A 57,671-nucleotide genomic window follows, 5' to 3' on the forward strand; every position below is an offset into this window, starting at 1 on the left:
CCCAGGTCTACGTTTTGCGATCCGTGAAGGTGGTCGTACAGTAGGTGCTGGTGTTGTTGCGAAAGTAACTGCATAATCACTTTATTGTGTAAAAAAGCGCTCCTTTGGGGCGCTTTTTTTTGTTTTTTATTTTATTAATTCATTTTTTTTTAATTTATCTTGTATAGCCTTAGCTTATTTCTTGTATCGAGGAAGTGACTTGACGCATTGTTTTTCTCTTGCCTCGAAAAAATAATTTCACTTATTGCGCTTTTTCCTTACGTCGAAATAAAGCATTGCTTTATTTCTCCTCATGTCCTTAACTGATACCTCCTTGACCCTATTTGCCCTTATTTTAAGTTGTTAAAACCGTAATATTAGAAACAAGAAAAACAAGCATAAAGCAGGTTAGACCATATTGGTCTATAGGAGTCCCATGATGAATGCTAAGGCAAAAATTACCAATCGTGCAGGCGCAAGTTTCCCTGTACGTCGTATGAATTTTAATTTTGAAAATGTGCCTGAATATTGGATGAATGGCTCTGCGGGGCTGACACATTTTATGACAGCATTATCTGCACTATTTCCAGCGGGTGAGCAATTCTTTATAGATAGCGTTCGTGCGGTTCGTTATCACCCTACTATTAAAGACAATCAGGTTTTACAAAAAGAAATCAGTGCCTTTATTGGTCAAGAAGCCATGCATACGCAAGAACACGTGGGATTTAATGCTTCGGCACAAAAGTACGGACATGATGTCGCGCGTTTGGAACAGCAAACCGAAATAGTTATTCAAGGCTTTCGTAAAACCGCAGTCCTTTTGTTTAAACCTGTGGGTGTTACCCAAGAAATGATTGACTTAATGGGAACCACTGCATTAGAGCATTTTACGGCAACCATTGCTTCACAATTGTTAGTGAATAAACACATTCAGGAATTGATGACCGATGAAACCATGTCGACCATGTGGTATTGGCATGCAGTTGAAGAAAATGAACATAAAGCTGTGGCTTATGATGTATTTGAAGGGGTATTTGGGACGGGTATGAAAGCCTATCTCGCACGTTGCGGATCCTTAATTGCCGCGATGGCGACTTTACTTGTAGTGCAAAGCTATTTTGTCTTACGTTTATTAAAACAAGACAAGCAACTTAATTTTAAAGCTTTAAAAGACATCTATATTTATGGCTATAGTCCATCCAAAGGGATTATTACAGGGATGGGACGTGAAATGCTGGCGTACTTTAAACCAGGATTTCACCCAAATCATTTAGACACCGTAAGTTTGTTGGCAAATTGGAAGGTAAAATTAGGCTTGTAGTGCTGGATTGTACGCTTGAAAGAGCAGAGGGATAGTAAAAATATCCCTGTTTTTGTTCGTTTCTATACGAAAAATTTTTATAATGCCTGTTCATATAGATCATTAAGATGAACGGGCATGATTCGTTTAATGCAGCACAGCGATGTCAATGCAGTCGCTCAAATTGAAAAATTGGTACAAAGCCATCCTTGGACAATCTCTCAATTTCAGGATGCCGTGGAAAGTTACCAAAGTACGGTGATTGAGCAGGCTGGGCAAGTGGTGGGCTTTTGTATTTTACAGCCAGTACTTGATGAGGCGAATTTACTCTTGATGGCGATTCATCCGAATCAGCAAGGCAAAGGCTTAGGTTTTCAGCTTTTAGAGCTATCGATAGCGCTTTTAAAAAATCAGCCTGTACAAATTTTTTTAGAAGTGCGGGAAAGCAATCAAGCTGCAATTGCACTGTATGAAAAAGCAGGTTTCCATCAGATTGATTTACGTAAAAATTACTATCCATCTCCGAATGGTGGACGCGAGCATGCCATTATTATGGTGAAGGCATGCACCGATGATTTTGCGCAATTGTTTAAATAGTCCTTGGATGGAGTGAACTAGCTCCATCATATGCAGACTTATTTAATAATCGAATTGTTCCAGCCTGAGGGGAGTGTGGTCATCAACGAGTTTCCCAGAAGCTGAATTTCTTCTGTACTGAGGGAACGATTAATGCGACGCCATTGTCCATCAAGCAACAATTCTAATGGGGTGTATTGCGATTTGTAATTCATTTTATTGGAATGAGGTACCCAGTAGCCCAAATAGACATAGTCCAACTGTTGCTGCTTTGCATATTCAATCTGTTTCATAATGGCAAAAGCTCCTAATGAACGACGGTTTTCATCGGGATCAAAAAAAGTATAGACCGCAGATAGACCATCATCCAGTTGGTCACAGGTGGAAACGCAGAGCAATTGTTCATCTTTCCAAAGTTCGAGGAAAAAGCTTTCACTACAGCTATGAATAAGGAACTTTTCAAATTGATCATAACTCGGTGGGAACATATCACCATCGGCATGTCGTTCGCGGATATACCGTTCATACAGGGCATAATGCACATCACTGGCATCTTTGGGCTGGGTAATTTTTACCGTCAAATCTTGGTTTCGCTTCCATGCTTTTTTTTGCTTACTGTTCATCTGGAAGTCTTGTACAGGGACACGGCAAGATAGGCACTGGCGGCATAAATGACACTCAGGGCGATAGACAAAGTCACCGCTACGTCGGAAGCCGACACGGGAAAGTTCGGATAAAGTCACCACATCAATCCGATGTGCTGGATCTAGAAAGACCATCCGTGCTGATTTTTTTTCAAGGTAACTGCATTCATGTGGTGGTGTAATGTAGTACTGCAAATCATTTAACAGGGACTTCGGGTGATAAGAATTCATAAAGATCCCTCTATTGTTCTCATTCGATTAACTGCGAAGATAACGCTATTCTTTTACTTGAAAATACACCCTCTTGATACTTTTTCCAATCGATAGGGGGTTGTTTTATAATATCTTGTAACGAATTTAGGTATTCTTGTCGAGAAATCGTACAAGCACCGAGACTAAGTAAATGATCATTGACCAATTGGCAGTCAATCCAAGGCAGTTGATTTTCTTGTCCAAGCAGCATCAAGGTATAAAAAGCCATTTTTGACACATCGGTACGGGTGCTAAACATCGACTCCCCAAAGCAGCCTTTACCAATGCTGACACCATACAGCCCACCTACAAGCTTTTCTTGTTCCCAGACTTCCACACTATAGGCATAGCCCGCGGCGAACATGCCCAAATAGCCTTGAATGATGTCTTCTGAGATCCAGGTTTCATCTGCATAGCTACGGGGCAGGGCACAAGAGCGTATAACCGATTCAAAAGCATGATTGATGGTAATTTTATAATCATGCTTTTTCATGTTGCGTAGTAAGGATTTGCTCGGATGATATTGCTCGGGTTGAATAATGCAGCGTGGCTCTGGGCACCACCAGCAAATCGGCTCATCGGCTGAAAACCATGGGAAAAGTCCATGGGTATAGGCTTCATACAAGGTGGAAGGGGAGAGGTCTGCGCCAATACAAATTAAACCATGACCATCTGGATCGGCTTCAATGGGGTCAGGGAAAACGAATTGAGAGAGTGTAAGTTTCTGCATAGAAGATAAAATGAAATGGAATGGTTTAAAATTAACGGAACTAAGTTTCATTGACAATTTTTATTGTTCAACTTTAGCATGCATGAACGAATAGAAAAGGTTTGTGTGATGCTAAAAATTATTGCAGAAGATTTTATTGATATTAAAAAAATTGATTTGGTTTTAGCACTTTATCAAGAACTTGTTGATAAAACGAGATGTGAAGAAGGATGTGTTGCGTACGATTTATATCATGATATAAAAAATTTAGGACATTTTGTTTTTATTGAGGAATGGGTAGACCGAGCTGCATTAGATCGACATGTTCAGTCTGAGCACTTTCAACGGTTAGTTCCTCAAATTGACCAATATCAGACGAGGGCAGGACGCTTTACACATTTGGACCATTTTGAAAATATGAAGAGATAAACATCATAAAAAAGACACCCAATCATTTATTGGATGTCTTTTGTATCGATTGAATTAACCGAGATTATCTAGATATTTTTCAGCATCGAGTGCAGCCATACAGCCTGAACCTGCTGAAGTAATCGCTTGACGGTAGATACTGTCTGCAACGTCACCTGCTGCAAATACACCCGCAACCGAAGTTGCAGTGGCATTACCTGAAGTGCCGCTTTGAACTTGAATATAACCTTCACGTAAGTTTAGTTGACCTTCAAACATGCCTGTATTTGGTTTGTGACCAATGGCAATGAATAAGCCCTGAACATCCACATCTTGTGTGCTTTCATCAGTCGTTGATTTCAAACGCACTGCAGTGACACCCGTGTTGTCGCCCAATACTTCATCGACTTGATTGTTCCAAAGAATGCTAATTTTGCCTTCTTTTTCTTTTTCAAATAAATGATCTTGTAGAATTTTTTCAGAACGTAAGCTGTCACGACGGTGAACAAGTGTCACGTGTGAAGCAATGTTAGACAGATAAAGTGCTTCTTCGACAGCAGTGTTACCACCACCCACGACCATCACTTTCTGGTTTTTATAGAAGAAACCATCACAGGTTGCGCAAGCACTCACACCTTGACCCATGAATTTAGCTTCAGATTCTAAACCTAAATATTGTGCGGTCGCACCTGTCGAGATGATCAGCGCATCACAGGTGAACTCTTCCATATCACCTTTGAGGACAAATGGGCGAACACTGAGATCCACTTCATTGATGTGGTCATAGACGATTTCAGTACCAAAACGTTCTGCATGAGCTTGCATACGTTCCATTAGCGCTGGACCCGTTAAACCTTCAGGGTCACCAGGCCAGTTGTCGACTTCAGTGGTTGTGGTCAATTGACCACCTAATTGTAAGCCAGCAATAAGCATAGGTTTTAAATTGGCACGTGCAGCATAAACGGCAGCGCTATAACCTGCAGGACCAGAACCTAAAATAATTAATCGTGAGTGACGAGCGCTCATTCGCGACATCCTTTTTTTCTTTCAAAATTTATGAAATTATACGTGAAAGTGTATAACAGTTGTGTGTGATCAATGTGGGTAATATTGATCATGCAAATCGATTTGAGCTATATAGAATAAAGTTAACAACAAGCCCTCATAATCTTGCATCTTTTTTACGTGAACAGGTGCATAATATCAGGTTTTATTAAGAAACAAATTCAGGTTGTTTTCTAGAAAAACATGAATGAAAAAATGCCTACAGGACAGAGTATGACTGCGGTGTCGGGTGCTTATGCACAGCGCTTAATGATGACATTATTTTTAGTCTCATTTGGGATTTATCTGTTCCTTGCAACAGTCACTTATACGCCTTTTGATCCAGGCTGGATGCATATATCGAGTGACACTCAACAAGTGTCGAATGCAAGTGGTGTTGCAGGAGCTTGGATTTCAGATTTATTGTTTGGATTTTTAGGCTGGGCAAGCTTACTCATTCCAATTTTCTTATTTATTGAAGCAATTCAGGTTTGGTGGCCACGTAGCTTTTTGAACCGACCATTCCGTTATGCTGCCCAATTTTTTATTCTGTTAGCGACTGCAACTTTATTATATTTATTCTGGGAAGTGCCCGCGGACACTTTAGCCAATGCCTCTGGCGGTATTATTGGTTATGAGTTGGGGCAAAGCCTAAGCCAGCTTTTGACTATTTATGGTGCTGCAATTTTCTTAATCGTGTTTTGGTTAGTGTTATTTACCCTCGCATTTGCGATCAAGTGGAATAAGACTTGGGAGACACTACAAGCAACACCTGCTTACCTACAAGATTTGTTTTATAAAAATGTGCCAGAAAGTGAGTCGGACTTTGACCGTACCACTCCGCAGGTGAAAAAACAGGTGGTTGCCGTTGCCCCAAGTAAAACATCTGTACCAGCAGAATCAACTGTTGAAACTCAGCCTCTGAATCCTGTAGAGCAGCCTTTTGTTGCGGGTGTAGCAGCAGAACGTTTGTTTGATGATATGGTGCAGAAAGAGTCGACTACGCCCCAAACTATTGATTTAGATGATGATGAAGAGTTTGAAAAGACTTTAGCTAAAGCACACCAACTTGAACAAGACAGTCAGCGTAAGATTGCAACAGGTGAAGTTTGGCGTGCGCTGAATACCCATAATGATCATCAACATAAACAAGATATTGAAGCATTACTCAAAGCAGCTGAAGATGAAACAGTAATTCCGAAGCATGACTTTAGTTCTGTGGTTGAGCGAGAACATCCTACTAATGTTGCGCTTGAAGTTCCAGCCAACAAAGTGGAAAGCCGTGTTGATTGGGATGATGATGAGATCTTTGATGATTTACTTGCAGCTGTTCCTAGTGGCAAAACGGCAACCGATATACATAGTCCGTTTCAGCGTCCTGAATTACAAGTGATTCAACCTGCTGAATATGCAGCTGATCTTGCAATTGCAGAATCGGCAGCACTAGGAGCCACGGTTGCTACAGCAACCGCTGTAGGCGTTGCGGAAGGGGCGGTTAAGGCTCGCTTACTGAATGATGAATTAGATCGTTTTCTGGATGATTTTGATGCAGAAGAGCATCAAGCTGAGGCTACTGTAGCTACGCAACCGACGACATCATCTTATGCACAATCCTCTGCATTTGTACAAGCACCGATTCAGCATGCCCCGATTGATACAACTGCAAACAGCGCAGCGCAGGCAAAAGCTGAGTTATCTAAAGAAGCCTTTATCGAAGCTTGGCAAGAAACCGCAGGTAAGCCCCAAGATGAAGATGAGTTTGTTTTTGATGCTCCGTTGACTGATGCAGCAGGACGACCAATGTCACGTGCCATGCAAGTGGCACAAAAGCGCCGTGATTTATCGACTTTACCTGGCTTAGAATTGCTGGATCGTGTTGATCCCAACAAGAAGGTGAACTTTACTGCCGAGCAATTGGCTCGCCTATCTGAATTACTTGAAATTAAGCTGCAAGAGTTTAATGTCAAAGCTAAAGTGGTCGAGGCTCAACCAGGTCCTGTCGTGACACGTTTTGAATTAGATTTAGCGCCAGGGGTGAAAGCCTCTAAAGTCACCAATATCTCCAAAGATTTGGCGCGTTCCATGTCCATGGCTTCGGTGCGTGTGGTGGAAGTGATTCCAGGTAAACCGTACATTGGGATTGAAGTGCCGAATAGTGCACGAGAAATGGTACGTTTGATTGAGCTGTTGGAAACACCTACTTATCGAGACCCTACGGGCTTACTGTCTATGGCAATGGGTAAGGATATTTCAGGGAATCCTGTGATCACAGACTTGGGCAAGGCACCACATATGTTGGTGGCTGGGACAACAGGTTCGGGTAAATCCGTTGCAGTCAACTCGATGATCTTATCGATGTTACTCAAATACACCCCAGATCAGTTGCGCTTAATCTTAATTGACCCAAAACAGCTAGAATTGGCGAACTATAATGATATTCCGCATTTGCTCACGCCTGTTGTGACCGACATGAAAGATGCAGTAAGTGCTTTAAACTGGTGTGTCAATGAAATGGAACGCCGTTATAAGCTGATGTCTTTCTTGAAAATTCGTAAACTGGCGGACTATAACCGCAAAGTGGAAGAAGCAATTGCGAATGGCGAAGATTTAATTGATCCAACTTGGAAACCAAGTGATTCCGCAACTCAGGAACGCGCACCACGTTTAACCCCGTTACCTTCGATTGTGATTGTGGCGGATGAATTTGCCGATATGATCATGCAGGTGGGTAAAAAAGCCGAAGAAATGATTACCCGTTTGGCACAGAAATCACGTGCGGCAGGGATTCATTTACTCCTCGCGACGCAACGCCCATCAGTCGACGTGATTACAGGTTTGATTAAAGCCAACATTCCGACGCGTGTTGCGTTACGTGTCAACAGTAAAATTGACTCGCGAACTATTCTGGATGCGGGTGGTGCAGAAGACATGCTGGGTCATGGTGATATGCTATTTTTAGGACCAGGTAAAATTGAGCCTGAACGTGTGCATGGTGCCTTTATTTCGGATGATGAAGTGAATCGTATCTGCGATGCTTGGCGTGAACGTGGTGATCCGGACTATATTGATGAGATTCTCACACCATTTGATGAAGAGCCGACCTCACGTGGTTTTGAAGAGGGTGATGGGGGTTCTGATCGTGATGCCTTATATGATCAATGTGTTTCCTTTGTACTAGAAACCCGTAAAGCATCTACTTCGTCCTTACAGCGTAAGTTCAGCTTGGGGTATAACCGTGCTGCACGAATCATCGATCAGATGGAAGAAAATGGCATTGTAAGTGCCATGGGGCCCAACGGCAAACGAGATATTTTGGTTTAATATTGTTCTTTGGAAAAGCCTGCTTGAAAGCAGGCTTTTTTATTGGGCTTAATCATAGAACATGGTCTGGGCGAGCTCTATAAAGGCACGTGTTGCGGGACTCATCAGTTTTTGATTGCGTACTGCGAGTCCAATTTCGCGCTGCGTGTTGGGCAGTAAGGGTCTTTTCACGACATTGGGGTGCAGTGCCAGCAATTCAGGCGTCATTGCCATATCTGCCACGATAGAAATCCCTTCGTGTTGATTGACCATATTTAAAATGGTGAGCAGTTGCGACAGTTGATACTGAATTTTGGGCTGGATTTCATATTGTTTGAGTAGTTTTTCAATATGCGTCTGACTGCCGGCTTTGGTCAAAATAAATGGATAATGCGTGAGTTGGGTAATATCGACCTGACTCATTTGTGCGATCGGGTAAGAGTTGGGAATCAGCGCGATGAAAATGTCTTTAATCAGCGGGAAGGTATCCAGTTGATGATTGGGCAGGACAGCAAATCCGACATCTACCTGCTGATTTAAAATCCATTGCGTGACTTCATCATCGGTGCTTTCTTCAACAAAGACCTCGATGTGAGGATATTGCGTTCTAAATGCCTGTAGCAGTTCGGGTAGGAGGTGAATTGAAGCTGATGCACCAAAGGAACCAATTCTTAAGCTGCCTTGCTGTAGCCCATGCGATGCAGCGATTTGTTGTTGCATCACTTGTGCCGTATTTAAAATTTCTTGGGCATGAATACGTAGCTGTTGCCCAATTTCAGTGAGTACTACATTGTTTTGTTCCCGACTAAACAATTTTACACGCCAAAAATGCTCCAGACTTTTAATGGCATGTGAAACGGCAGACTGAGAAATTCCCAGTTGTTTTGCCGCATTGCTAAAACTCTGGTGCTTTGCGACCAATAAGAAGATTTCGAGCTGGCTAAAGGTCATTAGGGGTATGAGTAAATGCTCATTTTATTATGAGATGGAATAAGGATTATATTCTGCTTGCAACATGAGTCAAAGCAGACTTGTGTACTGGAATTGGAACACCTCAATGAACATGATTTTGGCACTCTTCCCCTTGGTTGGCTTAATTGGGCTGGGATACATCTTTAAACGAACTCACTTTTTACAAGATGAGTTTTGGGGGAATTCAGAAAAATTAAACTACTATATTTTATTCCCTGCACTGCTATTTACTAATTTGGCTGATGTGGAGTTAGAACTCAGTTCAATTCTTAGTCTTTACATTTGCTTGCTGCTGGTCATCCTGCTGCTTAGTGTATTTTTACTGATCCTTAAGGTTTATGTGCGTATTCCAGTACGCCGTTTCGGTGTCTATTTACAAAGCCAGATTCGTTTTAATACGTATATCGGGCTTTCTTTAATGGGGCTGATGTTTGGTGCTGCGGGAATGCACTTATTTGCCATGATTATTGCTGTGGCAATTCCCGTGGTGAATGTGCTGTCGGTCTGGTCATTTAGCCAGAGTGCAAAGGGGCAGTTTCGCCAGACTTTGATTTCAATTGTTAAAAATCCCCTAATTCTGGCATGTGTGGTGGGAATTTTATTTAATCTGTCGGATTTAAGCCTGTATGCGGGTGTTGCACAATTATTGAAATTGCTGGCAAGTACCAGTCTACCCTTGGGACTTATTTCTGTTGGGGCTGCATTGCAGTTCAGTCAGTTAAAATCTGATTTCTGGCGAGTGATTTGGAATAGTCTGTCGCGACTGCTGCTTGTACCTGTTTTGACTTATGCGATTGGGAAAGGCTTGGGGCTTGAGCCATTGCATATTCAGGTATTGGTGGTGTTTTTTGCTTTACCTACAGCTTCGGCATCGTATATTTTGACCCGATTCTTTCATGGTGACAGTCAACTCATGGCCGCGATTATTAGCATGCAAACTCTGTTGTTTGCATTGAGCTTTCCTGTGCTGATGCAATTCTTGTTTTAGCATCGAAATAAAAAAGCCTACACGAGGTAGGCTTTGAAGTTTAGGCAAATTTTGCCAATACTTCGAGGAATTCAGCACGTTGGCGCGGGTATTCAGCAATCACATCATGAATACGCTGACCTTGTGGATTGGTTGCATTCACATCACGACCATCGGCAACAAATTGAGTTAACAAGCGTTGATAATCCATTGGACGCATATGTTTGAATGCATGGTAAAGCACATGAAAGTCGGCATTAACTCCTGCAGGAGGAAGCTGATTTAAATAGGCAAAAACACGCTCATCCGACCATTCTTCATTAAACGTTGCTGGCTGAGATAATGCCATCGCAAACTCCTTGGTATATTCTTTTCAAACTAAAAAGGCAAAATAGCTGTCGCTATTTTGCCTTGAATCAATTTGCTTGACTAATCAGAATTCAGATTATCGCTCTTCAGGCAAATTGATATTCATCTCAAGCATTTCAATATTCGCTTCTGAACGAACTGACATTTGAATGTGTTGTTCATCTACACCGCGAACATAGCGATTGACCACTTGCATGATCTCTTTTTTCATCTGGTCAATTTTATCTTGGCTTAAACGTTTTCCTAACCCCTGTTCAGAAGCCACGATGACTTTCAAGCGGTCTTTCGCCATTTGCGCGCTTGATGGTTTATCGTCACTACTAAATAGTTTACTCCAGAATCCTGCCATATTTACGCTCCAAATAATCGTGCTAACCAGCCTTTAGGTTTGACTGTGATGTGACGGTAAGGACGGTCTTCACCCAAAAAGCGTGCCACGAGGTCATCATAAGCTTGTCCAGCTTCTGCTTCTTGGAACAGAATGACTGGTTTACCTTCGTTTGATGCTTGTAAAACGCTCTTACATTCAGGCACGACACCGAGTGTAGGTACACGTAAAATGTCTTTTGAAATGTCATCAATGGTGAGCATTTCTTGCTTGTCTGCACGTTCTGGATTGAAGCGAGTAATACACAAATGTTTGCGTATACGTCCTTCGTTCTGTTCTACTTTTTTAGTTTTACTGTCCAACATGCCAATGATGCGGTCAGAGTCGCGTACTGACGAAATCTCAGGGTTGGTGACAATAATGGCTTCATCAGCATGGTACATCGCAAGGATGGCACCACGTTCAATACCTGCTGGTGAGTCACAAATAATGTAATCGAATTCCTGAGCTAATTCGTCCATTACACGTGCAACGCCTTCATCGGTTAACGCATCTTTATCGCGCGTTTGCGATGCTGGCAAAATATATAAATTTTCAATATCTTTATCACGAATAAGTGCTTGCTGTAATCGTGCTTCGTTATTTAAAACATTCACAAAATCATACACAACACGACGTTCGCAGCCCATAATAAGGTCTAAGTTACGTAAACCTACGTCAAAATCGATAACAACAGTTTTGTGACCACGTAGGGCTAAACCTGTTGCAAAAGATGCACTGGTCGTAGTTTTGCCTACGCCACCTTTGCCTGATGTTACGACAACAATTTTCGCCACCGAATCCACTCCTGTTATGGTATATCCCCCCTTTAATTAGCGGGGTTTTGGTGTTTATTTATACATTAAAATTCCAGAGCTTTAAATTCAAGCTCTTGGTTTTCATTTAAATAAATATGTACGGACTTTTTTACGACATGGGGTGGAATATCATCGGCAACACAATATGTCCCTGCAATAGAAACCAATTCGGCTTCTAATGAGTGACAGAAAATGCGAGCAGCACTGTTTCCACCAGCACCTGCGATGACTCTACCACGAACACTGCCATAAATATGTATATTTCCTGATGCAATTACTTCTGAGCCGCTGTTAATACCTGCATTGACGATGATATCGCCATGATCTTGGACCAAGCATTGACCCGTACGTAAAATTTCATCGTGATATGAAGTGATGTGACCAATATGACGTGCTGGCGTTACAGGTTTGGTTTCACTTTCATTGCTTTTCGGTGGTTCAGCCACCGGTTCAACAATCACTTGTTCTTGTGTCGCTTTAATGCGTTGTAACGGCTTATTATCTGCTGGCAACACAGGAAACTGAATCGCCCGTGCTTGGTCACCCAATAGTCCATCAATCACAGCCATGGGCTGTAAATCTAAGTCGAGTAACAGTTGAATCAGAGCAATCAGCTCTTGTTCAACGGTACTGTCTAAAATCACAAGGGCACCATGGGTTGTGCTGTCTTGAAGTAATTGGGTCAGTTGTTGACGAATGGCATTATGGTCATTTGTGTCGAAGGTTAATCTACTAAAGTTAACCATTCTACCGGTGATCCGAATATCAGCCATATTTTATCCTTAAGACTTCGAAGCTATTGGTTTTATGCCGAAGCGATGTTGTAAATAGAGCAAATCCTAGAACAAATTCCATGAATTCTCTAGCCAAGTTTGTAACTTTTTTATCTTAGTGCTTATTCTTTAGCTTGATTGAGCTCTTCGAGGTCTTCTAGCCACTGTTTTACCTTCACTTGCTTGCGAATTGCATCCAAACTTTCATACACAGCAGACTCAACCAACTGTTCGAGAGTTTCATTATCAATGTTTAATTCACTAACTTTTTCTGCAATCAGCTTGTACGTATGATTTGGTTGTTCGGGGCTACCTGCCATTAAAGGTTCTAAAATGCCATAGGTAATATTTTCACCTAAACGCTGCCCAATGCTCTGAATTTGATGTTCAATCCGACTGCCCACAATGGGAATTAAACGTAACAGTTGAGTCAGTTCAGGCGTATCTTCGATTGATTTATTGACAATGGCACCAATATTTTGCGCAATGACCGATTGCTGTTCTTTCAGTTCGACAGCCAGAGATTCCTGTAATACTTCAGCCAAGGCTTGCGCAAATAAAGTACGGTGATGATCGACCAAATCATGAATGATTTTTTTATGGGTCGAACTGGTATTGAGTTCATGTTTGACCCCATCTAGAACCGTAATCACCACACGATCTGACAATTCTTCCATAATCACGCGATAGTAAAATTTTGCGCGTTGCTGGATGGACTGCGAGATGACGTTATAGCCCAATTCATGCAAGCGATACACAATAATGCCTGCACGGAATAAACGTAAGAAACGTAAGTGCGGAATAATCGCAAGGACTTCATACCAGTGAATAAACGGAAAGAAGAACCAGCGACGATGATGCCGGTAAATGACTGCAATAACCCAACGTACCAAGAGTTCTACGATTAAAAATAAGATGAAATAGGCTTCTGAGGTAATTACCCAAGGGTGCAGATGTGTGCGATAAAAGCTCAGGACTTCATCTAAATGAATTGAGCTTAGGAACCAGCTACCAATATTGCTCATCAGGAAGAAATTGGCAGCCAAGCAGAACAAGTTAAAAATGATCAGGAATACCATGAGGGTGTCATAGATCAGATAGAGTTTGAATGACCAGCTCTGCGGATCGACACGGTGATATTTTGATTTGGGTGCTGAATTGTTCTGCTTCATCGGGTTATACCTTATGTACTTCAGCAGTCGTCGAATACTTGGTTTTCATCTGACTAATTAGCTGATCTTTTTCAGTCCAGAGTTGATCGACCCATGCTTGGAAACGCGCACGATATTCTTCATCATCTTCGTAGTTTCCGCCTAAAACCCAGTCAGGAATGTCGATTTTACGTAAATTTACGGCAATTCTACCAACGTCTCCCAACCAAAATTCGCCATAACCTGGAGCACCATCTGGATAAACAATGGTCATGTCTACCAATGCATCAATTTGATCGCCCAAAATATTCAGGGCAAGGGCGAAACCGCCTGCTTTAGGTTTAAGTAGATTTTGGTAAGGTGAGTTTTGCTGCTGGTGCTTTTTAGGGGTAAAGCGTGTGCCTTCTAAATAGTTCAGCAGGGTAAAAGGCTGACTGAGTAATTGTTTGCAGGATTTGCGTGCTTCCTCTAAGTCTCTGGTTTTGAGTTCAGGATTTTTGGCAATTTCTTCTTTGGTATGTCGCTTCATCATCGGGAAGCCTAAAATTTTGAAGGCTTGTCCTACAAAGGGAATAAAAATCAGTTCCCATTTGGTGAAGAAGCGCGTCAGAGGCATACGGGTCAAACCAAAATATTGATTGACGGTGGTGTCCACCCAACTTTGGTGGTTACAGGTCATTAAGTATCGACCCTGCATACTTAAGTCCAGATCTTCATCGACACTAATGTCCCATTGCACATGCGGTAGTACATGATCAATTAACCAGTTATTGACCCCTAACCAGCTATTGGTGATTTGAATATTGGTTTCATCCACTTTACGGGACTGTTTAAACAGTTTCGTGAAACCAAGCGCTAATACGGGAGGGCCATGAAAAAAAGTGCTGCCCGTCATAACAGAGCCAACAGTGAGTCCACGTGTGATTTTTTTTAGTATGGGTTGTTTGTTTGCTGGAGATGACATATAAAAAATAATCCTGAGTAAAATCATCCATTATCGTTATTGAATATAGTTACAAATTCTGGAAATAAAACAAGCGTTGTGTTTCGTAAATTATTCTCCACGATTGGAGAAACATGTAGGGAATGTGATGAATGCGCATTCAAAAGTGAAATTAATTATTACAAATTGTAACAACACCAGCTATTATTAACAAAAAATCAATGGTCTAAGTCATTTATTTAGGCGACTATTTCAGGCATAAACAAAACACACAAATGGAGGCATGTCATGCGTGCACTATTAATTTCATCAGCAGTAGCAGGGGCGTTGGTTCTTTCAGGTTGTCAATCTACTGGCACAGGTATGGAATATGACAAAGCGGCAATCGGTGCAGGTCTAGGTGCATTATTGGGTGCTGGTCTCGCATATTCAAATGCAGACAAAGATAAAATGGGTCAAGCAGCAGCGATTGGTGCTGTAGTGGGCGGTGGTGCTGGTCTATTATTGGACAAAAAAGAGAAGCGTTTACGTGAAGAACTTGCAGGTACTGGTGTAGATGTAGACCGTAACCAAGATGGTTCGATTAACTTGGTCATGCCGAGTGTAACTTTCGCCACTAACTCTTACACAATTCAGCCACGTTTCCAAACTGCATTGAACGATGTAGCACGTGTATTACGTGAAGATGGTACAGCAAACAAACTTGCCCTTGTGATTCACGGTCATACGGATAACACAGGTACAGATGCGATCAACAACCCATTGTCACAAAACCGTGCCAACTCAGTTATGAGCTATTTATCTTCTCAAGGTATTTCTAGCTCGCGTATGACTGCACGTGGTTATGGTTCATCTTCACCAATCGCAAGCAATGATACTGCTGCGGGCCGTGAACAAAACCGTCGTGTAGAAATTACTGTATTCGAAACAAAATAATAATATTTTGTTTGCTTAGAAATCATCGAGTTTCGGAAAAGCCACCTTTGGGTGGCTTTTTTTATGAACAGATAATCGTCATTTTAGGTTAGGCATCTGGGGGTTTGATGTCTATAATCTAGCTCGGAGAAAAAAGAGGAATCACTATGTCGCTGGCAAGTCAACTCAATGACAAGCAACTTGAAGCCATGAAATACACTCAAGGACCCTTGTTAGTACTTGCAGGGGCGGGTTCGGGTAAAACCTCGGTGATTACCCGTAAAATTGCTTATCTGGTCAAGCATTGTGGTATTCCTGCGCATCGTATTACGGCCATGACCTTTACCAATAAAGCGGCACGAGAGATGAAAGAGCGTGTCACCAAGCTACTCTCTCGTGAAGAAGCCAAAGGACTGTCAGTCTCGACCTTCCATACCTTTGGTCTGAACTTATTACGTCTCGAACTTAAAAATACGCCTTTAAAGGCCAATTTCTCTATTTTGGATGCCGATGACTGTAAGCGAATTCTGATGGACTTGATGCATCGCGATAATTTATCGGGTGCGGAAAGCAAAGAGCTCATCGCCAGAGCGATGAAAATGATTTCAGACTGGAAAAATGACCTGATTCCACCTGAACAGGCGCACACCACTTGTGAAACACCTGAAGACATTCAAATGGCGCATCTGTATCAATTGTATGAGCGTAATTTGCGTGCCTACAATGCAGTGGATTTTGACGATCTGATTGTAATGCCGACCCGTCTATTACAAGAAAATCAAGAAGTGCGAGATCGCTGGCAAAATCGTATTCGTTATTTGTTAGTCGATGAGTATCAAGATACCAACACAGCACAATATATTTTAGTCAAGTTGTTGGTGGGCGTGATGGGGCAATTCACTGCTGTAGGGGATGATGACCAATCGATCTATGCTTGGCGTGGGGCAAAGCCAGAAAATATGGCATTGCTCAATGAAGATTTTCGCAATTTAAAAGTGATTAAGCTAGAACAGAATTACCGCTCGACCAGCCGTATTCTCAAAGCAGCCAATACTGTGATTGGTAACAATCCGCATATTTTTGATAAAAAATTATGGTCGGATAAAGGCCATGGTGAAGTCATTCGTGTCATTACGTGTCGTAATGATGATGATGAAGCTGAACGCGTGGTGAAAGACCTGATTACGCATAAGTTGATGAATGGGAAAAACTGGAAAGACTACGCAATTTTGTATCGTGGTAATTTTCAGGCGCGTATTTTAGAGACGCAGCTGCGTCAAATGCAGATTCCATATAAGTTGTCGGGTGGTCAGTCGTTCTTCGCACGTGCCGAAATCAAAGACATGATGAGTTATTTACGTCTGATTATTAACCCTGAAGATGACAGTGCTTTCTTACGGATTATTAATACGCCAAAGCGTGCGATTGGTCCTGTAACGCTAGAAAAATTAGGTTTATTTGCGCAGGAAAATCATCTATCGCTGTTAACTGCGGCAGGTGATCAACGTCTGACCATGGTGATTCCGAAAAAGGCCACCACACAGTTGGCTGAGTTTGCTGAGTTTATTGCGAATTTTACTCGTGAATTGCTTGAAGATGACGAGCCAGTACCAATTATTCGTCAGATGATGCTGGAAGCGGGTTACATCGACTATGTCAAAGAGACTGCGGCGACTCCTGCTCAGGAAAAAACCAAGTTAGATAATATTGAAGTGCTGTATAGCAGTATTCAAAGTCTGATTAACCGTGCTGAAGATGTCGACGAGCGCAATATTGAAAGTGTGATTCGTAAAATGGTGTTGCTGGATATGCTGGAGCAACAACAGGAAGAAGAAGACACCGATAAAGTCAATTTGTTGACGCTGCATGCATCCAAAGGTTTGGAGTTTCCATTCGTTTATTTGATTGGTTTGGAAGAAGAGTTATTGCCACATAAGAACTCGATTGTGGCGGAAACGGTCGAAGAAGAGCGCCGTTTGATGTATGTGGGGATTACCCGTGCACGTCAGGGCTTGACCATTACTCTGGCCGAACAACGTAAGGCGGGTGGACAGATGCGTCAAATGACCCCAAGCCGTTTCTTGGATGAATTGCCACAAGATGAGCTGGAATGGTTAGGGCGCAAGAAAAAGCTGGCAGGTAATGTCGATCCGAAACAGCAAGCTCAACATTACCTCGAAAATTTACGCGCTTTAATTAAGCGTTAATCCCGATATTTATTTTTGAAACAGTAGGAAACAATATGAAGGTTCAAGTTAAAGTTCTAGATGCACGTTTAGGACAAGAGTGGCCAATGCCAACTTATGCAACGCAAGGTTCAGCGGGTCTGGATTTACGTGCATGTGTAACTGAACCAACTGTGATTGAGCCGGGTCAAACGGTATTGGTGAAAACTGGTTTAGCCATTTATATCGAAGATACAGGTTTTGCAGGTCTGATTCTGCCACGTTCAGGCTTAGGTCATAAACACGGTATCGTTTTAGGTAACCTTGTGGGTTTAATTGACTCAGACTACCAAGGCGAGTTGATGGTTTCTGTATGGAACCGTGGTCAAGCTGCATTTACTTTAGAGCCAGGTGAGCGTTTGGCACAGTATGTGCTGGTACCTGTTGTACAAGCTGAATTCGAACAAGTGGATGAATTCGTGGCAACTGAGCGTGGTGCTGGTGGTTTTGGGCATACAGGTAAAAACTGATGTGAAGCTGAAAGAGCCGTTGGGCTCTTTCAGTCTGAAATATAAAAGATTTTACAATGCATGACTTTATAACACTTGTAGATAACTTAAATAGTATTAACAGTTCGATTGTTTTCAGATATAAACTAGAAATATTTTCAAACATTTATGTTGTGTGAATAAGGCAAACTTTAATGAGGTTTGGCTGGATTCTGAAGTTCCAAAGATATGAATATTCAACAACCTATATTTCCATGGCAGGTCTTTCGTGCCTACGATATTCGTGGAAAAATCACATTTTTAACACCTGAGTTGGTTGAAGCGATTGCCTACGGTCTACTGTGCCAGTACCAGCAAGCAGCTCAAACAACCGTGGTGATTGGTTATGATGCTCGACTGAGTAGTCCTGCTTACGCCCAAATTATACAAACAATATTTGAAAAACAAGGCTTTGATGTAGTGAATGTGGGTTGTTGTTCCAGCCCGATGTTGTATTACAGCGCGCGTCAATTTGCAGGCAATGGCATTATGGTGACGGCAAGCCATAATCCGAAAAGTGACAATGGCATCAAGTGGATTATGCAAGGTCAACCGCCGTGCCCCGAAATGATTCAACAGGTTGCTTATGTTGCCAGTTTACAGTTTTCACCACAGCGCACAGTGAACATGCCGGCTTTAACCCATCAATTTGATGTGAGCTATTGCTTGCAGTATCAGCAAGCCATTTTAGATGATATTCAACTGCAACGACCTTTTCATGTGGTAATTGATGGTTTGCATGGTTCCGCAGGGCGTTGTGCAGTTTTAGTGTTAGAAAAGTTAGGCTGTCAGGTTACGGCATTGCGCTGTGAATCGAATGGTGAATTTCCTGACCATGCGCCTGATCCTTCACAAGCGTGTCATTTAACGGCTTTGATGGAAACAGTACAGCAGCAACAAGCAGATCTTGGAATCGCCCTCGATGGTGATGGTGATCGTTTGGTACTGGTCGATGAACATGGCACGATTATTAGTGCAGACCGTTTATTGTCTCTATTTGCCGAAATGTGTCTTGCGACACATCCTCAGCATGAAATTGTCTTTGATGTGAAATGCTCGACCATGGTACGCGATACTGTGCGTGAACTGGGTGGACAGCCGACCATGATTCGCACGGGGAGTACTTTTTTAAAGAATTACCTGCTGCATTCACAAGGCCAGGCGGTCTTTGGTGGCGAATATGCTGGACATTATGTGTTTAATGATGGTCGTGGTTTTGGCTATGATGATGGCTTATATGCTGCACTGCGTGTACTGGAGTTCCTAAGTCAGCGTCCTGACTTTAGTCTGTCACAAGCATTGGCAAAATACCCTGAACGTTGTGGCACCGAAGATACCTATATCAGTACCTATAGCACCGATCCAAAATCTTTACTTGCCGATATTGAATTACATAGCCATCAGTTTGCCGCGCAACTCAGTAATATTGATGGGGTAAGGCTTGATTTTGAAGATGGTTTTGGCATTATTCGAGCATCGAATACGGGTGAATATTTCACGGTTCGTTTTGATGCCGATAATCCTGCTCGTTTAAATGATATTCGGCAATCATTTGTTTCCATGTTAAGTGATCGATATCCTAAAATCGCACACGACATTTTAAATGCTCATTGAGGAGAGAGGCGAATGCCACATCAGCAGACTGGCATCGACAAAGCACAAATTTTGACTGAAGCTTTGCCGTATATTCAACGTTTTTCAGGTAAAACGCTGGTCGTAAAATATGGCGGCAACGCAATGACCGATCCAGAGCTGGAAAGCTCTTTTGCGCGGGATATTGTGTTATTAAAAACAGTTGGTTTAAACCCGATTGTAGTGCATGGCGGTGGTCCGCAAGTTGACTCTTTCTTGAAGCAATTAGGACGTGAGTCTGACCGTATTGATGGCATGCGCGTGACCGATGCAGCAACCATGGAAGTGGTTGAAATGGTACTCGGTGGCAGTGTAAACAAATCCATTGTCAACTTGATTAACCAGCATGGTGGTCGTGCCATTGGTTTAACGGGTAAAGATGGTAATTTAATTCGCGCGCGTAAGTTGTTGATGCAAAAGAATCAAGAAGATGGTTCGGTACAGCACATCGATTTAGGCTTGGTCGGTGAAGTCGTTGGGGTCAAAACCGATGTACTGGAAATGTTCACGCAAAGTGATTTTATTCCAGTCATTGCCCCTTTAGGTGTCGATGATCAGGGCAATACTTACAACATCAATGCGGATCTTGTGGCGGGTAAAGTGGCTGAAGCACTGGGTGCAGAAAAGCTGATTTTACTGACCAATATCACGGGTGTATTGGATGAAAACAAAAACTTGCTTACAGGCTTAACCACACAAGAAGTCGATCGCTTGATTGAAACAGGTGTAATTTATGGGGGCATGATTCCTAAAGTCGGTTGTGCGCTCGATGCAGTCAAAGGTGGTGTGGTCAGTGCACATATTGTGGATGGTCGTGTTCCACATGCCACTTTGTTGGAAATCTTTACCGATCATGGTGTCGGGACTTTAATTACCAACCGTGCCAAGCACTAATTCACTGGATCAATCAGCGATCTAAAACCAGCCCTTCGGGGCTGGTTTTTTATTGTGCGCGAATTTAGGATTTGACTGATTTTTCGTCATTGTATTGTCATCTGTATTGCCTAGTGTATGAACAGAACAAGAGGAGAGCGCAATCAATGTTTGAAAAGCTGAATCTATATCGTCAAAACTTTACTTTGCCTTTACACAAGAAAAATACCAAGCAAACCCAATATCGCTTTGAATGGGTGGAAGATTTAAAACAATTACAAGAAATTCAGAAATTCCGTGCAGAACAATTCTCACAGCAATTCGGAATTGAATTTGATCAAGGTCTCGATCAAGATCTGTATGATTTTGGCTGTGAACATGCGGTATTACGCGACAAATATAGCAACGAGATTGTGGCTTATACTCGCTTGAAATTGTTGCAGGGACAAGATTTGGCGCATAGCTATAGTGCACAAGAATTTAAAATCATAGATGAGCTTGGGCATTTATCGAATATTGTCGAAATTGGACGCACCTGCGTGCATCATCGTTACCGTTCTGGACGAGCACTTTCGGTGTTATGGCTGAATTTAATGCCGAAAGTCCTGTGGGAAATGCGGGCGAAATATCTGATTGGCTGTGTCAGTATTCGCCTAGAAGGTAATCAGGCTCGTGCCTATTATACCCATCAATATTTAAAGCAATTGAGCTCAGCCCAGACCTGCACGATTCAACCGCAAGTGGCTTTTGAGCCAACACATCCTGAATACAGTTTCCCGCAGGATGAAAAGATTCCCAAACTGTTTGATGTGTATTTAAAGATGCATGCCAAATTATCGCAACAGGCATTTCATGACCGTGAGTTTAACTGTCTGGATTATTTTGTCTTACTTGAAGTGAATAAAATGGCGAAGAATTTTCTTATGCAAAAACAAAGACAGCACTAAGCAGTAAAATTACTAAAGCTAGCACAGATTCAGATTTACAAGCCTTGCTTGCGTCATGCACAATAAACCCATATTGAATCAATGTGTTTAGTTTTGCTTATGTGTCAGTTGCTCGGAATGAATTGTGAGACCCCAACGGATATTACCTTTTCTTTCCGTGGTTTTTCACAGCGCGCAGGCATTACTTCCGATCATTGTGATGGCTTTGGAATCGCTTTTTTTGAAGACAAAGCCTGCCGTTTATTTGTCGATAATCAGTCCGCAGTGGAATCACCGATTGCGGAATTGATTCGTAACTATCCGATTAAATCACGTAACGTAATTGCACATATCCGCAAAGCCACCCAAGGCAAGATTAATCTAGAAAATTCGCATCCGTTCATACGTGAACTATGGGGGCGGCAATGGATTTTTGCCCATAATGGTGATTTGCTGGATTTTGATCCACCATTGACTGGGCGTTTCACCCCGATTGGCAATACTGACAGTGAGCGTGCTTTTTGCTTTCTATTGGATCAATTGGTGGCTAAATTTGGCTATGTCGAACCCTCATTGAGCCAAGTGTTCGAGTTGCTGTTAGAAATCTCGCCTAAAATTGCAGAACACGGCACCTTTAATTTTTGTCTTTCGAATGGACAGGCATTATTTAGTTATGCGATTACCAAATTACATTGGTTGGTGCGTGAATATCCGTTTAAACCCGCCCAATTAATCGATCTGGATGTCGAGGTGGATTTTAGTCAGGTCACTACGCCTGAAGACCGCGTCGCGGTAATTACCACGGAACCGTTGACGCAGAATGAAGTCTGGCAGGCCTTTCAGCCTGGAGAAATGATTTTATTTCAGCATGGGCAGCCGATAGAGCGCGCCCTGACTCAGGTCGATCGGTTGCAGCGTGAACATGCTGATCCTAAGCTAAAACGTATGACTCGCGCCGATCAATATTAATATTGGCGTGAGAATTGAATACTTAAAAATACTTAATTATTAAAATTAACATTTTCATAATTAAAGAAAAAATAATCCTTGTGGTTAAAAAATATCTTATTCTTTTGATCGGGTATAAATTAATTAATATATATTTATCATCACCTTAGTCTTTGGATGCCGCTAAAAGCTTGAATTCAGAGTAATTTACTTGTTTTTTATTTAAATTCAATATCGTTACTATCCTTTTCAAGTAACGAATAATGAATGTTAAATGGGGGCGTATGAAGATGAAATGGGTTCCAGAATATAATACCGGTATCGATGTAATTGATGATCAGCACAAACGAATCCTTGATTATATTAATGAAATTGATGATGTTACGCTTCACACTGACCGTGAGCGTATTAAACAGATTCTTGACAATATTATTGATTACACCCAATCACATTTCACATTTGAAGAGTCCTTACAAGAGGAAGCGGGTTATAAATACCGTGTGCCACATAAACGTGTGCATGACTTATTTATTAAGAAAATTGAGTCATATCGTGATCGTTTTGAAATGGGGCACTCGATTGAAGCAGAATTACATGAAGTGTTGTCGAAATGGTTGATCAATCATATTCAGCACGATGACGCGGATTATGTGGGTGCTGTAAAAGAAAACATGATGGGCATCATTAAAGAAAAAGAAAAGAAAAAGGGTAAAAACTGGTTTGCACGGTTCTTCTCTTAACTACAGCAAGGGCTGAGATTCAGCATGGAGAGGCTGTGTAGAAGAATTAATATTTTAAAAAAAACAAATAAAAGCATTGGCGCAGCAGACCATCGAATCAGGTGGTTTGCTTTTCTTTTTGATTTTCACGCATGAGAAAGGCAAAATAGCGATAGATTTTTTTTAGGAATGCATCATGCAGGACAATGCTATGTCACGATGGTTATCGCCGCTGATGGCTTTTTGTTTGTCATTCATCATTATTGCCACTATGGCACCGATAGTGGGAATACAAGCAGAGCGTCAACTCGATTTCTGGTTGCTTTGGTTAGGCACTATGTTGGTGCTGGCTTTACCGGTTTGCTATTTAGAAATTGCTTTGGCAAAGCGCTCAAAAACCACTGCTTTAAATGCATTGTCTAGTTTAACCCGTGATGCAGATGCATCTCCAAGATGGCGTATTGTGGGCTGGCTCGCTGTGGTATTTATTCCATTCCTTGCGGGTGCGATGTTATCTAATGTTAGCCAGTACAGTTCACAATGGTTAATTCAGGGTGTTGCTCCCCAATTTATTTTCATGGGGACAGCAATTGCTGCGCTGGTGTTATCGCTACTGCCTCGCTTAGCTTTGGCAGGAATCACCGCTTTAGGTGTGATTGCCGCACTGGTGTTTGCTCAAATCAGTGGCACAGCTTTGCCTGAATGGCAGATGACGACACTTGAGTTTGGCGAGTGGGGTAGTGCGACCATACTGGCATTGGTCGCAAGTGGTTTAGGCATGGGGCTCTATTGGCAGACCAGCTTAGTCCAAGCGAAGCAACAAGAAGTTGCCAGTAAAACAGTATTACCGATTTGGATTGCACAATTGGTTGCCGTATTGGCATTTGCCTATTTTGCTGTAGCAGCTCAGTTACCCGTGATTGCATTATTGGTTGCAACTATTGCGGGTGCGGCATTGCTTTTGCAATTGGCACGTGAACAATTGGCCCAGCGTCAGATGATGGTTGTGGTGCAATGGGCGATTGTAGTGGCAGCTGTATTGATCTGGGCAATTCCAGAAATCACAGCCATCTTTAATATCGTATTGGTGCTTTGGGGTCTAGTGATTTGCCTGATTTACGCTATTTTTGTAGGCTGGATTATGAAAATTAGTCATTTGCGTAAGGCAATGAATTTCAGCAATGAGCTATTTTACAATGTATGGCGTATTGCTGTGCGTATTGTCCTGCCATTATCGATTTTACTTGCGATTGTTTCAGTATTAGGGCAATTGATCTAATGACTGAGCAGGCAAAAGTCTGGGTGGCTTATGCCACGTCAGAACAGCAATTTCATCTGGAAGTGCCTTTTCAAATCGGCATGACTGCACTCGACGCCATTCAGCAAAGTGGTCTTCGCGAGCAGGTTGAATTACCAGAAGTCTTACAATTGGGGATATTCGGCGTCCGTCTGCAAGATCATACGCAGGTGCTGCAAGTAGGGGATCGGGTGGAGATTTATCGGGCACTGACCATTAATCCGAAAGACATTCGACGTCAGCGAGCGGCACAAAATCCCGTCGGACGCTTTGCCAAAGGCAATCGCTTTAAACAATTGAAATGATATAAAAAACCCCTCAATGAGGGGTTTCTTTTTATTTTAAAGCGTCTATAGTGGTGGCGCAGTTAAAATTGCTTCTTTCGAACCAGGTAAGCCTGGTTGCGATTCTGGAATGGTTTCTAGTCCTTCAATCTTGTTCACAATACCGTTTTGATCGAAGTAAATTTTCAAATGCTGACCATGCGCTGCTGGAATCTTGGCTTTTTTAGCATAAGTTCCTGGGATATAATTGTAGATGTAGTCCCAACGGTAAGGATTTAATGGATCTGTAATGGTTGGACTACCCAGTAAAAAACGCACCTGTTGGAAACTCATGCCGACTTGGATTTTTGACGCTTGGGCTTGGGTTAATGGTGTTCCTTGAGGAATATCAACTTTATAAACGCCCAAGGTCGAACAGCCCGCGAGCAGTGAAGTGACGAATAACGTCAACATGATTTTTTGCATTTTGCTACACTATCCCAAATTAATTTTGATGCATTTGATCCAAGGATAGATCATACTGCATCTTAACTTTGTTGCATATTCCAACTTTAAATTTGTTGAGAGAGACCTTTTTTCATGCCTATTTCAAACCAAGACTTACGCAAAGCTGGACTTAAAGTTACACTTCCACGAATTAAAATATTAGAATTATTAGAAAATTCAAAACAGCATCATTTAAGTGCGGAAGATATTTACAAGACTTTACTCGAACAGGGTGAAGATGTCGGTTTAGCAACTGTTTATCGCGTGTTAACGCAATTCGAAGCAGCTGGAATTATTCAGCGTCATCATTTTGAAAACAATCACTCTGTTTTTGAAATTATGCAAGAAGATCATCATGATCACATTGTATGCCAAAACTGTAACAAAGTTGTTGAATTTACAAATGAAACTATTGAGCATGAACAACATGCAGTGGCAGAAAAACACGGCTTTACCTTAACAGGTCACTCACTCAATCTTTACGGTTACTGTGATGCACAGGAATGTCAGGATGCATTACGTAAAAAGTAATGTAACTTGATGACGCTGTTCATCGAAAAAGGCTTCTATTGAGAAGCCTTTTTTTATTGCACAAATTGGAGAAGTACCTGTTGATATTGATGGAGGTCGAGTCCGTTTAAGACACAATTTTAATCTGGCTAGAACCTGAACCCACTGGTTGTACCTGAATCTGCACAGGAATCCGTTCATGCATTTCCTGAATATGGGAAATTAGCACTACTTTACGACCTTGATTCTGTAATTGATCAAAAGCATTCATCACCATATGCAAGGAAGATGCATCTAAGGTTCCAAAACCTTCATCAATAAAGAGAGATTCAATTTTCATGGAACCCGAAGCCATATTGGCAATCGCGAGAGAAAGTGCCAGCGCCGTCAGGAAAGATTCTCCGCCTGAAAGTGAGGCGACCGAACGGGTTTCTCCATCCATATCATGGTCAATAATCGCCAAACTGAGTGAATTGTCCAGACGTTTTAAGGTATAGCGTTGCGAGAGCTGCGCCAATTGTTGGTTGGCATACTCAATTAAAATATCCAAGTGATATTGCTGTGCCAAGTCACGAAATTTTTTGCCTGTGGCATCGCCCATTAAGCCTGAAATCTTTGCCCAACGATGTTCTTGTTGCTGAATTTGCTGAATTTGAGTGGCGAATTGCTGTTGCTTGGCTAAATTTTGCTGATGCAATTCCAGTTTTAATTTCAGTTGATCACGCTGTTCAGCCTGTTGCTGCAATTGTTCAGTATTGGCTACAAGCAATTGCAGCAATTGTTCATAACTAATTTGGGGTTGTAGTTGCAGCTGTTGTTGCAATTGGTTTTGTAAAGTCGTCAATGCATACGTTGCTTCATTCAATAGGCGATCTGCCTGCTGCAAGCTTAAACGCAGCTGTTGTTCTTGTGTTGAAGAAATCGCAAGCAGTTTGGTTAACTGTGATGCAGTGAAGTCACTGTGCTGGGTTAACCATGTTGTGATGTCTGTTTTGACTTGATCAAGGGCTTGCTGCTGTTGCTGCTGTTGCGCTTGCAGTTGTTCCAGGGCATTTCTGTGCTGTTCGAAATTTTGACGTGCCTGTTCAAAGCTTTGCTTAAGTTGCTGATATTGTTGTTGGAACAACTGACGCTGTTGATCATGCTGATGCAGCCAATCTGTGGCTTTGAGTTCGGTTGAGCCTGTCATCTGTACAATCAGTTGATGGGCTGCTTCTGTATTGTGTTTGCCTTTGGCTTCCACTTCCTGAAGTTGTTGCGAGAGTTCCTGTTGTTGTGACTGAAGGTTGCCGAGATTGGTTTTCAGCACTTGCAGTTGTTGGATTGAATGCTCCTGTTGTTTGACCAAGACTTCAATGTGCTCAAGCTGTTGTGCACGTTGCTGTAAATGCTGCATGGTCTTTTGCGCAATCGATAGTGGTTGCTCCAGCCACATTGCTTTTTCATGTGTAGATAGGCAGTCCACAATTTGCTGGATTTGCTGTTGCCACTGCTGCACAGATTGCAATTGATGGGAAATCTGTTGCACGCTTTGGATCAAATGCAGTTGCTCTTTATGCGCTTGATTCAGCTGTTGTAAATCAAGTTCCGATTGCTGTTTGAGTTGTGTGGTTTTTGCAATGCACTCTTGCAGGGTTGCCAGAATTTGCGGTTGTGTCTGGTCTAAATCTAAACCAAGTTCAGATTGGGTTAAATTCTGCTGTAATTCATTGTGCTGCAGTTCAGCTTTTGTATTTGCCTGCTGCAACGCTTGTTGCAGTTGCGCTTGCTCAGTAATCAGCTGTGTCAATTGTTGTTGAGCTGTTTGCCAAAGTAGCAGGCATTGCTGTTCCCGTTGCAGGGCTTGTTGTTCTTGCTGTTGCTGCAACTCATACAAAGCCTTTGCCACCAACTTTTCATCATCACGATAAGGGTGTTCTGTACTGCCGCAGACAAGGCAGGCTTCACCCGATTTTAATTCTGCACGTAAATGTTCAATATTCTCGGCATGCAGCAAGCGTTGTTGCTGCAAGAAAGCTTGCAACTTTTCACGTTCAGTTTTTGCAGACTGGAATTCTGTTTCAGTCTGTTGAACGTGTTGTTGACATTGCTGATGCCGCTGTTGAATCGCATTTAACTTGTCATTCAGACTCAGTATTTCAGTTTTTAACGCAAACCATTGCTGTAACTTTTGCTGAATGAAGTCCAGTTGATTCAGTTGAGTGAGTTGTTGCTCTCTATTTTGCTGTTGCTGTTCTCGTTGAGTTTCAATTTGAGTAGTCGTTCCAAATTGCGCCACTAATTTTTGTAATTGTGTTTTGTCTTGATCAAGCTGTTGCTGTGCTTGTTGCAGATTGCCCAGCGTATTTTCGACTTTCTGATAGTGTTGAATATACTGCTGTAATTGCTGAAGATGTGAATTTAAGCTCTTATCTAATGATGAAAATGGATTGCTAGTCTGTAGTTGTGCTGCATAGGATTGTTGTTGGATAGCCAATTGTTGTAACTCTTGCTGCAACTGTTGTTGCTGTTCGAGTAAAGGCTGTTGCTGTGCATCTAATTGCAGCAAACGGCTTTTGGTTTTTTTATATTCTTCGGCAATATAGTCACGTTCTTGTACATACTTCCTCACTTCAGCCAGTTTTTGCTGATGTTGCAGCTCGAAATTTTGTAGCTGATGCAGAGCATTTTCACCTTGTTGAAAAAGAGTTTTCTCTTGTTCAAATTGAGTCGATAGCACAGTAAAGTGCTGCTGTTGTTGCTGAATTTGTGGTGCAATCTGCTGTAGCGTATTTATAATCTGTTGTTGCTGAAATACTACGGGACGTATAGCTGAGAAAGTTTCAAGCTGGGTTAGGTGCTGGCGATCTGCTGCTAAAGCGGCATGCGCTTGTTGTTGTACCTGATGCTGTTGCTGTTTAAGTTCAATATCCTGCTCTAATTTATGCAGTTGCTCAAACCATTGCTGCTGTTGAGTGTATTGAGTTTTTTCTTGTTCAAGTTGTTGAACTTGTTGTTGTGCTGTTTTGAGTTGGCTACGAAGTTCTGCAACTTCTTCTTCCGAGAGTAGCTCGATATGGCCTAAGACATTTTCCAGTTCTTTACGTTGTGTGGCAATCGATTTAGTTTTTTCAAAAGCCAGTTGTCCAATTTTTCCGAAAATACTGGAATTGGTCAGATATTCTAATAATTCACCACGTTCATTGTCGCGAGCTTTTAAAAATGCTGTGACTTCGGATTGCGCCAATAACACTGCACGGGTGAACTGTTCAAAGGACAACTGGGTAATGGACTTAATATTTTCATCAACGGCTTTGCTCTTATCCGCAATGACCACATCATCAGTCAAACATTTTAAATAGCGCTGAACATTTTGCAGTTTACCTGATGCACTTTCGCGTGCACGTTTGACTTCCCAACGTGCTAGATAACGTTTTTGATCTTGCGCAATAAAACATAATTCGGCAAAGCCATGCCCCGTACCGCGACGTAATACGGTCAGCGGGGAGTTGGTCAGTAATTCCGAACCATCAGTGTCGAGGAGTTTTCCATCACTGTCTTTGAGACGGGGGATTTTATTGAACAGTGCCAAACACATAGCATCTAGAATGGTCGATTTACCCGCACCCGTTTTGCCTACAATCGCGATTAAGCCCGCACTGGCTAAAGGTTCAGCGTCAAAATCAATTAGATGTTCGCCAGCCAGCGATGCTAGATTTTTAATTCGAATTGATAAAATTTTCATGGCAAGCCTTTAACTGTTGGGTTCTTCTTCTAACGTTTTTTGTGCTTCATTCACTAGACTCATAAAGTCTTTCAAGACCTCATCATCAGCAGCATAGCCCTGTTTTTCCCATACATTTTGGAACAGCTGCACAGGTGTCGGTGGTTCAAGCTGTAGGGTGTGCGTATTCGAGGCATCTTGTTCCGAAGACAAATATTGGCGTGAGATGCGGACCAGACGATAGCGATTTTCAGGCAATGCCTGTTCAAATTGCTGCCGCAAATTGGGTGGTGGAGGGGTCAAACTATAGTATTCAATATCGACGTATTCGCGTTGGTCAATATTTTCGATTTCACCCGTCGCTAAACCTTGCAGTTGTTGCAAGACTTCATGCATTTCACCACGAATGCGATGCAAGGCAATACTGCGTGGAATCGCTAACACCTCCATTTTCAGGCAATCTGAGGCTTCTAAATTCGGGTCAATCTGAATCTCTAAAACTTGGTGTTTGTAATTCACTTCACTAAAGGACAGCGGAATTGGCGAACCACTATAACGGATATGCTCTTGTCCAACTTTTTGCGGTTTATGCAAATGCCCTAAAGCTACATAGTCAATCACCTCATCAAACAGTGCGGTCGATAGTGCTTCTTCATTGCCAATAATAATTGGGCGTTCCGAGTCGGAAGTTTCAGCACCTTGCATATGCGCATGCGACATCAGAATCAGGGCTTGATCATCACTTTTACGTCGTTTAGCTTCGGTAATCAGTTGTTGGTGTAAGTGCGCAATGGCATTTTTGCTGTCACTGGTTTGTTCATTAATACCTGTGATTTCGGCAGGACGTAAAAATGGCAGGCTTAGGCACCACGCCACAATCTGCTGTTGCTCATCATGAATTGGAATCAGCAGGCGATTGAGATCCAGTTGACCCTCGGTATTTTTATGAATGACCCCGACGGCTTTGGCATTGTATTTGGAGAGTAGCGGTTCCACCTGCTCAATGCGATAACCAGAGTCATGGTTGCCCGCAATCATGAGGGTTTGCATGTGTGGTGCGACTGCATGAGCATCTGCCAAGAATTGATACAGTTGCTTTTGCGCACTGGATGCAGGATTGATCACATCGAAAATATCGCCTGCAATGAGCAAGGCATGTGGTTGTTTGAGTTTGATTTGTTCGATCAGCCACGCTAAAAATTGTTCATGTTCATACTGGCGGGAATGATTATAAAAAAACTGCCCCAAATGCCAGTCCGAAGTATGAAAAAAGCGTACAGTCATGTGATCTCTAGGAATAAAAATGCCGTGTATAACTTAGCATATTTTCCCTAGTTAAAAACGGTGGAGATGTCGAATGCGACAGCTAAAGGCGCAAGAGTATCAGCGCTTAGGCTGCATTGGGATCAAGTTGTACCAAGCCAAAAGTATTGTGATCGGGATCAATGAAATAACCTTGCCAGCATTTATTCGGAATGGCAAATTTGGGCATGGCTTCTTGTCCACCCAGTGCCAAAATTTTTGCAGCAGTTGTATCAAAATCTTCAACTTGAATGGAACAGGTAAAGGCATTGGTGCCGCAATGGGTCGGTGGAACATCTACAGGGCGTTTTAATAAACCACCATGCAGGTTGGCAGTATCAATTTGGTAATATTCAATCGGAAGTCCCTCTACTTTGGTAAATTTCCAGCCAAATACAGCTTGGTAAAATTGTACATCCCGTTTAGGGTTAGAGGATTGAATTTCAAAGTAAACCAATGGCTGCATACGTTTTATTCCTATTTTTATTGTTCTGAAAAATAAAGACCGACGATTCGAGTGATGATGAAATCGTCGGTCAAAAAACGCTGGAACTCTCAAACTTTTAAGCTGCTGTTTTAAAAGTTTGACGTTCACGCTAAGCTTGTTGCTTTTGGTCGAAGGTCGCCGAAAATATTGTGGATGCCGATACAAATTAACGGTTTCGAACCTTGTACTCTTAATAACGCCAGTAAGTTTGAATTGGTTGACAAGAAAATTAAAAAAAAGCGAAATTTTTTTTATAATAGGATTTTGCCCTTATTGAGCTGTATTCATGCTACCACTCCGTCGATATTTCATCTGGTTTTTTGTGCTGTGCTTTTTGTTCACATGTATTTGTGGCGTACTGGCAGCACTCTTGCCACGCGGGGTGGGAGGTATACTCACCGCAGTGCCTTATTTGGTGGCGATGATTTGGGTTCTATTTAAATTTCTCAAACAGCAAAAACGGGCACCGACACAGACCGAGCGTAAACGTTTCACTTTAGGATTCAGTCTGATCTTCTGGGGCTACAATTTGCTGGGTCTATTGGGTGGAATTTATTTCTTCTCACGTAGCAATCCAACGATTTGGCAAGACTTGCTGTTATATCTGCAAAACCCACAATTTATGGCGGTGGTGCTGATTATGTTTTTGTTAATTGCCATTCCACTTTATTTGCTCACCTATTGGTTTTACGGGGCTCAGGCACAGCGCATGGCCAGCAAAATGTTTGGTTAATGTGCATAGGCTTGTATTTAAGCGCTTTCTCATTTATAGATAAATGATCTAGCCAAGAGATTGTTTTATGTACAAGCCTGTGGTGTTGATTACGGGAGCTTCTGGATTTATTGGTTCCCATTTGTTGCCTTATTTACTGGCGCGAGACTATCAGGTGATAGGTGTCTCGCGGAAAGCACAACCCCGAACCCATCCCAACTTAAGCTGGGTTCAGCAATTTGACGAACTACAACTACAATCCATTGATTATGTGATTAATCTTGCGGGTGAAAGTATTGCACAGGGGCGATGGACTGCGCAGCGTAAACAAAAGCTGATTCAAAGTCGCGTGAGAACGACCCAAGCCCTTTATCAATTTTTACAGCGCAGACAAATTTTTCCGAAATGTATTTTGTCGGGTTCGGCTGTGGGTTATTACGGGATTGATTCTGCCGAGCAATGGCAGCAAGTCTGTACGGAAGAATCTCACGGACAAGCGATTTTTATGTCACAACTCTGTCAAGAATGGGAACAGGCAGCTCGGGCGGATACGGCGCAACACACCAAGATTATGCGCCTCGGTGTGGTGTTTGGGCATGGTGGTGGCATATTACCGCAAATGCTGTTTCCGATTAAATGGAATCTAGTTCGTCGCATTGGTCATGGTCGGCAGCCTGTGGTTTGGGTGCACATTCAGGATGTGCTGCGGGCGATGGAGTTCATTTTGACCCAAGACACCGAACAGCAAGTCTTTAATGTCGTGGCACCTGAAAAAGTCACGCAATCTCAATTTGCTTATATTGCGGCTCAAAGTTTAAAGCGACATCCGATACTGAATATGCCTGCTTGGGTATTTAAGACACTTTTGGGGGAGCAGTCACAGCTGATTTTGAATGGTCAGTTTGTGCAGCCTCAAGCGCTAAAGCAGGCAGGCTTTGAGTTCAAGTTTCCAACTTTGAAGGAAGCCTTGAACGATCTGGTTTAATGTGATGCGGATGGGATTTATCTAGCGAGAATTTCAGGCTTGAGTAATTGTGCAGGGCTGTAAGCCGTCGCATTGACCGTAGTCGCTTGTTTCAGCATCAGTTGCCGTAACAATTGTGCTGATGCAGGTCCCATACATAAACCATTTCTAAAATGCCCGAGATTGAGCCAGACATTCTCGAGATGCGGTAGCTGACCAATATAAGGAATACCTTCAGGTGAGCTTGGGCGTAAGCCTGCCCATTGCTGCACCACAGGGAACTGGGCGAGTTCAGGCACCATTTCATATGCAGCTTCTAAAATAGTCTGCTGAATTTGATCAGACGTGTCAGCATTGAACCCACACTCTTGCATGCTGGAACCACAGACAATATGTCCATCCTTGCGAGGAATCAGATACATCACCTGATTCATACACATGGTCGGTAACCAGTGTGCAGGGGCTTTAATCAATGCCATTTGTCCTTGGACTGGACGCACAGGAAGTTCTAAACCCAGTTGCTCTGACCATAAACCTGACCACGCACCAGTGGTTAGCACAAATTGATCGGCATAGACTTTTTGTCCAGCTTCAGTTTCCACATATTGCACTTGGTCATGTTGAAGATGAAATTTTTGAATCGGGGTTTGATCGAAAAATTGTACCTTCGGATGCTGTTGCAAATACTGGCGAATGGACTGGAGTAGGCGAGGATTACGCACATTGGCAATTTCAGGGAAATAAATCGCATGCTGAAATTGCTCGGCAAGATGAGGATTGACTTGATCTAATTGTTCACGCTGCAAGTATTCACAATGCTGCATCGGTTCTTGAAACTGGTTTTTATAATTTAAACCAACTTCAAAATCTGCCTCATCTAAAATCAGCATACCTGTTTCGTGAATCTGAAAATCAATGCCTGTGACAGGCTGTAATTTTTCATTCCAAGTCTGATACAGGGCTTTGCCGTACTTTGCCAATTGATTGACTGCACGTGGATAGCGCCACGGATACATCGGGGAAAGAATACCGCCACCAGCCCAAGAGGCCTGACCTGCATAAGTCTGGTTATAAATACTGACCTGACAGCCTTGTTCAGCCAGTTCTAAAGCCGACAATAGACCACTAATGCCCGCACCAATAATGACGATATTCATAAGGATTTGATGTTATTTAGTTCATGGCTTTAAGTTTAAGGGCAGCTTCTTCGGCAAAGTAAGTCCAAATTCCATCGGCACCAGCACGACGGCAGCTCATGAGTGATTCAATGATCACTTGATCGGATAACCAGCCATTTTGGATCGCACCCGCCAACATGGCGTATTCACCACTGACTTGATACACAAAGGTTGGAACACCAAAAGTATCTTTCACTTCGCGCACGATGTCTAAATAGGGCATCCCTGGTTTTACAATCACCATGTCTGCGCCTTCCTGAATATCCAGTGCAATTTCATGCAGGGCTTCAGCACGATTACCGACATCCATTTGGTAATTGTATTTATTGCCGCCTTTTAAGTTGCTGGCAGAACCTACCGCATCACGGAAGGGACCATAGAAGCTGGATGCATATTTAGCTGAATAGGCCATGATGTTGGTATAGATATGTCCATTGGCTTCCAAGGCTTGACGAATTGCGCCAATCCGTCCATCCATCATGTCACTTGGAGCTACGACATCTGCACCTGCTTCAGCGTGACTGAGTGCTTGCTTAATTAAGCATTCAACAGTTTCATCATTGAGCACATAGCCTGTGTCATCAATAATGCCATCTTGACCGTGAGTGGTATAAGGATCCAATGCGCCATCAGTGATGAGTACCATTTCAGGCAGTTCTTTTTTCAGTAGGCGAACGGTGTTCTGCACCAAGCCATCTTCACGCCATGCCGCTTCGGCAGTTAAGCTTTTATCTTCTTGTGGGGTTACTGGGAAGAGTGCCAGTTTAGATACACCAAGTTCTAATAAAGTTTCGGCTTTCTTTAGCAGTAAATCAGCAGATAGGCGCTGAATTTTCGGCATGCTTGGAATATCTTGCGTTTGATTTTGACCTGGCAATACAAATACAGGATAAATCAAGTGATCTGTAGTGAGTTGTGTTTCCCTGACCATGGCACGTAATTGGTCATTCTTTCGAATACGACGCATACGAGTGGCAGGAAATGCTGGACGATTGAACGTATAAGTCATAACAATCTCACTGATCAGTATTAAACTAGGCGGTATTGTAGACCCATCCCACTATTTTAGGGGCAAAATGCGGTCGTTTTTTCAAAATTTAAGGTGTTTGAGCAATTTATGAGCGATATGGAAAAGAAATGGACAGGGGGTATTCATTTGGGCTCGAAAGTCGATATTGATGTGGTCCTACAGCAATTGTGTCATGCCTTTAATAGTTCGCCATTTTTCTCCCATAATGGTATGACGATGCGTGTGGTCGATCAGCAAATTGAAGGCTATATCGAGATGCAGCCTTATTTGATTGGTAATGTTGCTTTTCAAATTTTGCATGGCGGTGTTGCCGCAACCATTCTCGATAGCGTAGGCGGTATTGTAGCGATGGGCGAGTTGTATAAACGCGCTGAACCTGAGCAATTGCCCGATACCATTAAAAAGGTGACACGCTTGGCGACGGTGGATATGCGGGTTGATTATTTAGCCCCTGGGCGTGGCAAGTTCTTTATAGCCCGTGCGGAAACCTTACGTTTAGGGCGTAAAGGCTGCACTATGCGTATGACTTTGGTAAACGATGAAGATAAAGCCATTGCGACTGCAATAGCATCTTATGCGTTCTAAAGTAGTTGAAAAGTAAATTATTTTGTTTGAACATTTCTCCCAAGTTAAGATTTAAGTTGCCAAGAGAATGGCAGCTTGAATCAATTAATAAACCGATAAGTCTAAAAAATCATTTCTCAAATGATGAGTTTTTTATTTAAAATTCCTAGCCAAATTTATATTAAACAAATGACTTTCTCATCGACACGAATCTTCAGTTTTTAAAAATAAGCAAAAAAACTGTTTGAGTTGTGGATTTTGTGGTGACCAAGTCTGTCTGGCTGAAGGAAAAAACGATGACAGAAGCTTCAACTCATTCACCACAATCAAATGCCGCGAATATGCAAGCCAAGCGTAAAAAGTCCTTTGCTATATTTGGTGCAATACTGGCAATTGTTGCTGTGGGTTATGCAATTTGGGCACTGTTTTTAAATCATTATGTCAGTACGGATAATGCTTACGTTGGCGCTGAAACAGCCTCTATTACGTCTATGGTGAATGGGCAGGTACAGCAAGTCTTGGTCAAAGATACCCAACAGGTGAAACAAGGCGATGTACTGGTTCAAATTGATGATCGTGATGCCAAGATTGCCGTTGCTGCTGCTCAGGCAGAACTGACCAAAGCCAAACGCCAATACAAGCAGACCCGTGCCAACAGCAATGCCTTAAATTCTCAGGTTTTTGTCAGTGATGATGGCATTCATAGTGCTGAAGCGCAGGTACAAAAAGCGCAGGTGGATTTAGGCAAAGCAGAAAAAGAATTGCTGCGTCGTCAGCAACTCAGTGCATCGGGTGCGATTTCCAAAGAAGAATTAAGCTCAGCGAAAATTGCAGTAGCAAATGCACAGGCAAGCCTATCGGTTTCCAAAGCAGCATTGGCACAGGCAAAATCGAGTCAGAAAGCAGCGCAAAGCACTTTGGCTGCGAATGATGCCTTAATTTTAGATAGCGATGAAAATTCAACGCCCGATGTGCTGATTGCTGAAACCAAATTAAAACAAGCCCTACTGGATTTAGAACGTACTCAGATTAAAGCACCGCTGGATGGTGTTGTGGCACGCCGTAATATTCAGGTGGGACAGCGGGTTGCACCTGGAACAGTGATGATGATGGTGGTTCCTGTTTCACAACTGTATGTAGATGCCAACTTTAAAGAAAGCCAATTGGAAAAAGTCCGTGAAGGACAAAAAGTGAGTTTAGTTTCTGATCTGTATGGCGATGCAGTGGAATTTCACGGGACTGTTCAAGGATTTTCTGGTGGTACAGGTTCCGCCTTTGCCTTGATTCCAGCACAAAATGCCACAGGGAACTGGATTAAAGTGGTTCAGCGTTTGCCTGTTCGTATTGCTTTAGATCCAAAAGAATTGGCGCAACATCCTCTGCGTGTGGGACTGTCTATGGAAGCCAAAATCGACTTACGTTCGAAGTAATTTGCCATGAACCAGTATCGTCCTTTTGGAGATTTACAAGGCGGTCGCTTGATGCTGGCTGCTTTTGTACTGGCATTGGCAAACTTTATGGTGGTGCTGGACATGACCATTGCCAATGTTTCGGTTCCGCATATTACGGGAGGCTTGGCAGTTTCAAGCTCTCAAGGCACATGGGTGATTACTTCATATGCCGTAGCAGAAGCGATTTGTGTGCCATTAACGGGTTGGTTGGCTGGGCGCTTTGGTGCAGTTCGATTGTTCGTAATCAGTCTGATTGGTTTTACCACCTTTTCCGTATTGTGTGGGCTTTCGACAAGTTTAGAAATGTTGGTATTTTGTCGTATTGGTCAGGGCTTGTTTGGTGGTCCAATCATGCCACTGAGCCAAACCTTGTTGATGCGGATTTTCCCGCCTGAAAAGCAATCCCAAGCCATGGGTATGTGGGCAATGACCACGGTGGTTGGTCCAATCTTAGGTCCAATCTTAGGTGGTTCGATTAGTGATAACTGGTCTTGGCACTGGATTTTCTTTATCAATATTCCGGTCGGAATCATTTGCGCTATGGCGGCGATGCGCTTATTAAAGCCAGCTGAAACCGATAAATTCCGTTTGCCGATTGATACGGTGGGACTGACTTTACTGATTGTTTGGATTGGTGCTTTACAGCTCATGCTGGATTTGGGGCATGAGAATGACTGGTTTAGCAGCGGCTTTATCTGCCTGCTCGCGGTGATTACGGTCATTGGCTTAATTGCCTTTATTATCTGGGAACTCACCGAACAGCATCCAATTGTAAATATTGCTATTTTCCGTTATCGCGGCTTTACCATTTCGGTCTTGTCACTGGCGTTTGCCTTTGGCGGGTTCTTTGCCAGTATTGTGTTAATTCCACAATGGGTGCAGGTGAATTTAGGCTATACCGCAACGTGGGCGGGTTATCTGACTGCGACCATGGGCTTCGGTAGTTTGACCATGTCTCCAATTGTTGCACGATTGGCGACTAAATATGACCAGCGCGCGTTAGCCAGCTTCGGGTTAATGTTGATGGGCATTGTGACGCTTATGCGCGCCTTTTGGGTCACTGATGCCGACTTTATGACTTTGGCAATGCCACAAATGCTGCAAGGTTTTGCCGTACCATTTTTCTTTATTCCCTTATCCAATATTGCGCTGGGTTCGGTGTTAATCACTGAAATGGCATCTGCGGCAGGCTTAATGAATTTCTTAAGAACCATGGCTGGCGCGATCGGTGCATCCATTGCGGTGACCATTTGGGATGACCATGCCAAAGTGGCTCGTACTGAAATGGTGTCGAGTTTAAATCCGACCGAAGTACAAAATACTTTGCTGCAAAACGGCATGAGCAATGAAACAACATTAGGCGTGATTTCAAACTTGGTGGATAAAGAAGCCATGACCATGTCAGTTGATCACGTGTTTTTGATTTTAACTTTGGTCTTTGTGGTGGCAAGTTTAATCATTTGGCTTGCACCAAAACCGAAAACCAAAGTGACGGGACCAAGTCATTAATTTAAGCATGAGCACCACAAGCAACATTTTGTGGTGCTTACTCACTTAAATTTCAGATTTCGCCCGCTTTAACGCGGTATGCCATTGCTGTAAATGTTGCTGACGTTGATCTTCCGACATTTGGGGTTCAAAGACTCGATCGAGCTGCCAAGATTCGGCAATTTCAGAAACATCTGAAAACACACCCATCTTCAGTCCCGCCATAGCTGCGGCGCCCCATGCGGTAGATTCCAGCATTTTCGGGCGTAGCACAGGCACATTGAGCATATCGGCTTGGAATTGCATCAACATATCATTTTGACTGGCACCACCATCCACCCGTAATTCTTTGAGGGGTTGGCTAATATCGGCCTGCATGGCATTCAATACATCTGAAACTTGAAAGGCGATAGATTCTAAGGCGGCACGGGCAATATGGGCTTTGTTGGTACCGCGTGACATTCCGCATAGCAGGGCACGGGCGTTGCTGTCCCAATGGGGCGCGCCTAAGCCAGTGAAGGCAGGCACCAACACTACACCATCCGAATTCTGAACTTGGCATGCTAGTTTTTCTACATCGGAACTGCGCTGAATAATCCCGAGACCATCTCTGAGCCATTGTACAATCGCACCTGCCATAAACACGCTGCCCTCTAATGCAAAGGTATTGTGTTGTTGGCACTGCCAAGCCAGCGTGGTGAGCAATTGATTCTGGCTATACTGGATTTGATCCCCTGTATTGAACAGCATGAAACAGCCTGTGCCATAGGTGTTTTTGGCTGTGCCTGCTTCAAAACAAGATTGACCAAATAGGGCAGACTGTTGATCTCCCAAAATACCTGCGATAGGAATTTCGGCACCCAATAAACCTGTGGCAGTATTGGCAATGTAGCGATCAGAAGAAATGATGGTCGGCAGTACAGAAGCAGGGATATTAAATAATTCTAATAATTCTTCATCCCATTGCTGGCTGGCTAAATTCATGAGCATGGTGCGCGAAGCATTGCTGGCTTCAATCACATGTTCAGCACCGCGAGTGAGATTCCAAACTAGCCAGCTATCAATGGTGCCAAAAGCCACATGACCTTGATCTGCTAGGGTTCTTAATCCATCGACGTTTTCCAGCAGCCAAACCAGTTTGCCTGCACTGAAATAGGGGTCAATACGTAAACCCGTTTTTTTATGAATGGTGGCTAAAAGGTTACGTTTCGCCAGTTGTTCACACCATTGTGTGGCGCGGCGGTCTTGCCACACAATCGCTGGGGCAAGGGGAATACCTGTACGTTTGTCCCAGACAACGGTGGTTTCACGTTGGTTGGTGACGCCAATAGCTGTGATGTCTTTGGGTAGTAAATGGGCTGAAGCAATGGCCTGTTGCACCACGGCAATTTGAGTGCTCCAGATTTCTTGCGCATCTTGTTCTACCCAGCCTGAATGTGGGGTTCGAATTTGAGTTTCACGTTGAGCTGTTGCGTAGATTTTTCCATGTTCGTTAAAGATAATCGCCCTGCTAGAGGTGGTTCCTTGGTCGAGTGCAAGTAAATAGCTCATAAATTATTTTATTGTTAGACTTGAAAACTAAAATATTAGCGCAATTATGTAATTAAGCGCATCAATATGTGTGTTTGTTTAGAAAATAGATCGTATTTTCTAGCAACTATGCTATGATTGACGCTACTTTGGGGGTGTTTCTGGCTTCGACGCTGGTGATGAAACTCATAGATGCATGTCGAGAGCGCATTTTCTCTCGTAAATCAAATTTGCATTTTTTAGTCGCAAACGACGAATCATACGCTCTAGCTGCCTAAGGGCAGCTTGTCCGCCTCTCTGAATACTTGTGGTTAGAGAGTCCGACCGAAGCGCACGCACACAAGTCCGTATAAAATCAAGCCTCGGGGTTTTGTACTAAATTAAGAGGATCGCGATTTGTACCCTGTTCGTCGGGTCACAAAGAGTTAAAACAATAGACGATATCTAAGCATGTAGTATTCTCGAGCGTAGTGCTGGCGGACGCGGGTTCAACTCCCGCCACCTCCACCAAACACCTAGCTTAATATGACTGAATATGACGTTATATAAAGCGGAAAGGCTTGATTCTAAAAGGATCAAGCCTTTTTTTATGCCTGAACATAACCAAATATAGTGTACATGTGCCGTGTACACTGTCTTGTACATTGTGTATTTTATTGAACTCACTGGTGTACAAGGTATGAAAAGAGCTGATATTAAAAGAAGACCTTTATCAGATACCGTATTAGCGAATCTCGAAGCTGAAGAAAAAGAGTATCGGGAATTAGATGGTGAGGGTTTATATTTCCGTGTAAAACCTGATTGTAAAAAAGCATGGCTTTTCAGAGGATTTGTTGCATAAAGAATTTAAAGATAGAACTTCCCTAAGCATCTCAAATTTAAGTTACAACTCGGGTATGAGGACGCCCTAACTCTGTAAATCTATTAAGCACGGCCACACGTGCATGAATCTCATTAACTTGTCTTTGAAAGTTTCTTGAATGTAGTCGATTACCTAATAATTTGATGCAATGTATCTTGGTTTCGACCAAACTTCGCCGATGATAGCCAGACCAATTTTTCCAAATCGTTCTCCCTAAACGTTTGACCGTTTTTAGTAATTCGTTTCTCTCTTGCGAATGAACTTTTGTATCTTTCCAAGGCTTTGCATTTTTTCTGGGTTAAATAAGGCTTTAGAGATAGGTTTGTGCAACAAAGCCGTATGGAGATAAAAAGTAATGTCACAATTTGAAATTCGCCCACAGGAAATTTATTTACTTGAACTATTTAGTTCTGCTGAATATTTTAAAGAATTAGTCGATGCTTTTAAAAATATGCTGGATGCAGCAGAGAGTGCACTCGAGCTATTTATGCAGGATTTAGCTTATGATTATAGAAGTCGACATATTTCACAACAACCTGACATAGTTTGGGGCGAGCATGTATTGCCTAACTTTAGATCAACTCTTGAAGCATTGAATTATGGCTATAAGCGTTTATTAGAGGGTGATTTATCTGCTTTGCAATATGCTGGGAATGTCGTCACTGATTTTAGAAATCAAAGAGTAGAGTATTTTCCTGATTGGATGGATGAAAAAAACTTGTCATTGTTTGATGAGTGGCAAAGTAAAGCCAGTAGATTGTCATCAAATATTAAAGCCACAGTTTTTGGTAATTGGCCTATGACTCTTTTATCAGAAGGTTATGATGAAGATTATTTAGGAGAATTAAATTTGCCGCCATCTTTACCAATATATAAGCTAAACCAAACTATTACAGTAAAAACAAATGTAACTGTGCCACAGGATGGTATTTATATTCCTGAAATAGAAGATGCAAGTGCACAGCTGTTGCTTAAAGGGCATGATGCGATAGAAGCATTAGTAGGACTAGATGAAGATTGTCCTCAATATGATCATAAAGAAGATACAAAGTGGGTATTAGTTGAACGTATTGCAGATGAAGGTGGTTCTGCCGAAACTATTCAATCAGAAAACCTAAAAGGTTTTGCTGGTCAGATTTGTCAATGGACAGGTCATTGGTGGAGTCCAGCAAATGGATTGCAATCCCGTTACTTTGAACAAGGAGACGTATTTTCTGAGGTTGAAAATAATAGTTGGGGTGAAACGATTTGGTATTTAGAAGTAACGAATCGAAAATAGAGTGGAACTGAGACTGTAAATTAAATCCAATCGTGTATCAGGCATAACCTGATACACGGTTAATGATTAAGGATTGGCAGCGCAACGTACGGAATTGTTTTGATTAAAATCAACAGTATATTTTTTTAATAATTCACTGTTCACCAACTTTGGATCTGCTACAGGATCGATCGCATGTCTACCCATGGTTTTACCTGTAAATGTTTTTAAAGGTTGTCCATCTGCGGGTGCGGAACTCCGTACTACTTTTAATGTCCCACTCTTTGGACCTTGAGGATTTTTCTCTGGAGATTTACTGTAATATTCAGGATCATACCAGTCGAGCATCCACTCATAATTATCAGTAATCATGTCATAAAAACCTAAAGGGGTTGCTGGATATTTTTGCAGTTCAGATATATTTTTATAAATTTTTAATTTATCTTGGGACTGTTGTCTCTGTTCAAAGCTCCATACATTACGTCCATTATCAATTTTTCCATTATCAGTTGCATAAAGAATATATTGTCCCCGATTCCGTGCTGCATATTCCCATTGAGCCTCTGTGGGTAAGTCCATCTTTAAATTGAGTTGAGTACCAAGCCATTGACAATAATCACGAGCTTGTTGCCAATTAATACCTGCTGCTGCTGTAGGAACTCTTTGTTCAATCGAGTATTCATCAAAATTCCCGACGGCTTTTTGCCCTGTAACTTCTGTATAAATATCAAAATCTGCATAGGTGGCTTTGGTGGCACTTAAATAAAAATCGTCTAGGGTGACTTTATGTAAGGGTTTACTATCTCCATTGCCATCATATGGAAGTCCATCGATACTATGTTCAGGACCAAAATCACCCATTTTATAGGTACCACCTTTTACAAAAATCAGGTTCTTTTTTGTCTTGTCGAGCAGTTGTTGTAATTGTTTTTGTTGTTCAGAAGATAGGTCGGTTTTCGTGGTTGGACCCAAAGCTTTCTGATTTGCATTTGAAATGGGTTTGGCACAAGCAGCTAATGAGATACTTGAGAGTAGAATGATTGCAAGTTTATGTTTAATCATCATTTTTAAAATTATAAAGTTAAAATACAGCACGGATTTTAAGTTAGTTCGCGAATGTTGAGTAGAAATATTGTGTTAAAATCAACATTATGTATTATTGAAAATCTTAAAAGGAAAAGATCCCTATCCAGAGGATTATTTTGATAAAAAATGAAAAAGATAGAAGGCCGCGTAAGGAATCTTCAGATTGAAGATTCTAAAATTCATCCATTTAAAAACATCGAAAAACAAGCTGCGGGCACTGCGATGATAGGGGCTTTAACTGCAAGCAGTAGCTTGGCGACCAATGCTCCTATTATGATGATGGCAGCGAGAGGAGAAGATGCTAAATCTTTTACATGTGAAATAGCTGATTATCGATTAATTGGCCAGTTTACAACAGTACAATTTAAGAATGGTGATGAACTGGTTTGGGTCATTAGTGAAGAAAAAGAACAAGGACGACATTTGGTTTATGCAACCTTAGATCCCAAAACTGGATTGTTGCATATGATTAATGAGATGGGGCGTTCGTTAAAGCAGGGCTATATAAGTATTTGCAAAACAGCGCTATCTGATGCTCTTTTTTTTGTTTTGTTCGGAAATGCAATAATATTAATAGGGAGCTTTTTTTTTTGATCAGGGTTTGGATTTTAGTCTTTATGAATACATACTCCCTCTTCTCATAGCACCATTTGTTTTTACATTTTTATTTGTATTAAGTACTTTTTTATTTTCACGTGATCAGAAACAAGCATGTCGACTATCAGAACAAGTCTTTGCGATGCTAGGTTTTGAAGATTTTAAAAATCAAGATTTTAGAGCTAATAACTTTTTTACTGATGATCAGGGTAAATTAAGACGAAGTGTTATGTATTATCGAAAAAATTTAAAAGGCCCAGATCCTTATCCAGAGGATTATTTTGATAAAAAATGATAAAAATCGAAGGCCGTGTAAGGGATCTTAAAATTGAAGATTCCAAAGTTTATCCATTTAAAAATATCGAAAAACAAGCTGTTGGTTCGGCAATTCTAGGTACTTTAGCATCAAGTAGTGCATTGATGACAAATGCTCCAATTATGCTTATGGCGGCAAGAGGAATTGATGCTAAAACTTGTACTTGTGAAGTGAGTGGTTATAAGGTTATAGGACAATTTACCACTGTACAGTTTAAAGAAAATGATCCTTTGATATTGGTAATAAGTGAGGAAAAAGAGCAGGGTCGACATTTAGCATATACTATACTTGATCCCAAAGAAGGATTACTTTATATGATGTATGAAATGGGGCGCTCATTAAGAAAGTTATATAAAAGTACTATAATGTCTAGTCTATTCCTATTCCTCTTTTTTTCTATATTTTTTATTTTGTTAAATTATTTGGATGGAGGCGGAATGGATTATGTTAAGTATGGTGGGATAATATTTTTAAGCTGCTTTGTTTTTTCTATAATCTTTATGTTGGGATATATTGTTATTGGAAATTCAGTAATCTCATTATCAAAAATATCAGAAAAAATTTTTGATAAGTTAGGTTTTGAAAACCCTAAAAATCAGGATTTCTTCCAAAAAAGTTTACTTGATATAGATGGTATACATGTTAGTGTCATGAAGTATCGAAAAAATTTAAAAGGCCTTGATCCCTATCCAGAGGATTATTTTGATAAGAAATGATAAAACTTGAAGGTCGTATTCAGTGACTAGAAATTTATGATGACTCTTTAAGTGCATTTGGAAAATCAGGTGATGCACAAATTACTTCATCTGCAATTCTATCAGTCGTAGCTGAAAGTATTTCATATCCGCGCAGACAGTTTTTTAGCCTCACGTAGTCGTTTACATGTTAAGTCAGTTGTTTTGGAAATAGGCGGGAAAGTTTGTATTGGTCAATTTCATCGTGCGTTATTTGAACTGGGTGAATATGTTATTTGCATTGTAAGATGGCTTGAAAACAATTTGTATGAGCTTTATTCAGTATTGAGTCCTAAAACAGGCTTGCTTCATATGCAGGTTGGGATGGGGGCTTCACCCAAAACCCATAACACTTCAGTTATGAAAGGTGGATTGGTTTGGTATTCTATAACAATTATTATAACAAGTTTGATTGTTTTTTTTGCACGTGGGATAAACTTAAGTACTTTATTAATTTTAGCGTTTTGTTTTGTTTTGTTTTGTTTTGTTTTGTTTTTTATTATTAAAAATGCTTCAAATTCATTAAAACATTTTTCAGAAAAGTCAGAACAGATTTTTGCTTTATATGGATTTAAAGATCCTAAAGAAGTTTTTTTATTACCAAGTCGCTACCTGAGTGAAAAAGATCATTTGTTGCTGGAAGCAGTATTTGAGTACCGTAAGGTCATTCAAGAAGATCCTTACCCAGAAAGTTATATAGAGCAAAAAGAAACGCGGAGTAAATAAGATGAAGCATCAAGATGCTGATTTTTATTTAATTTTTTTGTTTTTGTAATATAAGGTATCCATGATATTGACTTCGCTTAACTATGGTTAAAAAATAGACTTTATAAGAATGATAATCTTGAATTTCATTCCATTTTTAAAGCTATGGCAGGTGTAGTGCAGAACGGAAGTTTGCATGACACAGCTCACCTCAAAATCGGAGGATATGCCATGAATTTCCTTAAATTTTTAATCACCGCTGGATGTATTTCTTTATTGACCCCGATGGCTTTCGCAATGGAAACCCACGGTGGTTCAAGTATGGAAGCATCGATGCAAAGCTCCCTTTCCGCAAACGATAAAAAAGCAATCATGAGTGCCATGAGTGCGGCACCCATCAATGTCAGTGCCGAAGCGACCATCATTGCCATGGATGCAAAAGGCAAAATGCGTACCTTACGCAAAGGACATAATAATTTTACCTGTATGCCTGATAACCCCGCGACTCCAGGACCAGACCCTATGTGTATGGATCCTGCCGCTTTAGCATGGGCAGAAGCTTGGATTGGTCATAAAAAACCAGTCGAAGGTAAAATAGGTTTTATGTACATGCTCATGGGAGGGACTGACGCAAGCAATGTCGATCCTTATGCCACTAAACCAAGTGCAAACAATCACTGGATACAAACAGGACCTCACGTCATGATCGTGGGTGCATCACAAAGTTTTTATGATATGTATCCGAAAAGTGCGCAACCTGATACCAGCGTTCCTTATGTGATGTGGTCAGGTACGCCTTATCAACACCTGATGATTCCTGTGAAATAAGCAGGTATTCATTTTTATTTACTTTCTTTAAAAAAAGCCACGCATTTGACGTGGCTTTTTTGTATTGTGCTTATGGAAAATGTTCGTTCAGCTACATGTGTCCGCGCGAATATGACATTGCAATGTCTAGTTTGGTTTAAGCTTGAACACAGATTAAATTAAGCCACGTAATTCACTCGCAGCATGCCTCAACAACGGTAAAATTTGCTGAATAAGATAGTCTTCACTGGTATGGTTGCTTTGTGAAATACAGTTAATGGCTGCAATGGTTTGACCATGCGCGTTTAATACAGGTACAGCAAGCGCAATAATGCCTAATTCATGTTCTTCTTTTGACAGGCAATAATCCGATAATGCGACTTTTTCTAGCTCGGCATAGAATTGATTTTTATCGGTAATGGTGAGCGCGGTTAAACGTTTCAGACCATATTTCTCCACCCAAACCTGTTGCTCTTCTTTCGATAAAGCCGCCAATAAAACTTTCCCTGTCGAGGTGGCATGTGCAGGCAGGCGATTGCCCAAATGCATACCATAAGGATTGACGCGAAACTGATCTTGTTGCGGCAGATAGCTGCGGGCAATCGGCACGACCTCGTGTTCATCCAGAACCGCCATGGAAAAGGTCAAGGATGTTTGCACACAGAGTAAATTAAGTAAGGATTGTGCCACTTTAGGCAGATGTGCCGAACTTAAATAGGCACTGGAAAAACGCAACACCCGAGGGGTTAGCCAAAAAAAATGTTCGTCCGTATCTAAATAACCTAAAAACTTCAGGGTTTTTAAATACCGTCTTGCCGCAGTACGACTGATGCCTGTACGTTCAGCCACTTGAGTGACATTCAAACGCTGCCGATCGACCCCGAAAGCTTCTAAAATATGTAAGCCTTTGGCTAAACCCGCAATGTAATCTGCTTGTAGAATGACGTCTTGTGAATGTGGATGTACGACATGGTCTTGCTCAGTTTCCATACTGCTTTTCCTGACTATTAAATGCTTTTGTCCGATATGCGGACAACTCTAATGATATACGGTCAATTTCAATTTGGCGATATAGCTCAAAAAAACATCCCAGCGTAATCTGAAACAAGAAACGAACAAGGATGAACAGCATGGAAATTGTAAAAACCAAAGTCGCAATTATTGGCTCAGGTCCCGCAGGATTATTACTTGGGCAGTTGCTTTATAAAGCAGGGATTGATCACGTGATTGTAGAGCAGCGCAGTGCAGACTATGTCTCTTCACGTATCCGCGCAGGAATTTTGGAACAAGTTTCAGTGGATTTGCTGACCGAGGCCGGTGTTGATGAAAATCTTAAAGCACACGGTTTACCACACTCAGGTATTGAGATCCTGACCCAAGGGCAAAAGCATCGTGTTGATTTAGCTGCGCTGACAGGTGGTAAACAAGTGACTGTGTATGGTCAGACCGAAGTTACCAAAGACCTCATGCATGCCCGTGAACATGCAAATTTAACTTCATTTTATGAAGCTCAGAATGTGCAAATTGATGACTTTTATGGACAACCGAAAGTCACTTTTGAATATCAAAACCAGTCTTATCAAATTGAATGTGATTTTATTGCAGGCTGTGATGGTTATCATGGCGTGTGCCGTGCCAGTGTGCCTGAAGATAAGATTAAAACCTTTGAAAAAATTTACCCTTTTGGCTGGTTAGGCGTATTGGCGGATGTACCCCCAGTCGCAGATGAACTGATTTATGTACAGTCAGAGCGTGGTTTTGCTTTGTGCAGTATGCGTTCAGAAACCCGCAGCCGTTACTATTTACAGGTTCCATTGACCGATAAAGTAGAAAACTGGTCAGATGAGCAGTTCTGGGATGAACTTAAAAATCGTTTAGATCCAGAAAGCCGTGAAAAACTCGTCACTGGTCCTTCGATTGAAAAAAGCATTGCGCCACTACGTAGCTTTGTGACTGAGCCGATGCGTTTTGGCAAACTGTTCTTGGCAGGCGATGCCGCACATATTGTGCCTCCGACAGGCGCGAAAGGCTTGAATTTGGCGGCTTCAGATATTGCCTATTTATCTAGTGCCTTGATTGAGTATTACCAAAATGGTTCTGAGCAAGGTATTGATGAATATTCAGAAAAATGTTTGCAGCGTGTATGGAAAGCGGAACGCTTTTCATGGTGGATGACGCATTTATTGCATCGTTTCGAAACTGAAAGTGAGTTTGATCATAAAATCAAACAAGCAGAATTAAGTTATGTGCTGGGCTCAGAAGCAGGGCAAACTACACTGGCAGAAAACTATGTCGGCTTACCTTATGAAATTAAGCATCTCAGTGAATTTCAGCAAGCCAGTTAAACGGTTATCTACAGCATAAAAATGAGAGCAGCATGCTCTCATTTTTGTTTTCAAAAGATGGAATTGAGTTTAACCATCTTGAGGATGAAGCGGGGTTTTTAAAGTTAGTTGGTAAAATGCCGCATCTAACCAGCGACCAAATTTAAAACCTGCCTGTTGAATGGTGCCCGAATGGGTAAAGCCCAGTTTTTGATGCAATTGAATACTGGCGCTATTTTCTGCATCAATGCATCCGACCATGACATGAATGTCCTGTTGCTTGGCTTTTTCAATCAGGGCTTGCATCAGAATTTTACTTAGCCCACAACCGCGATGCTCAGGGTGAATATACACACTATGTTCGACGGTATATTTATAGGCAGGAAAAGCGCGAAAGGTTCCCCAACTGGCAAAACCGAGCAGCTTTCCAGCCTTGTTAATGATGCCGAGTACAGGAAAATGCTGCTCACGCTTATTGGCAAACCACGTTTGCATATTTTGTAGCGTGCGTGGGTGATAGTCATACAGTGCCGTCGAATTCAAAATCGCATCATTCAGAATGTCTAAAATGGCAGCAGCATGCTCGGTTTCATTACAGTCAATCAGTTTAAATTCGGTTGCAGTGGCTTCACTTTGCGACATTGCAGGCTCCAAGCAGGGATAAGGGGAAATATTTATGGAGTTTTGCCATCTTCAATTGCTAATACATAGCGACAAGGTTCTGCATTTGGATTGCTAAAAATAATCGGATGATTTAAACAGATGGCAAGACAATCGCCTTGATGTAGTTGATAGGTTTGTTCACCTAACTGAATCTCCAATTGCCCTGTGATAATCCAAATTTGCTGTTGAATAGCGTGATCACGTTGCGCAACATCGTAGGTGATGCGCCCAAATGCGGGGAAAAGGACTTCGACCAATTGGGTTGAAGATGTCCAGTCTTGCGGGGTAAGGCTACGACGGATATATGCAGATTCGGGATCTTGCCAAACAGGTTGCTCGGCATGGCGTAATAGTGGATTGAAGGGGATAGATTCAATAGCATTAAATAAACTGGCAAGCGAAACGCCCAGTCCATTGGCCAGTTTATCCAGCACCACCGCGGTTGGGTTAGCAGTAGCACGTTCAATCATGGAAATCATGGCACGGCTAACATCACTGCGTGCGGCAAGTTCTTCCAATGTGTAACCACGTGCCATACGTAGTTCATGAATGCGCTGTGAAATCTGTTGATGTATATCCATGTCGGCATCTGATAAGAATTTAAATCTACTATATTGGAAATAATTTAAGATACTAGATTTTATAGAAAAATGATGCCAACCAATATCCTTAAGATACAGTTTCGAAGATGGGAATCGAGATCAATCAACAGCAGATCGCTAGCATTTATTGAAAAACCATCAAAAAGCGTGAATGAAGATGAGATGGAATATGTTTGCAATCTTATTGCAAAATCAATAACTACTTGGACATCTATTCTTATTTCATCTGGACAATTTTTTATCTTTTAGGGGTAAATGAGACTACACAAAACCGTGGAACATTGTTTAATAAGTAATCATGGAACATGATAAACTATTAAAAAATCCCAATACATCTGAGTTGGGATTTATTAAGTCAATTAAAGCATTGAATTATATGAAATAAAAAATTGAATTGCGTATAACGTGCATTATGTTAATTTTAGGAAAATTTAAGAATCAATACTAATGTAATTTATTAATCCTTTATTTTTAGGCTAATAAAAATATTCGAGTTATGTAGATATGAATGATGTAAGAGATGGATTATTGCTTTTGGAAATGGATGAAAATAGTCTAGAAAAATATACATACTCTTTTGAAGATATAAGGAACGTAGTCATTTATGCACTTTCTGAAAGCGTATCAAGCTATTGGCCTGAATTAGCTTTAAACTGGCTTCAAAAAAGACCTGAGTATATTGATAGTGATGTTTTATATTGGATTGAGGATCTAATTAAGGATAAAAATAAGTATTCTCAGAAGGTTAGACATCAGGCCATAAAGATACGTAAGGATTTTTTGGAAATAGCTACGTTAAAACGCATCTGATCGCATTTTACTTATTTAAATTTTGGAACAAGATAGGCTGTTTATGTCATTTGACTTCGTAAAAATCTTTAAAGAAATTGATCTTCATAAAAATGATCTAGATATTGATAATTTCATGACAACGATCATCAATCATTGTCATGAAATGCAGCCAAACAAAAGTTGGGATCTATTCAAAGAATTAGATTACACAACAGAAGTTAAAAGTTTAGCAGCCCACGTAATTGACTCTTTAGAAAAAGAGGCTTCTCCCTTTATTGATCAAGGGTTTTGGTTTGGTCTTTCTGATAATGGATATCTATATTTTGCAGTATCAGATCAATACATTGCAGAAGAAGATAACCTTGATTGGATGTCTGAGGCCAGAACATACTATCCTGAGCTAGGCACTTTTAGCTCTGAAATTTTACGATCTATTGAAGATTTAGCAGATGAAACAGAACTAGATAATTATGCTGAATATCCTTTGTTCTTAGCTTATTCACTTAAGCTGGCACAAGCATCAATGAATCATTATAAAACCGCTTACCCAGAGAGAAAAATTGGGTACTCCATTGGATATGATTCAGGAGATTTTATTACTGGAGGGTGGATCTAATTCTCCCATTTAACATAATGGCGATTATACGAAATCAAAATGTTAGAACCCATTTAAAGTGTCCAGGTTAGATACGACTCTCTGTTCATTTGTTTGTGAGATCTGGTGTCTATTAGAATAAGAATATGCATCTTATAAAGTAAGCGGGGGTAGAAGTGCTTTCTGCTCAATGATGGATTGAAAATAGACTGATCCAAGACCTCTCATCTTGAGTAAATAAAAAGCGAAAGGAAGATCTTTCGCTTTGAGTTTTACAGTGACGGTTATTTGTGATTGAGTTCAGCTGCTTTTTCAACTTGAATACTTTCGCGATAATATTGGCAGCCCTTATACAGTAGGAATGTACCGAGTACACCTGCTACCGCATTCACAATCGAAATTGAGTTACCCACCATCACAGTATTGTGGAAATATTTATCAGTAATTAATGCCACCGCTGTAGTACCAATACCTAGTGCAATCAAGTTTGAAACCAATAGGAATTTTGCCGACACTTGGGCACGTAACTGGTTTGGTGTGAGCATTTGTGTTGCTGCTGCAGATGCTGGAATTGGGAAGGTCGAGAAGAACATTGCCACAAAAATCAGCGCGAATGACAGATACATATTATCCACTTGGGTGAATAAGACGCTTGGAATAATCAGGGCTGCACAACCGATCATGCCACTACGAATCGCTGCATCGCTATAGCCACGTTTAGAGAACCAGTCGATCAGCCATCCGCAGAATAATGCACCTGAAGTGTTGGCAATTAAAATGATTGTGCCGAGGATGTAACCTGTTTGGCTGGCATCCAGACCATGATTACGCATATAGAATGCAGGTGCCCAACCGAGCAATGCATACAGCATCATGGTGTAAAAAGAGAAACCGATAAAGTGACAGAAGAAGGTCTTTTTATGGGTTTTAATAAAGGCAATCGAGTTTTTGAAAGAGGCTTTTACCACTTGACCATCTTGACCGATTTTTAAACCTTTACGCTCAGGTTCACGCACGGTCAAAATCATCAATAAAGCCAACAAAACACCGGGTAAACCTACAATCATAAAGGTCAGCTGCCAAGTCTTAATCTCGCCAATCATCGGCAGGGTCACCATGTTTACATTCTTGAGTAAACCAATCACATAACCGCCAATGAGGAAAGCAAGACCAGAACCAATGAAGGCACCAATTGCATACAGACCTAAGGCACGCCCAAGTTTTTCTTTCGGGAATAGGTCAGCAACAATCGAATAGAAGGCTGGAGAAAGCGCTGCTTCACCCGCACCCACACCGAGGCGAGACAAGAACATTTGCAGAAAGTTTTTACTCAGACCGCAAGCTGCCGTCGCAAAACTCCAAAAGGCGATACCAATCGAAATAATTTTGATGCGTGATTTCTTGTCTGCAAGCGCTGCTATCGGCACACCCATAACAGCGTAGAACAATGAAAATGCCAGACCTTGCAATAAGCTGAATTGAGTATCACTGAGCATCAAGTCCTGTTTAATCGGCTCAATCATCAAGGATAAAATTTGACGATCTACAAAGGAAAGAATGTACGCGACCATACAGATGACCACCACATACCAGTGGTAAGCGCTGCTAGGGGGTTGTGTCGTTTGTTCAGGTGTCGATGTATGTTCTGAAACTGGGCTGTGTTCAAAATTTTGTGCTTCAGGTTGAATTGTCCTTTCAACCATCTCTATATCGAGTGATTTATCGTTCATCATGCAACTTCCTGTGCTGATCATTTGAATTGATTTGATACCCTTAAATTCATTTTTGTTTTTATTATGTATCGTCTTGTTTTTAATCTACGGGTTAAATTTGGCGGGGTCAATCATTTTGTGATAAAAAGATACATTTATTTTTAATTATAAAAAAAAGAGAATCATATGATTCTCTTTTTTTATACATCAGCCTTACGCAGCCCGTTCAACCAAGGTCAAAATGTCATAGGTTGCCACCAATTCATTGCGCTGGTTTTTGACTTTAATGTCCCAAACCACCACACCATGCGGTTTTTGCTCTGGATCACGCAATGGTTTCGGGGTTTTTTGCTTACAGGTCAATTCTACTTGAATGGTGTCACCAATTTTCACGGGCTCTACAAAACGTAGATTATCCATACCATAGTTGGCAATCACTGGACCTGCGGCAGCATCTACAAATAGACCTGCTGCTGCAGACACAATGAAGTAGCCATGTGCTACACGATCACCAAACAGGGAATCTGCTGCCGCAATCTTATCCATGTGTGCATAGAAGTGGTCGCCACTTAAGCAAGCAAAATTGACGATATCTGCTTCAGTCACAGTACGACGTGCTGTGAGTAAACGTTCACCGACGCGGAGTTCATCAAAGTCTTTCTTGAATGGATGTACGCGGTCTTCAAACACTTGTGCACCCGCCGTCCAACTATGACCGACTTGAGTCATGGCATTTGGTGAACCTTGTAATGCGGTACGTTGCATATAGTGTTTGACTGCACGTAAACCACCGAGTTCTTCACCGCCACCTGCACGTCCTGGACCACCATGTACCAAGTACGGTAATGGTGAACCATGTCCTGTACTTTCTTTCGCGCTTTCAGCATCTAGAATGTGCACACGACCATGCCATGGGGCAATTTTGGTAATCAATGCTTCAATATTTTCATCCACATTACGGACTACAGAAGCCACCAAGCTGCCTTCACCACGCGCCACTAAATCGGCCAATTCAGCCAGATTTTGGTATGGCATCAGGGTAGAGACTGGACCAAAAGCTTCTACTTCATGAATATGTTTGGCTTCAGTCGGTTGCTCACAAACAAGCAAAGTTGGTGGGTAAAATGCGCCTTTATCGGCATTTTTAGCTTGAATCTCGAAGTCTTGGCGTAAATGGCTACCCAATACTACTTTTGCATCTTGGCTGAGTTGTTCCACTTTTTCAGCAACGCTGAATTTCTGTTTCACGCTCGCCAACGCACCCATGGTCACGCCTTCAATTTCAGGGTCACCCACGACAACTTTTTGTAGTTTAGTCACTAAACGCGTTTGCACGGTTTCGAGCAATGCCGCTGGAACAAAGGCACGACGGATCGCGGTACATTTTTGACCTGCCTTGGTGGTCATTTCACGGAACACTTCACGTACAAATAAATCAATGGTTTCATCATTGGCATGTTCAGTCAAAATCGCACTGTTAACAGAATCGGCTTCCATACAGAATGGAATTGAATATTGATTCAAGTGTGGATTTGCACGCAGGCTTTGACCTGTCGCTGCTGAACCTGTAAATGTAACAGTATCTTGTGGATTTAATTGTTCAATTAAATCATAAATTTGACCGCAGATGAGCTGCAATGAACCCGCTGGAAGGAAGCCGCTTGCCAAAATGTCTTTCACTACGGCATGGGTAAGTTCCGCACCTTCAGTTGCTGGTTTCACAATACATGGCACACCCGCTAATAGCGTCGGGGCAATTTTTTCTAACATGCCCCAGATCGGGAAGTTAAAAGCATCAATATGCAGGGCGACACCCGCTTTAGAGGTCAGAATATGTTTGGCACCAAAATTGCCATGTTTAGACAATGGAATCCATGCATCTTCAACTAGTGCAGTTTCATCACTGAGTTCACGACGCACAAGGCTAGAGTAGGCAAATAAAGTCCCAATGCCGCCTTCAACATCAATCCAAGCATCTTTACGGGTACAGCCCGTTGCTTTTGCCAGTTCGTAATAGTGTGCTTTACGCTCGAGTAAATATTGTGCCACTTGTTTCAAGGCATTAGCACGTTGGTGGAACGTCCACGTCGCAATGGCGGAACCTTGCTTTTTCGCATAGTCCACAACAGCTTTGGTGTTGATACCGTGGCTACTGACTTGGTAAATCGCTTCGCCTGTAATGGCATGATAAACCGTACGCAATTCCGCTTGAGATGAATATTCCTGTCCATAGACCAATGAGCTGAGGGTTTTCAGTCCCTGAGTATGGTTGTCTTCAGTTGTATCGTGTTGCTCCACTGAGTTGTTTTCTAACGCTAACATGGTAAAAACTCCTTTTATGATACGTTTTAAACTATTTTTTAGTTTTGATGTTTCATAATTTGGTATTAAAACGTGTAAAAGTCAATCGTAATTCGTATGTAAAAAAAACGAACCAAAATTTAAGATTAAATAAAAACTTTAAAAACAATAATTTAATCAGAAATACAAATTTTAATTAAATGATACCTAAAAATTAATATTGATTTTATTTGTGTATCGTTTTAATTTAATTGTATCGACACTTGGGATAAGTGAGGGAAAAATGAATAACCAACAACAAGCTTTTGATCAGCGCATTGAAAAGGACATTTCAATTGAGCCAAAGGATTGGATGCCAGATGCCTACCGTAAAACCTTAATTCGCCAAATCGGTCAACACGGACACTCTGAAGTGGTGGGCATGTTGCCAGAAGGTAACTGGATTACGCGTGCACCAACGTTAAAACGTAAAGCGGTATTGTTGGCGAAAGTCCAAGATGAAGCGGGTCATGCTTTGTATCTTTACAGTGCAGCAGAAACTTTAGGTGCTGACCGTGATGACATGATGGATAAACTCATTGCAGGTCGTATGAAATATTCATCAATTTTCAACTACCCAACTTTATCTTGGGCAGATGTTGCTGCGATTGGCTGGTTAGTGGATGGCGCTGCAATTGTGAATCAGGTTGCACTTTGCCGTACCTCTTATGGTCCTTATGCACGTGCCATGGTGCGTATCTGTAAAGAAGAAAGTTTCCATCAGCGTCAAGGCTTTGAAGCCATGATGCAATTGGCAAACGGCACTGAAGAACAAAAACAAATGGCGCAAGATGCCGTCAATCGTTTTTGGTGGCCAGCCCTCATGATGTTTGGTCCAAGTGATGATAATTCTCCAAACAGTGCGCAAAGCATGGAATGGAAAATCAAATTATTCAGTAATGATGCTTTGCGTCAAAAGTTTGTCGACAACACTGTTCCGCAAGTCTTGCAACTTGGTCTTACCGTTCCAGATCCAGACTTAAAATTCAATGAAGACACAGGTCATTACGAGTTTGGCGAAGTGGATTGGAATGAATTCTTTGATGTACTTGCTGGTAAAGGACCGTGTAACCACGAGCGTATTGAAGCACGTCGTAAGGCATGGGAAGGCGGTGCATGGGTACGTGAATCTGCCGCAGTGTATGCCAAGAAACAGCAAGAACAGCAGCAAGCACAGAAAGTTGCTTAATTCAGATCAGAGATGAAGGGAAATAAGGTCATGGATAACAAAAATAACTGGTCACTTTACGAAGTGTTTATCCGTAGTAAGCAAGGTTTAAGCCATCGCCATGTGGGTAGTATCCGTGCGCCAGATGATGAAGTGGCGCTGCAAAATGCACGTGATGTCTATACACGTCGTAATGAAGGCATCAGTATTTGGGTCATTAAATCTGAGCTGATTACTTCTTCTCAACCAGATGAAAAACCAGAATTTTTTGATCCGTCTTTAGACAAGGTTTATCGCCACCCAACGTTTTACAACATTCCAGATGGCATTGAGCACATGTAAGGGAAAGGAGAAAAACGATGAGTACACAAGTTTTAGCAGAATTCCTGTTACATGTAGGCGATAGTCAACTGATCCTGTCACACCGTTTGGCTGAATGGTGTGGACATGCACCAGAGTTAGAGTTGGATATTGCATTATCCAATATTGGTCTGGATCTTTTAGGTCAGGCACGTACAGCGTTAAGCCTTGCGGGTCAGATTGAAGGTTTAGGTCGTGATGAAGACCAACTGGCATATTTCAGAACCGAGCGTGAATACCGTAATTTATTGTTGGCTGAACAGCCGAACGGTGATTTCGCCCAAACTATCGTGCGTCAATGGTTCATGGATCACTACCACGCATTATTGTTGGCGGCTTTAACCAACAGTAGCCATGCTGATATCTCTGCTTTTGCAATGAAATCTTTAAAAGAAGTGAAATATCACTTGCGCTTTTCAACCACATGGATGGAGCGTTTAAGTTTAGGCACTGCCGAAGCGCATGA

General features: G+C 41.7%; 55 protein-coding genes, 1 other RNA gene and 3 pseudogenes (1 of these 59 running past the window's edge). 35 read left to right on the forward strand and 24 right to left on the reverse strand.

Annotated features, from left to right (window positions below; all coding sequences use genetic code 11):
• The 3 genes from MKI85_RS11205 to rimI form a co-directional block, all read left to right on the forward strand.
• Positions 1-76 (forward strand): EF-Tu C-terminal domain-related protein (locus MKI85_RS11205; RefSeq protein WP_445585612.1); only part of this gene is annotated, 76 nt, incomplete at its 5' end.
• A 342-nt stretch (positions 77-418) separates the two neighbouring features.
• The gene (locus tag MKI85_RS11210) at positions 419-1,300 is read left to right on the forward strand and encodes a metal-dependent hydrolase (protein WP_241627909.1); all 882 of its coding nucleotides are present in this window, start codon (positions 419-421) and stop codon (positions 1,298-1,300) included.
• A 117-nt stretch (positions 1,301-1,417) separates the two neighbouring features.
• The gene (gene rimI, locus MKI85_RS11215; protein ID WP_241627825.1) at positions 1,418-1,876 is read left to right on the forward strand and encodes a ribosomal protein S18-alanine N-acetyltransferase; all 459 of its coding nucleotides are present in this window, start codon (positions 1,418-1,420) and stop codon (positions 1,874-1,876) included.
• 38 nt (positions 1,877-1,914) lie between these two features.
• Here the strand turns inward: rimI and MKI85_RS11220 are convergent, their stop codons facing one another.
• Together MKI85_RS11220 and aat are read right to left on the reverse strand one after the other, a co-directional pair.
• Positions 1,915-2,730 (reverse strand): arginyltransferase, encoded by an 816-nt coding sequence (locus MKI85_RS11220; protein ID WP_241627826.1) that lies wholly within the window; start codon positions 2,728-2,730, stop codon positions 1,915-1,917.
• 19 nt (positions 2,731-2,749) lie between these two features.
• A complete protein-coding gene (aat, locus tag MKI85_RS11225) occupies positions 2,750-3,481 on the reverse strand; it encodes a leucyl/phenylalanyl-tRNA--protein transferase (protein ID WP_241627827.1) in 732 nt (243 codons plus the stop codon).
• 108 nt (positions 3,482-3,589) lie between these two features.
• On the opposite strand from aat, the gene MKI85_RS11230 reads away from it, so the two are divergent.
• The gene (locus tag MKI85_RS11230; protein ID WP_241627828.1) at positions 3,590-3,889 is read left to right on the forward strand and encodes a putative quinol monooxygenase; all 300 of its coding nucleotides are present in this window, start codon (positions 3,590-3,592) and stop codon (positions 3,887-3,889) included.
• A 54-nt stretch (positions 3,890-3,943) separates the two neighbouring features.
• On the opposite strand, the gene trxB is transcribed toward MKI85_RS11230, so the two are convergent.
• Positions 3,944-4,894, reverse strand: coding sequence for a thioredoxin-disulfide reductase (trxB, locus tag MKI85_RS11235; RefSeq protein WP_241627829.1), 951 nt, complete (start codon positions 4,892-4,894; stop codon positions 3,944-3,946).
• Between the two features lie 252 nt (positions 4,895-5,146).
• Between trxB and MKI85_RS11240 the strand changes: the two genes are divergently transcribed.
• A complete protein-coding gene (locus MKI85_RS11240; RefSeq protein ID WP_241627910.1) occupies positions 5,147-8,233 on the forward strand; it encodes a DNA translocase FtsK in 3,087 nt (1,028 codons plus the stop codon).
• Positions 8,234-8,281: 48 nt separating this feature from the next.
• On the opposite strand, the gene MKI85_RS11245 is transcribed toward MKI85_RS11240, so the two are convergent.
• On the reverse strand, positions 8,282-9,163 hold the full coding sequence (locus MKI85_RS11245; protein ID WP_241627830.1) for a LysR family transcriptional regulator: 882 nt from the start codon (positions 9,161-9,163) through the stop codon (positions 8,282-8,284).
• Between the two features lie 106 nt (positions 9,164-9,269).
• Between MKI85_RS11245 and MKI85_RS11250 the strand changes: the two genes are divergently transcribed.
• The gene (locus MKI85_RS11250; RefSeq protein ID WP_241627831.1) at positions 9,270-10,172 is read left to right on the forward strand and encodes an AEC family transporter; all 903 of its coding nucleotides are present in this window, start codon (positions 9,270-9,272) and stop codon (positions 10,170-10,172) included.
• A gap of 40 nt (positions 10,173-10,212) precedes the next feature.
• On the opposite strand, the gene MKI85_RS11255 is transcribed toward MKI85_RS11250, so the two are convergent.
• The 6 genes from MKI85_RS11255 to MKI85_RS11280 form a co-directional block, all read right to left on the reverse strand.
• Positions 10,213-10,500: a PA4642 family protein gene (locus MKI85_RS11255; protein ID WP_100243032.1), complete on the reverse strand. Its 288-nt coding sequence runs from the start codon at positions 10,498-10,500 to the stop codon at positions 10,213-10,215.
• Positions 10,501-10,596: 96 nt separating this feature from the next.
• Positions 10,597-10,869 carry a cell division topological specificity factor MinE gene (minE, locus tag MKI85_RS11260; RefSeq protein ID WP_100243031.1) on the reverse strand — a complete coding sequence of 91 codons (273 nt, stop codon included), beginning with the start codon at positions 10,867-10,869 and terminating at the stop codon, positions 10,597-10,599.
• Positions 10,870-10,871: 2 nt separating this feature from the next.
• Positions 10,872-11,684 carry a septum site-determining protein MinD gene (minD, locus tag MKI85_RS11265; protein WP_241627832.1) on the reverse strand — a complete coding sequence of 271 codons (813 nt, stop codon included), beginning with the start codon at positions 11,682-11,684 and terminating at the stop codon, positions 10,872-10,874.
• 65 nt (positions 11,685-11,749) lie between these two features.
• Positions 11,750-12,478, reverse strand: a complete 729-nt coding sequence (gene minC, locus MKI85_RS11270; RefSeq protein WP_241627833.1) for a septum site-determining protein MinC — start codon at positions 12,476-12,478, stop codon at positions 11,750-11,752.
• A 122-nt stretch (positions 12,479-12,600) separates the two neighbouring features.
• Positions 12,601-13,650 carry a preprotein translocase subunit SecA gene (locus MKI85_RS11275; protein ID WP_241627834.1) on the reverse strand — a complete coding sequence of 350 codons (1,050 nt, stop codon included), beginning with the start codon at positions 13,648-13,650 and terminating at the stop codon, positions 12,601-12,603.
• 4 nt (positions 13,651-13,654) lie between these two features.
• The gene (locus MKI85_RS11280; protein WP_241627835.1) at positions 13,655-14,593 is read right to left on the reverse strand and encodes an acyltransferase; all 939 of its coding nucleotides are present in this window, start codon (positions 14,591-14,593) and stop codon (positions 13,655-13,657) included.
• 267 nt (positions 14,594-14,860) lie between these two features.
• On the opposite strand from MKI85_RS11280, the gene MKI85_RS11285 reads away from it, so the two are divergent.
• From MKI85_RS11285 to MKI85_RS11330, 10 genes are all read left to right on the forward strand, one after another.
• On the forward strand, positions 14,861-15,508 hold the full coding sequence (locus tag MKI85_RS11285) for an OmpA family protein (RefSeq protein WP_100243026.1): 648 nt from the start codon (positions 14,861-14,863) through the stop codon (positions 15,506-15,508).
• Between the two features lie 146 nt (positions 15,509-15,654).
• Positions 15,655-17,694, forward strand: coding sequence for a UvrD-helicase domain-containing protein (locus MKI85_RS11290; protein WP_241627836.1), 2,040 nt, complete (start codon positions 15,655-15,657; stop codon positions 17,692-17,694).
• 35 nt (positions 17,695-17,729) lie between these two features.
• The gene (gene dut, locus MKI85_RS11295) at positions 17,730-18,182 is read left to right on the forward strand and encodes a dUTP diphosphatase (RefSeq protein WP_016167263.1); all 453 of its coding nucleotides are present in this window, start codon (positions 17,730-17,732) and stop codon (positions 18,180-18,182) included.
• Positions 18,183-18,389: 207 nt separating this feature from the next.
• Complete coding sequence (locus MKI85_RS11300; RefSeq protein ID WP_241627837.1) at positions 18,390-19,814, forward strand: phosphomannomutase/phosphoglucomutase; 1,425 nt, start codon at positions 18,390-18,392, stop codon at positions 19,812-19,814.
• A 12-nt stretch (positions 19,815-19,826) separates the two neighbouring features.
• Positions 19,827-20,726, forward strand: a complete 900-nt coding sequence (gene argB / locus MKI85_RS11305) for an acetylglutamate kinase (RefSeq protein WP_100243023.1) — start codon at positions 19,827-19,829, stop codon at positions 20,724-20,726.
• 146 nt (positions 20,727-20,872) lie between these two features.
• Positions 20,873-21,652, forward strand: coding sequence for a GNAT family N-acetyltransferase (locus MKI85_RS11310; protein WP_241627838.1), 780 nt, complete (start codon positions 20,873-20,875; stop codon positions 21,650-21,652).
• A gap of 99 nt (positions 21,653-21,751) precedes the next feature.
• Positions 21,752-22,600 (forward strand): class II glutamine amidotransferase, encoded by an 849-nt coding sequence (locus MKI85_RS11315; RefSeq protein WP_241627839.1) that lies wholly within the window; start codon positions 21,752-21,754, stop codon positions 22,598-22,600.
• Positions 22,601-22,863: 263 nt separating this feature from the next.
• Positions 22,864-23,319, forward strand: coding sequence for a bacteriohemerythrin (locus tag MKI85_RS11320; RefSeq protein ID WP_241627840.1), 456 nt, complete (start codon positions 22,864-22,866; stop codon positions 23,317-23,319).
• Positions 23,320-23,494: 175 nt separating this feature from the next.
• Positions 23,495-24,577 (forward strand): hypothetical protein, encoded by a 1,083-nt coding sequence (locus MKI85_RS11325; protein WP_241627841.1) that lies wholly within the window; start codon positions 23,495-23,497, stop codon positions 24,575-24,577.
• Complete coding sequence (locus MKI85_RS11330; RefSeq protein WP_241627842.1) at positions 24,577-24,900, forward strand: RnfH family protein; 324 nt, start codon at positions 24,577-24,579, stop codon at positions 24,898-24,900. Before MKI85_RS11325 ends, MKI85_RS11330 begins: the two co-directional genes overlap by 1 nt.
• Before the next feature lie 45 nt (positions 24,901-24,945).
• On the opposite strand, the gene MKI85_RS11335 is transcribed toward MKI85_RS11330, so the two are convergent.
• Positions 24,946-25,344 (reverse strand): outer membrane protein assembly factor BamE, encoded by a 399-nt coding sequence (locus tag MKI85_RS11335; RefSeq protein ID WP_241627843.1) that lies wholly within the window; start codon positions 25,342-25,344, stop codon positions 24,946-24,948.
• 114 nt (positions 25,345-25,458) lie between these two features.
• Here MKI85_RS11335 and fur point away from each other — a divergent pair, with 114 nt between their 5' ends.
• Positions 25,459-25,896 (forward strand): ferric iron uptake transcriptional regulator, encoded by a 438-nt coding sequence (gene fur / locus MKI85_RS11340; RefSeq protein ID WP_241627844.1) that lies wholly within the window; start codon positions 25,459-25,461, stop codon positions 25,894-25,896.
• 106 nt (positions 25,897-26,002) lie between these two features.
• Here the strand turns inward: fur and MKI85_RS11345 are convergent, their stop codons facing one another.
• From MKI85_RS11345 to MKI85_RS11355, 3 genes are all read right to left on the reverse strand, one after another.
• Positions 26,003-29,599, reverse strand: a complete 3,597-nt coding sequence (locus MKI85_RS11345; protein WP_241627845.1) for an AAA family ATPase — start codon at positions 29,597-29,599, stop codon at positions 26,003-26,005.
• Positions 29,600-29,608: 9 nt separating this feature from the next.
• A complete protein-coding gene (locus MKI85_RS11350) occupies positions 29,609-30,862 on the reverse strand; it encodes an exonuclease SbcCD subunit D (protein ID WP_241627846.1) in 1,254 nt (417 codons plus the stop codon).
• 106 nt (positions 30,863-30,968) lie between these two features.
• Positions 30,969-31,346 carry a VOC family protein gene (locus MKI85_RS11355; RefSeq protein WP_241627847.1) on the reverse strand — a complete coding sequence of 126 codons (378 nt, stop codon included), beginning with the start codon at positions 31,344-31,346 and terminating at the stop codon, positions 30,969-30,971.
• Positions 31,347-31,653: 307 nt separating this feature from the next.
• Here MKI85_RS11355 and MKI85_RS11360 point away from each other — a divergent pair, with 307 nt between their 5' ends.
• Together MKI85_RS11360 and MKI85_RS11365 are read left to right on the forward strand one after the other, a co-directional pair.
• Entirely contained in the window at positions 31,654-32,100 is a 447-nt protein-coding gene (locus tag MKI85_RS11360; RefSeq protein ID WP_241627848.1) for an ABZJ_00895 family protein, read from the forward strand.
• A 67-nt stretch (positions 32,101-32,167) separates the two neighbouring features.
• Positions 32,168-33,064: a TIGR01777 family oxidoreductase gene (locus MKI85_RS11365; RefSeq protein WP_241627849.1), complete on the forward strand. Its 897-nt coding sequence runs from the start codon at positions 32,168-32,170 to the stop codon at positions 33,062-33,064.
• Between the two features lie 17 nt (positions 33,065-33,081).
• Here MKI85_RS11365 and thiO read toward each other — a convergent pair whose 3' ends face one another.
• A complete protein-coding gene (gene thiO, locus MKI85_RS11370; RefSeq protein ID WP_241627850.1) occupies positions 33,082-34,200 on the reverse strand; it encodes a glycine oxidase ThiO in 1,119 nt (372 codons plus the stop codon).
• A gap of 16 nt (positions 34,201-34,216) precedes the next feature.
• On the reverse strand, positions 34,217-35,230 hold the full coding sequence (gene hemB / locus MKI85_RS11375; protein ID WP_241627851.1) for a porphobilinogen synthase: 1,014 nt from the start codon (positions 35,228-35,230) through the stop codon (positions 34,217-34,219).
• A gap of 108 nt (positions 35,231-35,338) precedes the next feature.
• Between hemB and MKI85_RS11380 the strand changes: the two genes are divergently transcribed.
• The 3 genes from MKI85_RS11380 (at position 35,339) to MKI85_RS11390 (ending at position 38,775) form a co-directional block, all read left to right on the forward strand.
• Positions 35,339-35,836: a thioesterase family protein gene (locus MKI85_RS11380; protein ID WP_100243041.1), complete on the forward strand. Its 498-nt coding sequence runs from the start codon at positions 35,339-35,341 to the stop codon at positions 35,834-35,836.
• Between the two features lie 275 nt (positions 35,837-36,111).
• Positions 36,112-37,245: an HlyD family secretion protein gene (locus MKI85_RS11385; protein ID WP_241627852.1), complete on the forward strand. Its 1,134-nt coding sequence runs from the start codon at positions 36,112-36,114 to the stop codon at positions 37,243-37,245.
• A gap of 6 nt (positions 37,246-37,251) precedes the next feature.
• A complete protein-coding gene (locus tag MKI85_RS11390) occupies positions 37,252-38,775 on the forward strand; it encodes a DHA2 family efflux MFS transporter permease subunit (RefSeq protein WP_241627853.1) in 1,524 nt (507 codons plus the stop codon).
• Between the two features lie 45 nt (positions 38,776-38,820).
• Here MKI85_RS11390 and glpK read toward each other — a convergent pair whose 3' ends face one another.
• Complete coding sequence (gene glpK, locus MKI85_RS11395) at positions 38,821-40,305, reverse strand: glycerol kinase GlpK (RefSeq protein WP_241627854.1); 1,485 nt, start codon at positions 40,303-40,305, stop codon at positions 38,821-38,823.
• Between the two features lie 130 nt (positions 40,306-40,435).
• On the opposite strand from glpK, the gene ssrA reads away from it, so the two are divergent.
• Positions 40,436-40,794, forward strand: a transfer-messenger RNA (tmRNA) gene (ssrA, locus tag MKI85_RS11400).
• Between the two features lie 169 nt (positions 40,795-40,963).
• The gene (locus MKI85_RS11405) at positions 40,964-41,125 is read left to right on the forward strand and encodes an Arm DNA-binding domain-containing protein (RefSeq protein WP_281070035.1); all 162 of its coding nucleotides are present in this window, start codon (positions 40,964-40,966) and stop codon (positions 41,123-41,125) included.
• A 37-nt stretch (positions 41,126-41,162) separates the two neighbouring features.
• On the opposite strand, the pseudogene MKI85_RS11410 reads toward MKI85_RS11405, so the two are convergent.
• A pseudogene (locus MKI85_RS11410) lies at positions 41,163-41,444 on the reverse strand (transposase); the annotation flags it as partial.
• Between the two features lie 57 nt (positions 41,445-41,501).
• Here MKI85_RS11410 and MKI85_RS11415 point away from each other — a divergent pair.
• Positions 41,502-42,425, forward strand: a complete 924-nt coding sequence (locus MKI85_RS11415; protein ID WP_241627855.1) for a hypothetical protein — start codon at positions 41,502-41,504, stop codon at positions 42,423-42,425.
• A 66-nt stretch (positions 42,426-42,491) separates the two neighbouring features.
• On the opposite strand, the gene MKI85_RS11420 is transcribed toward MKI85_RS11415, so the two are convergent.
• Positions 42,492-43,466, reverse strand: coding sequence for a formylglycine-generating enzyme family protein (locus MKI85_RS11420; RefSeq protein ID WP_413351753.1), 975 nt, complete (start codon positions 43,464-43,466; stop codon positions 42,492-42,494).
• A gap of 150 nt (positions 43,467-43,616) precedes the next feature.
• On the opposite strand from MKI85_RS11420, the pseudogene MKI85_RS11425 reads away from it, so the two are divergent.
• The 4 genes and pseudogenes from MKI85_RS11425 (at position 43,617) to MKI85_RS11440 (ending at position 46,670) form a co-directional block, all read left to right on the forward strand.
• Positions 43,617-44,382: pseudogene (locus tag MKI85_RS11425) on the forward strand (putative type VI secretion system effector).
• The gene (locus MKI85_RS11430) at positions 44,379-45,119 is read left to right on the forward strand and encodes a putative type VI secretion system effector (RefSeq protein ID WP_241627856.1); all 741 of its coding nucleotides are present in this window, start codon (positions 44,379-44,381) and stop codon (positions 45,117-45,119) included. Before MKI85_RS11425 ends, MKI85_RS11430 begins: the two are co-directional and overlap by 4 nt.
• A gap of 32 nt (positions 45,120-45,151) precedes the next feature.
• A pseudogene (locus tag MKI85_RS11435) lies at positions 45,152-45,863 on the forward strand (putative type VI secretion system effector).
• Between the two features lie 210 nt (positions 45,864-46,073).
• Complete coding sequence (locus tag MKI85_RS11440; protein ID WP_241627857.1) at positions 46,074-46,670, forward strand: hypothetical protein; 597 nt, start codon at positions 46,074-46,076, stop codon at positions 46,668-46,670.
• 153 nt (positions 46,671-46,823) lie between these two features.
• Here the strand turns inward: MKI85_RS11440 and MKI85_RS11445 are convergent, their stop codons facing one another.
• On the reverse strand, positions 46,824-47,639 hold the full coding sequence (locus tag MKI85_RS11445; protein WP_241627858.1) for an IclR family transcriptional regulator domain-containing protein: 816 nt from the start codon (positions 47,637-47,639) through the stop codon (positions 46,824-46,826).
• Positions 47,640-47,779: 140 nt separating this feature from the next.
• Between MKI85_RS11445 and pobA the strand changes: the two genes are divergently transcribed.
• Positions 47,780-48,994, forward strand: coding sequence for a 4-hydroxybenzoate 3-monooxygenase (gene pobA, locus MKI85_RS11450; RefSeq protein WP_241627859.1), 1,215 nt, complete (start codon positions 47,780-47,782; stop codon positions 48,992-48,994).
• A 69-nt stretch (positions 48,995-49,063) separates the two neighbouring features.
• Here the strand turns inward: pobA and MKI85_RS11455 are convergent, their stop codons facing one another.
• Together MKI85_RS11455 and MKI85_RS11460 are read right to left on the reverse strand one after the other, a co-directional pair.
• Entirely contained in the window at positions 49,064-49,615 is a 552-nt protein-coding gene (locus MKI85_RS11455) for a GNAT family N-acetyltransferase (RefSeq protein WP_241627860.1), read from the reverse strand.
• A 32-nt stretch (positions 49,616-49,647) separates the two neighbouring features.
• Complete coding sequence (locus MKI85_RS11460; protein WP_241627861.1) at positions 49,648-50,217, reverse strand: helix-turn-helix domain-containing protein; 570 nt, start codon at positions 50,215-50,217, stop codon at positions 49,648-49,650.
• Between the two features lie 525 nt (positions 50,218-50,742).
• Here MKI85_RS11460 and MKI85_RS11465 point away from each other — a divergent pair.
• Both MKI85_RS11465 and MKI85_RS11470 read left to right on the forward strand, forming a co-directional pair.
• Positions 50,743-51,048 carry a hypothetical protein gene (locus tag MKI85_RS11465; RefSeq protein WP_241627862.1) on the forward strand — a complete coding sequence of 102 codons (306 nt, stop codon included), beginning with the start codon at positions 50,743-50,745 and terminating at the stop codon, positions 51,046-51,048.
• Between the two features lie 43 nt (positions 51,049-51,091).
• A complete protein-coding gene (locus tag MKI85_RS11470; RefSeq protein WP_241627863.1) occupies positions 51,092-51,646 on the forward strand; it encodes a hypothetical protein in 555 nt (184 codons plus the stop codon).
• A 263-nt stretch (positions 51,647-51,909) separates the two neighbouring features.
• Here the strand turns inward: MKI85_RS11470 and MKI85_RS11475 are convergent, their stop codons facing one another.
• Positions 51,910-53,358 (reverse strand): spinster family MFS transporter, encoded by a 1,449-nt coding sequence (locus MKI85_RS11475; RefSeq protein WP_241627864.1) that lies wholly within the window; start codon positions 53,356-53,358, stop codon positions 51,910-51,912.
• Positions 53,359-53,550: 192 nt separating this feature from the next.
• A complete protein-coding gene (gene paaZ, locus MKI85_RS11480; RefSeq protein ID WP_241627865.1) occupies positions 53,551-55,659 on the reverse strand; it encodes a phenylacetic acid degradation bifunctional protein PaaZ in 2,109 nt (702 codons plus the stop codon).
• A 262-nt stretch (positions 55,660-55,921) separates the two neighbouring features.
• Between paaZ and paaA the strand changes: the two genes are divergently transcribed.
• The 3 genes in view from paaA to paaC are tightly spaced (at most 30 nt apart) and all read left to right on the forward strand, a layout consistent with a single transcriptional unit that may run on beyond the window.
• Positions 55,922-56,866, forward strand: a complete 945-nt coding sequence (gene paaA / locus MKI85_RS11485) for a 1,2-phenylacetyl-CoA epoxidase subunit PaaA (RefSeq protein ID WP_241627866.1) — start codon at positions 55,922-55,924, stop codon at positions 56,864-56,866.
• A gap of 30 nt (positions 56,867-56,896) precedes the next feature.
• Entirely contained in the window at positions 56,897-57,187 is a 291-nt protein-coding gene (paaB, locus tag MKI85_RS11490; RefSeq protein ID WP_241627867.1) for a 1,2-phenylacetyl-CoA epoxidase subunit PaaB, read from the forward strand.
• Between the two features lie 17 nt (positions 57,188-57,204).
• A protein-coding gene (paaC, locus tag MKI85_RS11495; RefSeq protein WP_241627868.1) for a 1,2-phenylacetyl-CoA epoxidase subunit PaaC crosses the window boundary here: on the forward strand, positions 57,205-57,671 show its 5' portion. The gene runs 289 nt beyond the window's last position; the window shows 467 of its 756 coding nt (coding positions 1-467); its start codon is at positions 57,205-57,207; its stop codon lies beyond the right edge, outside the window.

It is taken from the genome of Acinetobacter zhairuonensis (genome assembly GCF_022601715.1).
Lineage (GTDB): Bacteria > Pseudomonadota > Gammaproteobacteria > Pseudomonadales > Moraxellaceae > Acinetobacter.

Bases quoted from the DNA above. Each gene is read 5' to 3' on its own strand.
- MKI85_RS11350 (WP_241627846.1), bottom strand. From the start codon at position 30,862: ATGACTGTACGCTTTTTTCATACTTCGGACTGGCATTTGGGGCAGTTT.
- aat (WP_241627827.1), bottom strand. From the start codon at position 3,481: ATGCAGAAACTTACACTCTCTCAATTCGTTTTCCCTGACCCCATTGAA.
- MKI85_RS11420 (WP_413351753.1), bottom strand. From the start codon at position 43,466: ATGATTAAACATAAACTTGCAATCATTCTACTCTCAAGTATCTCATTA.
- MKI85_RS11445 (WP_241627858.1), bottom strand. From the start codon at position 47,639: ATGGAAACTGAGCAAGACCATGTCGTACATCCACATTCACAAGACGTC.
- rimI (WP_241627825.1), top strand. From the start codon at position 1,418: ATGATTCGTTTAATGCAGCACAGCGATGTCAATGCAGTCGCTCAAATT.
- MKI85_RS11455 (WP_241627860.1), bottom strand. From the start codon at position 49,615: ATGTCGCAAAGTGAAGCCACTGCAACCGAATTTAAACTGATTGACTGT.
- hemB (WP_241627851.1), bottom strand. From the start codon at position 35,230: ATGACTTATACGTTCAATCGTCCAGCATTTCCTGCCACTCGTATGCGT.
- MKI85_RS11430 (WP_241627856.1), top strand. From the start codon at position 44,379: ATGATAAAAATCGAAGGCCGTGTAAGGGATCTTAAAATTGAAGATTCC.
- MKI85_RS11475 (WP_241627864.1), bottom strand. From the start codon at position 53,358: ATGATGAACGATAAATCACTCGATATAGAGATGGTTGAAAGGACAATT.
- MKI85_RS11310 (WP_241627838.1), top strand. From the start codon at position 20,873: ATGTTTGAAAAGCTGAATCTATATCGTCAAAACTTTACTTTGCCTTTA.
- MKI85_RS11470 (WP_241627863.1), top strand. From the start codon at position 51,092: ATGTCATTTGACTTCGTAAAAATCTTTAAAGAAATTGATCTTCATAAA.
- MKI85_RS11405 (WP_281070035.1), top strand. From the start codon at position 40,964: ATGAAAAGAGCTGATATTAAAAGAAGACCTTTATCAGATACCGTATTA.
- paaA (WP_241627866.1), top strand. From the start codon at position 55,922: ATGAATAACCAACAACAAGCTTTTGATCAGCGCATTGAAAAGGACATT.
- MKI85_RS11285 (WP_100243026.1), top strand. From the start codon at position 14,861: ATGCGTGCACTATTAATTTCATCAGCAGTAGCAGGGGCGTTGGTTCTT.
- MKI85_RS11275 (WP_241627834.1), bottom strand. From the start codon at position 13,650: ATGAAGCAGAACAATTCAGCACCCAAATCAAAATATCACCGTGTCGAT.
- MKI85_RS11240 (WP_241627910.1), top strand. From the start codon at position 5,147: ATGACTGCGGTGTCGGGTGCTTATGCACAGCGCTTAATGATGACATTA.
- MKI85_RS11440 (WP_241627857.1), top strand. From the start codon at position 46,074: ATGAATTTCCTTAAATTTTTAATCACCGCTGGATGTATTTCTTTATTG.
- MKI85_RS11220 (WP_241627826.1), bottom strand. From the start codon at position 2,730: ATGAATTCTTATCACCCGAAGTCCCTGTTAAATGATTTGCAGTACTAC.
- pobA (WP_241627859.1), top strand. From the start codon at position 47,780: ATGGAAATTGTAAAAACCAAAGTCGCAATTATTGGCTCAGGTCCCGCA.
- MKI85_RS11345 (WP_241627845.1), bottom strand. From the start codon at position 29,599: ATGAAAATTTTATCAATTCGAATTAAAAATCTAGCATCGCTGGCTGGC.
- MKI85_RS11365 (WP_241627849.1), top strand. From the start codon at position 32,168: ATGTACAAGCCTGTGGTGTTGATTACGGGAGCTTCTGGATTTATTGGT.
- minC (WP_241627833.1), bottom strand. From the start codon at position 12,478: ATGGCTGATATTCGGATCACCGGTAGAATGGTTAACTTTAGTAGATTA.
- MKI85_RS11385 (WP_241627852.1), top strand. From the start codon at position 36,112: ATGACAGAAGCTTCAACTCATTCACCACAATCAAATGCCGCGAATATG.
- argB (WP_100243023.1), top strand. From the start codon at position 19,827: ATGCCACATCAGCAGACTGGCATCGACAAAGCACAAATTTTGACTGAA.
- MKI85_RS11255 (WP_100243032.1), bottom strand. From the start codon at position 10,500: ATGGCATTATCTCAGCCAGCAACGTTTAATGAAGAATGGTCGGATGAG.
- MKI85_RS11380 (WP_100243041.1), top strand. From the start codon at position 35,339: ATGAGCGATATGGAAAAGAAATGGACAGGGGGTATTCATTTGGGCTCG.
- MKI85_RS11360 (WP_241627848.1), top strand. From the start codon at position 31,654: ATGCTACCACTCCGTCGATATTTCATCTGGTTTTTTGTGCTGTGCTTT.
- fur (WP_241627844.1), top strand. From the start codon at position 25,459: ATGCCTATTTCAAACCAAGACTTACGCAAAGCTGGACTTAAAGTTACA.
- MKI85_RS11230 (WP_241627828.1), top strand. From the start codon at position 3,590: ATGCTAAAAATTATTGCAGAAGATTTTATTGATATTAAAAAAATTGAT.
- MKI85_RS11290 (WP_241627836.1), top strand. From the start codon at position 15,655: ATGTCGCTGGCAAGTCAACTCAATGACAAGCAACTTGAAGCCATGAAA.
- MKI85_RS11460 (WP_241627861.1), bottom strand. From the start codon at position 50,217: ATGGATATACATCAACAGATTTCACAGCGCATTCATGAACTACGTATG.
- MKI85_RS11390 (WP_241627853.1), top strand. From the start codon at position 37,252: ATGAACCAGTATCGTCCTTTTGGAGATTTACAAGGCGGTCGCTTGATG.
- MKI85_RS11210 (WP_241627909.1), top strand. From the start codon at position 419: ATGAATGCTAAGGCAAAAATTACCAATCGTGCAGGCGCAAGTTTCCCT.
- glpK (WP_241627854.1), bottom strand. From the start codon at position 40,305: ATGAGCTATTTACTTGCACTCGACCAAGGAACCACCTCTAGCAGGGCG.
- MKI85_RS11465 (WP_241627862.1), top strand. From the start codon at position 50,743: ATGAATGATGTAAGAGATGGATTATTGCTTTTGGAAATGGATGAAAAT.
- MKI85_RS11355 (WP_241627847.1), bottom strand. From the start codon at position 31,346: ATGCAGCCATTGGTTTACTTTGAAATTCAATCCTCTAACCCTAAACGG.
- MKI85_RS11335 (WP_241627843.1), bottom strand. From the start codon at position 25,344: ATGCAAAAAATCATGTTGACGTTATTCGTCACTTCACTGCTCGCGGGC.
- MKI85_RS11325 (WP_241627841.1), top strand. From the start codon at position 23,495: ATGCAGGACAATGCTATGTCACGATGGTTATCGCCGCTGATGGCTTTT.
- MKI85_RS11245 (WP_241627830.1), bottom strand. From the start codon at position 9,163: ATGACCTTTAGCCAGCTCGAAATCTTCTTATTGGTCGCAAAGCACCAG.
- MKI85_RS11315 (WP_241627839.1), top strand. From the start codon at position 21,752: ATGTGTCAGTTGCTCGGAATGAATTGTGAGACCCCAACGGATATTACC.
- thiO (WP_241627850.1), bottom strand. From the start codon at position 34,200: ATGAATATCGTCATTATTGGTGCGGGCATTAGTGGTCTATTGTCGGCT.
- MKI85_RS11250 (WP_241627831.1), top strand. From the start codon at position 9,270: ATGAACATGATTTTGGCACTCTTCCCCTTGGTTGGCTTAATTGGGCTG.
- MKI85_RS11280 (WP_241627835.1), bottom strand. From the start codon at position 14,593: ATGTCATCTCCAGCAAACAAACAACCCATACTAAAAAAAATCACACGT.
- MKI85_RS11320 (WP_241627840.1), top strand. From the start codon at position 22,864: ATGAAGATGAAATGGGTTCCAGAATATAATACCGGTATCGATGTAATT.
- MKI85_RS11330 (WP_241627842.1), top strand. From the start codon at position 24,577: ATGACTGAGCAGGCAAAAGTCTGGGTGGCTTATGCCACGTCAGAACAG.
- minE (WP_100243031.1), bottom strand. From the start codon at position 10,869: ATGGCAGGATTCTGGAGTAAACTATTTAGTAGTGACGATAAACCATCA.
- dut (WP_016167263.1), top strand. From the start codon at position 17,730: ATGAAGGTTCAAGTTAAAGTTCTAGATGCACGTTTAGGACAAGAGTGG.
- paaZ (WP_241627865.1), bottom strand. From the start codon at position 55,659: ATGTTAGCGTTAGAAAACAACTCAGTGGAGCAACACGATACAACTGAA.
- paaB (WP_241627867.1), top strand. From the start codon at position 56,897: ATGGATAACAAAAATAACTGGTCACTTTACGAAGTGTTTATCCGTAGT.
- trxB (WP_241627829.1), bottom strand. From the start codon at position 4,894: ATGAGCGCTCGTCACTCACGATTAATTATTTTAGGTTCTGGTCCTGCA.
- MKI85_RS11300 (WP_241627837.1), top strand. From the start codon at position 18,390: ATGAATATTCAACAACCTATATTTCCATGGCAGGTCTTTCGTGCCTAC.
- MKI85_RS11415 (WP_241627855.1), top strand. From the start codon at position 41,502: ATGTCACAATTTGAAATTCGCCCACAGGAAATTTATTTACTTGAACTA.